Source organism: Lelliottia sp. EB106-05-01-XG201 (assembly GCF_058791735.1).
Genome location: NZ_JBYTDV010000001.1, coordinates 2,985,251 through 3,042,921 on the forward strand (window position 1 = coordinate 2,985,251; position 57,671 = coordinate 3,042,921).

At 55.7% G+C, this 57,671-nt stretch carries 51 protein-coding genes (2 of these 51 running past the window's edge); 23 read left to right on the forward strand and 28 right to left on the reverse strand.

Going from position 1 to position 57,671, the window contains the following annotated elements; all coding sequences use genetic code 11:
* On the reverse strand, window positions 1-528 hold the 5' end (the start) of the coding sequence (locus AC3WS9_RS14090) for an ABC transporter substrate-binding protein (protein ID WP_492488946.1). Its footprint begins 1,101 nt before the window's first position; 528 of the gene's 1,629 nt are visible here — the first part of the coding sequence; it begins with the start codon at window positions 526-528; its stop codon lies beyond the left edge, outside the window.
* A gap of 267 nt (window positions 529-795) precedes the next feature.
* Between AC3WS9_RS14090 and yccA the strand changes: the two genes are divergently transcribed.
* Both yccA and tusE read left to right on the forward strand, forming a co-directional pair.
* Window positions 796-1,455, forward strand: a complete 660-nt coding sequence (gene yccA / locus AC3WS9_RS14095; protein WP_282492421.1) for an FtsH protease modulator YccA — start codon at window positions 796-798, stop codon at window positions 1,453-1,455.
* An 88-nt stretch (window positions 1,456-1,543) separates the two neighbouring features.
* A complete protein-coding gene (gene tusE, locus AC3WS9_RS14100; protein WP_285155685.1) occupies window positions 1,544-1,873 on the forward strand; it encodes a sulfurtransferase TusE in 330 nt (109 codons plus the stop codon).
* On the opposite strand, the gene yccX is transcribed toward tusE, so the two are convergent.
* Window positions 1,870-2,151, reverse strand: coding sequence for an acylphosphatase (yccX, locus tag AC3WS9_RS14105; RefSeq protein WP_285145398.1), 282 nt, complete (start codon window positions 2,149-2,151; stop codon window positions 1,870-1,872). The two genes, tusE and yccX, sit on opposite strands and share 4 nt — an antisense overlap.
* 94 nt (window positions 2,152-2,245) lie before the next feature.
* On the opposite strand from yccX, the gene rlmI reads away from it, so the two are divergent.
* A complete protein-coding gene (gene rlmI / locus AC3WS9_RS14110; protein ID WP_492488947.1) occupies window positions 2,246-3,436 on the forward strand; it encodes a 23S rRNA (cytosine(1962)-C(5))-methyltransferase RlmI in 1,191 nt (396 codons plus the stop codon).
* Between the two features lie 60 nt (window positions 3,437-3,496).
* Window positions 3,497-3,814, forward strand: a complete 318-nt coding sequence (gene hspQ, locus AC3WS9_RS14115) for a heat shock protein HspQ (RefSeq protein ID WP_100780676.1) — start codon at window positions 3,497-3,499, stop codon at window positions 3,812-3,814.
* 36 nt (window positions 3,815-3,850) lie between these two features.
* Here hspQ and AC3WS9_RS14120 read toward each other — a convergent pair whose 3' ends face one another.
* Window positions 3,851-4,264, reverse strand: a complete 414-nt coding sequence (locus AC3WS9_RS14120; protein WP_282492417.1) for a CoA-binding protein — start codon at window positions 4,262-4,264, stop codon at window positions 3,851-3,853.
* A gap of 173 nt (window positions 4,265-4,437) precedes the next feature.
* Between AC3WS9_RS14120 and csgI the strand changes: the two genes are divergently transcribed.
* Both csgI and mgsA read left to right on the forward strand, forming a co-directional pair.
* Window positions 4,438-5,100, forward strand: coding sequence for a curli synthesis inhibitor (csgI, locus tag AC3WS9_RS14125; protein WP_282492416.1), 663 nt, complete (start codon window positions 4,438-4,440; stop codon window positions 5,098-5,100).
* 86 nt (window positions 5,101-5,186) lie between these two features.
* Window positions 5,187-5,645, forward strand: coding sequence for a methylglyoxal synthase (gene mgsA, locus AC3WS9_RS14130; RefSeq protein WP_282492414.1), 459 nt, complete (start codon window positions 5,187-5,189; stop codon window positions 5,643-5,645).
* Window positions 5,646-5,689: 44 nt separating this feature from the next.
* Here the strand turns inward: mgsA and helD are convergent, their stop codons facing one another.
* Window positions 5,690-7,744, reverse strand: a complete 2,055-nt coding sequence (gene helD, locus AC3WS9_RS14135; protein ID WP_492488950.1) for a DNA helicase IV — start codon at window positions 7,742-7,744, stop codon at window positions 5,690-5,692.
* Window positions 7,745-7,867: 123 nt separating this feature from the next.
* On the opposite strand from helD, the gene AC3WS9_RS14140 reads away from it, so the two are divergent.
* Window positions 7,868-8,314 carry a YccF domain-containing protein gene (locus AC3WS9_RS14140; RefSeq protein ID WP_492488952.1) on the forward strand — a complete coding sequence of 149 codons (447 nt, stop codon included), beginning with the start codon at window positions 7,868-7,870 and terminating at the stop codon, window positions 8,312-8,314.
* A gap of 19 nt (window positions 8,315-8,333) precedes the next feature.
* A complete protein-coding gene (gene yccS / locus AC3WS9_RS14145; RefSeq protein ID WP_282492411.1) occupies window positions 8,334-10,496 on the forward strand; it encodes a YccS family putative transporter in 2,163 nt (720 codons plus the stop codon).
* Here the strand turns inward: yccS and AC3WS9_RS14150 are convergent.
* Window positions 10,453-11,079 (reverse strand): TfoX/Sxy family DNA transformation protein, encoded by a 627-nt coding sequence (locus tag AC3WS9_RS14150; RefSeq protein ID WP_282492410.1) that lies wholly within the window; start codon window positions 11,077-11,079, stop codon window positions 10,453-10,455. The two genes, yccS and AC3WS9_RS14150, sit on opposite strands and share 44 nt — an antisense overlap.
* Window positions 11,080-11,297: 218 nt before the next feature.
* Between AC3WS9_RS14150 and sulA the strand changes: the two genes are divergently transcribed.
* Both sulA and ompA read left to right on the forward strand, forming a co-directional pair.
* Window positions 11,298-11,807, forward strand: coding sequence for an SOS-induced cell division inhibitor SulA (sulA, locus tag AC3WS9_RS14155; RefSeq protein ID WP_282492409.1), 510 nt, complete (start codon window positions 11,298-11,300; stop codon window positions 11,805-11,807).
* 356 nt (window positions 11,808-12,163) lie between these two features.
* Window positions 12,164-13,219, forward strand: a complete 1,056-nt coding sequence (gene ompA / locus AC3WS9_RS14160; RefSeq protein ID WP_282492408.1) for a porin OmpA — start codon at window positions 12,164-12,166, stop codon at window positions 13,217-13,219.
* Between the two features lie 64 nt (window positions 13,220-13,283).
* Here ompA and matP read toward each other — a convergent pair whose 3' ends face one another.
* Entirely contained in the window at window positions 13,284-13,736 is a 453-nt protein-coding gene (gene matP / locus AC3WS9_RS14165) for a macrodomain Ter protein MatP (protein WP_282492407.1), read from the reverse strand.
* A gap of 185 nt (window positions 13,737-13,921) precedes the next feature.
* On the opposite strand from matP, the gene AC3WS9_RS14170 reads away from it, so the two are divergent.
* Entirely contained in the window at window positions 13,922-15,682 is a 1,761-nt protein-coding gene (locus AC3WS9_RS14170; RefSeq protein ID WP_492488955.1) for an AAA family ATPase, read from the forward strand.
* Window positions 15,683-15,750: 68 nt separating this feature from the next.
* Window positions 15,751-16,269, forward strand: coding sequence for a bifunctional 3-hydroxydecanoyl-ACP dehydratase/trans-2-decenoyl-ACP isomerase (fabA, locus tag AC3WS9_RS14175; protein WP_064325594.1), 519 nt, complete (start codon window positions 15,751-15,753; stop codon window positions 16,267-16,269).
* A 76-nt stretch (window positions 16,270-16,345) separates the two neighbouring features.
* Here the strand turns inward: fabA and rmf are convergent, their stop codons facing one another.
* From rmf to rlmKL, 6 genes are all read right to left on the reverse strand, one after another.
* Window positions 16,346-16,513 (reverse strand): ribosome modulation factor, encoded by a 168-nt coding sequence (gene rmf / locus AC3WS9_RS14180; protein WP_100780687.1) that lies wholly within the window; start codon window positions 16,511-16,513, stop codon window positions 16,346-16,348.
* A gap of 254 nt (window positions 16,514-16,767) precedes the next feature.
* Entirely contained in the window at window positions 16,768-17,334 is a 567-nt protein-coding gene (pqiC, locus tag AC3WS9_RS14185; RefSeq protein ID WP_095281474.1) for a membrane integrity-associated transporter subunit PqiC, read from the reverse strand.
* Window positions 17,331-18,971, reverse strand: a complete 1,641-nt coding sequence (pqiB, locus tag AC3WS9_RS14190; protein ID WP_282492405.1) for an intermembrane transport protein PqiB — start codon at window positions 18,969-18,971, stop codon at window positions 17,331-17,333. Before pqiB ends, pqiC begins: the two co-directional genes overlap by 4 nt.
* 4 nt (window positions 18,972-18,975) lie before the next feature.
* Entirely contained in the window at window positions 18,976-20,229 is a 1,254-nt protein-coding gene (pqiA, locus tag AC3WS9_RS14195; RefSeq protein ID WP_492488958.1) for a membrane integrity-associated transporter subunit PqiA, read from the reverse strand.
* Between the two features lie 13 nt (window positions 20,230-20,242).
* Window positions 20,243-22,150 carry an ABC transporter ATP-binding protein gene (locus AC3WS9_RS14200; RefSeq protein ID WP_282492403.1) on the reverse strand — a complete coding sequence of 636 codons (1,908 nt, stop codon included), beginning with the start codon at window positions 22,148-22,150 and terminating at the stop codon, window positions 20,243-20,245.
* A gap of 12 nt (window positions 22,151-22,162) precedes the next feature.
* A complete protein-coding gene (rlmKL, locus tag AC3WS9_RS14205) occupies window positions 22,163-24,271 on the reverse strand; it encodes a bifunctional 23S rRNA (guanine(2069)-N(7))-methyltransferase RlmK/23S rRNA (guanine(2445)-N(2))-methyltransferase RlmL (RefSeq protein WP_492488960.1) in 2,109 nt (702 codons plus the stop codon).
* A 103-nt stretch (window positions 24,272-24,374) separates the two neighbouring features.
* Between rlmKL and AC3WS9_RS14210 the strand changes: the two genes are divergently transcribed.
* A complete protein-coding gene (locus tag AC3WS9_RS14210; protein WP_492488962.1) occupies window positions 24,375-25,487 on the forward strand; it encodes a YcbX family protein in 1,113 nt (370 codons plus the stop codon).
* On the opposite strand, the gene zapC is transcribed toward AC3WS9_RS14210, so the two are convergent.
* Together zapC and pyrD are read right to left on the reverse strand one after the other, a co-directional pair.
* Window positions 25,484-26,026, reverse strand: a complete 543-nt coding sequence (gene zapC, locus AC3WS9_RS14215; protein ID WP_095281468.1) for a cell division protein ZapC — start codon at window positions 26,024-26,026, stop codon at window positions 25,484-25,486. The two genes, AC3WS9_RS14210 and zapC, sit on opposite strands and share 4 nt — an antisense overlap.
* Before the next feature lie 166 nt (window positions 26,027-26,192).
* Window positions 26,193-27,203 (reverse strand): quinone-dependent dihydroorotate dehydrogenase, encoded by a 1,011-nt coding sequence (pyrD, locus tag AC3WS9_RS14220; RefSeq protein WP_285145409.1) that lies wholly within the window; start codon window positions 27,201-27,203, stop codon window positions 26,193-26,195.
* Between the two features lie 247 nt (window positions 27,204-27,450).
* Here pyrD and ssuE point away from each other — a divergent pair, with 247 nt between their 5' ends.
* From ssuE to ssuB, 5 genes are read left to right on the forward strand one after another with little or no spacing between them, the layout of a single operon-like run.
* The gene (gene ssuE, locus AC3WS9_RS14225) at window positions 27,451-28,026 is read left to right on the forward strand and encodes an NADPH-dependent FMN reductase (RefSeq protein ID WP_282492398.1); all 576 of its coding nucleotides are present in this window, start codon (window positions 27,451-27,453) and stop codon (window positions 28,024-28,026) included.
* Entirely contained in the window at window positions 28,019-28,969 is a 951-nt protein-coding gene (locus tag AC3WS9_RS14230) for a sulfonate ABC transporter substrate-binding protein (RefSeq protein WP_285149160.1), read from the forward strand. The genes ssuE and AC3WS9_RS14230 overlap by 8 nt, the downstream gene beginning before the upstream one ends.
* The gene (ssuD, locus tag AC3WS9_RS14235; RefSeq protein WP_282492396.1) at window positions 28,966-30,111 is read left to right on the forward strand and encodes an FMNH2-dependent alkanesulfonate monooxygenase; all 1,146 of its coding nucleotides are present in this window, start codon (window positions 28,966-28,968) and stop codon (window positions 30,109-30,111) included. The genes AC3WS9_RS14230 and ssuD overlap by 4 nt, the downstream gene beginning before the upstream one ends.
* A gap of 10 nt (window positions 30,112-30,121) precedes the next feature.
* Entirely contained in the window at window positions 30,122-30,913 is a 792-nt protein-coding gene (ssuC, locus tag AC3WS9_RS14240; protein WP_100780699.1) for an aliphatic sulfonate ABC transporter permease SsuC, read from the forward strand.
* Entirely contained in the window at window positions 30,910-31,677 is a 768-nt protein-coding gene (gene ssuB, locus AC3WS9_RS14245; RefSeq protein WP_285145413.1) for an aliphatic sulfonates ABC transporter ATP-binding protein, read from the forward strand. The genes ssuC and ssuB overlap by 4 nt, the downstream gene beginning before the upstream one ends.
* A 90-nt stretch (window positions 31,678-31,767) precedes the next feature.
* On the opposite strand, the gene pepN is transcribed toward ssuB, so the two are convergent.
* Window positions 31,768-34,380, reverse strand: a complete 2,613-nt coding sequence (pepN, locus tag AC3WS9_RS14250; RefSeq protein ID WP_492488966.1) for an aminopeptidase N — start codon at window positions 34,378-34,380, stop codon at window positions 31,768-31,770.
* Window positions 34,381-34,645: 265 nt separating this feature from the next.
* Here pepN and pncB point away from each other — a divergent pair, with 265 nt between their 5' ends.
* From pncB to aspC, 4 genes are all read left to right on the forward strand, one after another.
* Entirely contained in the window at window positions 34,646-35,848 is a 1,203-nt protein-coding gene (gene pncB, locus AC3WS9_RS14255; protein ID WP_285155648.1) for a nicotinate phosphoribosyltransferase, read from the forward strand.
* A 164-nt stretch (window positions 35,849-36,012) separates the two neighbouring features.
* Entirely contained in the window at window positions 36,013-37,413 is a 1,401-nt protein-coding gene (gene asnS / locus AC3WS9_RS14260; RefSeq protein WP_492488967.1) for an asparagine--tRNA ligase, read from the forward strand.
* Between the two features lie 606 nt (window positions 37,414-38,019).
* Window positions 38,020-39,129 (forward strand): porin, encoded by a 1,110-nt coding sequence (locus AC3WS9_RS14265; RefSeq protein WP_492488969.1) that lies wholly within the window; start codon window positions 38,020-38,022, stop codon window positions 39,127-39,129.
* A gap of 184 nt (window positions 39,130-39,313) precedes the next feature.
* On the forward strand, window positions 39,314-40,504 hold the full coding sequence (aspC, locus tag AC3WS9_RS14270; protein ID WP_492488970.1) for an aspartate transaminase: 1,191 nt from the start codon (window positions 39,314-39,316) through the stop codon (window positions 40,502-40,504).
* 76 nt (window positions 40,505-40,580) lie between these two features.
* Here the strand turns inward: aspC and AC3WS9_RS14275 are convergent, their stop codons facing one another.
* The 7 genes from AC3WS9_RS14275 to cmoM all read right to left on the reverse strand — a co-directional run bounded on the left by AC3WS9_RS14275 (window position 40,581) and on the right by cmoM (window position 51,215).
* Complete coding sequence (locus tag AC3WS9_RS14275; protein WP_285145418.1) at window positions 40,581-41,228, reverse strand: MBL fold metallo-hydrolase; 648 nt, start codon at window positions 41,226-41,228, stop codon at window positions 40,581-40,583.
* Between the two features lie 15 nt (window positions 41,229-41,243).
* Complete coding sequence (gene mepK / locus AC3WS9_RS14280) at window positions 41,244-41,795, reverse strand: peptidoglycan L,D-endopeptidase MepK (protein ID WP_282492386.1); 552 nt, start codon at window positions 41,793-41,795, stop codon at window positions 41,244-41,246.
* A gap of 175 nt (window positions 41,796-41,970) precedes the next feature.
* On the reverse strand, window positions 41,971-43,794 hold the full coding sequence (gene ldtD / locus AC3WS9_RS14285) for a L,D-transpeptidase (protein ID WP_492488973.1): 1,824 nt from the start codon (window positions 43,792-43,794) through the stop codon (window positions 41,971-41,973).
* Between the two features lie 182 nt (window positions 43,795-43,976).
* Window positions 43,977-48,425 carry a chromosome partition protein MukB gene (mukB, locus tag AC3WS9_RS14290; protein ID WP_492488975.1) on the reverse strand — a complete coding sequence of 1,483 codons (4,449 nt, stop codon included), beginning with the start codon at window positions 48,423-48,425 and terminating at the stop codon, window positions 43,977-43,979.
* Complete coding sequence (gene mukE, locus AC3WS9_RS14295; RefSeq protein ID WP_282492383.1) at window positions 48,425-49,129, reverse strand: chromosome partition protein MukE; 705 nt, start codon at window positions 49,127-49,129, stop codon at window positions 48,425-48,427. The genes mukB and mukE overlap by 1 nt, the downstream gene beginning before the upstream one ends.
* Window positions 49,110-50,432 (reverse strand): chromosome partition protein MukF, encoded by a 1,323-nt coding sequence (gene mukF, locus AC3WS9_RS14300; protein ID WP_282492382.1) that lies wholly within the window; start codon window positions 50,430-50,432, stop codon window positions 49,110-49,112. Before mukF ends, mukE begins: the two co-directional genes overlap by 20 nt.
* Before the next feature lie 3 nt (window positions 50,433-50,435).
* The gene (cmoM, locus tag AC3WS9_RS14305) at window positions 50,436-51,215 is read right to left on the reverse strand and encodes a tRNA uridine 5-oxyacetic acid(34) methyltransferase CmoM (RefSeq protein WP_492488977.1); all 780 of its coding nucleotides are present in this window, start codon (window positions 51,213-51,215) and stop codon (window positions 50,436-50,438) included.
* 124 nt (window positions 51,216-51,339) lie between these two features.
* Between cmoM and elyC the strand changes: the two genes are divergently transcribed.
* A complete protein-coding gene (elyC, locus tag AC3WS9_RS14310) occupies window positions 51,340-52,119 on the forward strand; it encodes an envelope biogenesis factor ElyC (protein ID WP_492488979.1) in 780 nt (259 codons plus the stop codon).
* On the opposite strand, the gene AC3WS9_RS14315 is transcribed toward elyC, so the two are convergent.
* From AC3WS9_RS14315 to msbA, 6 genes are all read right to left on the reverse strand, one after another.
* Entirely contained in the window at window positions 52,096-52,989 is an 894-nt protein-coding gene (locus AC3WS9_RS14315) for a YcbJ family phosphotransferase (protein ID WP_100776991.1), read from the reverse strand. The genes elyC and AC3WS9_RS14315 overlap by 24 nt on opposite strands.
* 143 nt (window positions 52,990-53,132) lie before the next feature.
* Window positions 53,133-53,879 (reverse strand): 3-deoxy-manno-octulosonate cytidylyltransferase, encoded by a 747-nt coding sequence (gene kdsB / locus AC3WS9_RS14320; RefSeq protein ID WP_492488982.1) that lies wholly within the window; start codon window positions 53,877-53,879, stop codon window positions 53,133-53,135.
* The gene (gene ycaR / locus AC3WS9_RS14325) at window positions 53,876-54,058 is read right to left on the reverse strand and encodes a protein YcaR (protein WP_282492378.1); all 183 of its coding nucleotides are present in this window, start codon (window positions 54,056-54,058) and stop codon (window positions 53,876-53,878) included. Before ycaR ends, kdsB begins: the two co-directional genes overlap by 4 nt.
* Window positions 54,059-54,103: 45 nt before the next feature.
* On the reverse strand, window positions 54,104-55,333 hold the full coding sequence (locus AC3WS9_RS14330) for a winged helix-turn-helix domain-containing protein (RefSeq protein WP_492488984.1): 1,230 nt from the start codon (window positions 55,331-55,333) through the stop codon (window positions 54,104-54,106).
* A 43-nt stretch (window positions 55,334-55,376) separates the two neighbouring features.
* Window positions 55,377-56,354 (reverse strand): tetraacyldisaccharide 4'-kinase, encoded by a 978-nt coding sequence (gene lpxK, locus AC3WS9_RS14335; RefSeq protein ID WP_492488985.1) that lies wholly within the window; start codon window positions 56,352-56,354, stop codon window positions 55,377-55,379.
* Window positions 56,351-57,671 carry the 3' portion of a lipid A ABC transporter ATP-binding protein/permease MsbA gene (gene msbA, locus AC3WS9_RS14340; RefSeq protein ID WP_282492375.1) on the reverse strand. It continues 428 nt past the right edge of the window, so only the last 1,321 of its 1,749 coding nucleotides appear in the window; its start codon lies off the right edge, out of view — the gene reads right to left on this strand; its stop codon occupies window positions 56,351-56,353. Before msbA ends, lpxK begins: the two co-directional genes overlap by 4 nt.

Here is a 57,671-nt window from a genome sequence, read left to right on the forward strand (position 1 = left end):
CGTCAGCGTCACTTCGAGGGTAGTATCGTTAATCGCCTTCACGCCAAGCGTGTCCGGCTTCTGTTTGCCTTGAGCGATATCGGCCGCATTGACAATGTGCATGTTGCCGGGATAGCTGGCGTACGGCGACGCGGTGTTAGGATCGACCAGACGCTGCCAGCTCCAGACAATATCCTGAGCGGTTATCGCAGATCCGTCACTCCAGGTGATGCCAGGGCGTAGATGGAAAGTCCAGACGGTGTTGTCTTTGTTCTCCCATTTCTCCGCGAGGCGCGGCTCTATCTCGCCCGCTGGCGATACGCGCACCAGCCCTTCGAACAAATCACTGATAATATTGAATTCGACATCGCTTTCGACTTTGTGCGGATCGAGCGATGCCGGTTCACTGCCGTTGTTCCTGACCAGTTCCTGCTTCTCTGCCAGTTGTGTTCCTGCCGGCACACTGGCGGCCAAGGCCGTTGTGCTGGCGCACAAGATCCCTGCCGTCAGTAAAGAGAGTGTAAAGTGAGTGCGTGATGCTGATTTCATTGTTTCGCCTTATTGTGGGTTTTTTGACGATGCGTATTCACTCTTAGCGCTCAAAGATTAATAAGGCAATATTTTTCAGTAACCTATAAGATGTTGATCTGATTAAATTCATCAAACCGATATTCATTCTGTTGAAATGGATTTCTTTGAAACAAAGCACCAGCGCGGGCCCTAACCGGCTGAGTAAAGATGGGTAAAACCACTTTGTAACTGGCAAGACCTTTCCTATTCTTGCCGTTAATTACATCTGTCATAAGAGAGTGACTCATGGATCGTATTATTAGTTCTTCACGCGACCGCACATCGCTACTCAGCACCCACAAAGTGCTGCGCAACACCTATTTCATGCTCAGCCTGACGCTGGCGTTCTCGGCGATCACCGCAACGGCCAGCACCGTGCTGATGCTGCCGTCTCCGGGTCTGATTCTGACGCTGGTCGGTATGTATGGTCTGATGTTCCTGACCTACAAAACCGCTGACAAGCCGATTGGTATTTTGTCCGCGTTCGCCTTTACCGGCTTCCTGGGCTACATCCTGGGGCCAATGCTGAACGCTTACCTGTCTGCTGGCATGGGCGATCTCATCGGCCTGGCGCTGGGTGGTACGGCATTAGTGTTCTTCTGCTGCTCCGCTTACGTCCTGACGACGCGCAAAGATATGTCTTTCCTCGGCGGTATGCTGATGGCGGGTATCGTGGTGGTGCTGATTGGGATGGTGGCAAACATCTTCCTGCAGCTGCCTGCCTTGCACCTGGCGATTAGCGCGGTGTTCATCCTGATCTCCACCGGCGCGATCCTGTATGAGACCAGCAACATCATTCACGGCGGTGAAACGAACTACATCCGCGCTACCGTGAGCCTGTATGTGTCGCTGTACAACATCTTCGTCAGCCTGTTGAGCATCCTGGGCTTCGCCAGCCGCGATTAACAGACAGTGCTTCGAATCAAGCCCCGCTTATGCGGGGCTTTGTTTTTTTGGTACACTGCACGGGTTTTGGATTGACGTGTGAATGACTATGTTGAGCTTTGAAGGTAAAGAGATAGAGACCGATAACGACGGCTATCTGAAAGAGAGCAGCCAGTGGAGCGAAGGGCTTGCCCAGGTGATTGCCGAAAAAGAGGCGATCACCCTGACGCCAGAGCACTGGGAAGTGGTGCGTTTTGTCCGCGACTTCTATCTGGAATTCAATACTTCCCCGGCCATCCGTATGCTGGTGAAAGCGATGGCCAACAAGTTTGGCGAAGAGAAAGGCAACAGCCGCTATCTGTATCGCCTGTTCCCGAAAGGCCCGGCCAAGCAGGCGACTAAAATCGCGGGTCTGCCTAAGCCCGTGAAGTGCATTTAATAGCGAATACCGAAGTTCACATATTCGCGGCCGGGTTGATGCGGTTCGGTTAAGACCTTTTCAACCCGCGCGCTGCGTGGCCCGCCCGCTTTCAGCCAGGCGACCAGTTTTTCGACCTGTTCAGCGTCGCCGCAGGCCACCACCTCGACGCTGCCGTCATCCCTGTTACGCGCGTAGCCCGTCAGCCCGAGCTGTAACGCTTCGCGCTGCGTACTGTAGCGAAACCCGACGCCCTGAACGGTGCCGTGAACCCAGGCGATTGTGCAGACTTTTGACATCATCGTTCCCCTTAATCCTGTCTGGCGCGTTGCATTTCCCCACTGAACTCGGGAAAATGGCCGCCAATTCATTGAATCAACAGAATAGCAAATTATGAGTGTACGTTTAGTGTTAGCCAAAGGGCGCGAAAAATCATTACTGCGCCGCCATCCCTGGGTCTTTTCCGGCGCGGTTGCCCGCATGGAAGGGAAAGCCAGCCTCGGTGAAACCATCGATATCGTTGACCATCAGGGGAAATGGTTAGCTCGCGGCGCATACTCGCCTGCCTCCCAGATCCGCGCGCGCGTCTGGAGCTTCGAGAAAGACGAAACCATCGACATCGCCTTCTTCACCCGCCGTTTACAGCAGGCGCAGGAGTGGCGTGACTGGCTGGCGAAACGCGACGGGCTGGACAGCTATCGTCTGATCGCCGGTGAGTCAGACGGTCTGCCGGGCGTGACCATCGACCGCTTCGGCAATTTCATGGTGCTTCAACTGCTGAGCGCGGGCGCAGAATATCAGCGCGCGGCGTTAATCAGCGCGCTGCAAACCCTGTATCCGGAATGCGCCATTTACGATCGCAGCGACGTCGCGGTACGTAAAAAAGAGGGCATGGAGCTGACGCAAGGTACGGTCACCGGCGAACTGCCGCCTGCCCTGCTGCCGATTGAAGAGCACGGCATGAAATTGTACGTCGATATTCAGGGCGGCCATAAAACCGGCTATTACCTCGATCAGCGCGACAGCCGCCTGGCGACGCGTCAGTACGTGAAGAACAAACGCGTGCTGAACTGCTTCTCCTACACCGGCGGTTTTGCCGTTTCCGCGCTGATGGGCGGTTGCAGCCAGGTCGTCAGCGTCGATACCTCTCAGGAAGCGCTGGACGTGGCGAAACAGAACGTCGAGCTAAACAAGCTGGATCTGAGCAAAGCCGAATTTGTCCGCGATGACGTGTTCAAACTGCTGCGTAAATATCGCGACCAGGGCGAAACATTCGACGTGATCGTGATGGACCCGCCGAAGTTTGTCGAAAATAAAAGCCAGTTGATGGGCGCCTGCCGTGGCTATAAAGATATCAACATGCTCGCCATCCAGCTGCTCAATCCAGGCGGGATTTTGCTGACGTTCTCCTGCTCTGGCCTGATGACCACCGATTTATTTCAGAAACTGATCGCAGATGCCGCTGTAGATGCGGGCCGTGATGTACAATTTATAGAGCAGTTCCGTCAGGCGGCCGATCACCCGGTGATCGCTACCTATCCGGAAGGGCTGTATCTGAAAGGGTTTGCCTGTCGCGTCATGTAGCTTGAAAAGTGGAATGTTGCCCATACATCTGATGCAAGTAACATTTCCCGGGAGGTGACTATGATTGCCAGCAAATACGGTATCGGCCAGCAGGTGCGCCACTCCCTGTTAGGGTATCTGGGGGTGGTGGTGGATATTGACCCGGAATACTCCCTTGATGAACCGTCAGCGGACGAGCTGGCGGTTAACGCCGAGCTTCGCGCTGCACCCTGGTACCATGTGGTCATGGAAGATGACGATGGTCAGCCGGTTCACACTTATCTTGCGGAGGCGCAGTTAAGCAGTGAACTGCAGAAGGAACATCCTGAGCAACCTTCCATGGACGAACTGGCCCAGACCATCCGCAAACAGCTCCAGGCTCCGCGCCTGCGGAACTAACTAAATAAAAAAGCCCGATTCAATCGGGCTTTTTTATTACTTCGCCAGACCCAGTCGCGGGATATCAATCGCCGGACAGCGATCCATCACCACGTTTAACCCGGCATCGCGCGCCAGAACGGCCGCCTGTTCGTTAATCACGCCAAGCTGCATCCACAGGGTTTTCGCCCCAATCGCTATCGCCTCTTGCGCCACGCCCCAGGCCGCCTCTGAGTTACGGAACACATCCACCATGTCGACTTTCTCAGGCACATCGGCAAGCGTTGCGTAGCCCTGTTGCCCCAGCAGCGTTTTACCCGCCACCTTCGGTGAAACCGGAATCACATGATAGCCCTGGTCGAGAAGATATTTCATTACGCGATAGCTGGGACGATCGGGTTTATCACTCGCGCCCACCAGCGCGATGGTACGGGTCGAGGTCAGAATGGCGATAATCTCGTTCTCTTTCATGGTGTTTCTCCTGGCTTTTTTTAAAGTGTACGCCAAAGCCCTTCAGGCAACCATTCATCCCATACATCTGTATGAGGGCAAAACCCTGGAATATGTCTATATGTTAGTAAACGTGTTTATCGAAAAATTTAGATACATTATTACGACGAAAGTATTTTCGACAGGAGCGCCTTATGAAGACCGGCATTGCCTCTGCTGTGATTGCATTATTGATGCCGGTCTGCGTTTATGCCACAACGCTGCGATTATCCACGGACATTGATTTGCTGGTCCTCGACGGCAAAAAAGTCTCCAGTTCGCTGCTGCGCGGCGCGGACAGCATCGAACTGGATAACGGGCCGCATCAGATTGTCTTTCGCATCGAAAAAAACATTCGTCTCTCCAATCACGAGCAGCGCCTCTACATCTCCCCGCCGCTGGTGGTGAGCTTTAACACGCAGAAAATCAGCCAGGTGAATTTTAATCTGCCGCGGCTGGAGACGGAAAAAGAGTCCGAATCCTTTGAAGCCGCGCCAAAACTGGAGCTGCTGGACGGCGATGCGATGCCCATCCCGGTGAAACTGGACATTCTGGCACTGACCAAAACCCCGAAAGGGCTGGATTACGAAGCGGACACGGAACGCTATAACAAAGCGGGCAAAACCGCGTCGTTGCCGAAGTTTGCCACCATGATGGCGGATGACAGCACGCTGCTCTCCGGCGTGTCTGAGCTGGACGTGATCCCCCCGCAGTCGCAGACGCTAACCGAGCAGCGCCTCAAATTCTGGTTCCAGCAGGCCGATCCCGACACCCGCACGCGTTTTTTACAGTGGGCGAAGCAACAACCTTCGTCCTGAGCCACATTTTTTCGCCCTTTCTCTTGCAGCGTCAGGCGGTTCCCGTCATCGTGTAGCCAGTTAACCTGAACCTGACGGAAAAGATTATGGAACTGACAACACGTACCCTGCCGGAGCGCAAACACATCGCGCTGGTCGCGCACGATCACTGTAAGCAAATGCTGCTGAACTGGGTTCAGCGCCACCAGGCTCTGCTGGAAAAACACAATCTGTCTGCAACCGGCACCACCGGAAATCTGATCCAGCGTGAAACCGGGCTGGAAGTGAACGCCATGCTGAGCGGCCCGTTGGGCGGCGATCAGCAGGTGGGCGCGCAGATTTCGGAAGGGAAAATTGATGTGCTAATTTTCTTCTGGGACCCGCTAAACGCGGTGCCGCACGATCCGGATGTGAAAGCGTTGCTGCGCCTCGCAACCGTGTGGAATATTCCGGTTGCCACTAACCTCTCTACCGCCGACTTTATTATCGAGTCGCCGCAGTTCAACGCGCCGATTGAGATCCTGATCCCGGATTATCCGCGCTATCTGGCTGAACGACTGAAGTAAGTGTTTATGCCGGGCGGCGACTTCGCCTGACCCGGCATTAATCTTTAAGGCTTCTTCGCCACCGGCACATCTATATTCTTCAGAATATCCACGAAGCGCGACGGTTCATCTTTGTTGAACAGCAGCCAGACGCGATGGCGTGCGCGGGTAATGGCCACGTACAGCAGACGACGCTCTTCCGCATCCGGGAAATCTTCCACCATCGGCAGCAATGCCTGCTCCATGACCGATTCGCGCGCCGGGGCCGGGAAGCCATCACTGCCCTCCTGCAGCCCAAGCACAATCACGTAATCTGCCTGCTGGCCTTTGCTGGCATGAATGGTTGTGAAGTCGAGCGTAAGCTTTGGCCAGCGGGTGGCCGCTTTCTCGAGGATTGCAGGTTTCAGATGGTGATAGCGCGCCAGCACCAAAATTCGTTCTTCCGCTTTCACATAGCCGCTCATTTTGTCCAGCAGCGCCTCCAGCTGATCCTGCGGCAACAGCGTCACCGCTTTTTTATCCCCGGCCGACAGGCTGTTCAGCGGTTTCACCAGCTGATGCGGGTTCTGCTGGATAAAGCGGTTGGCGATTTCGCCGATGCGGGAATTGAAGCGGTACGTGGTGTCGAGATCGCTACGATCTCCCTCGCCAAAATAGTGATGGAAAGCGGTGGTCAGCGACAGTTGCGCGCCGCTAAAACGGTAAATCGCCTGCCAGTCATCCCCCACGGCAAAGAGCGAAGTGTGTTTGTTCTGCGCGCGAAGTGCCGCCAGCAGCGCGGCGCGCTGCGGGGAGATATCCTGAAATTCGTCCACCAGAATATGTTTCCACGGACTGACGAAGCGCCCTTTTTCGAGAATGATAATGGCCTGATGAATCAGCCCGGAGAAATCGACCGCATTCTCCTCTTTCAGCGCCGATTTCCAGGCTTTCAGCAGCGGAGCCATCAGCTTCACGCGTTTTGAAAACAGCGCCCGCACCTCTTCTGGCGCATTCTCAATCATCTCGGCCTGCGAGCCACCGTGCATGCGCATCAGGCTCACCCAGCGATCGAGACGTGAACCGAGGCGACGCGCCAGTTTCTCGTCCTGCCAGAAACTGCCTTCCGGCACCGTCCAGTTCAGCTCCTCTTCCAGCCACTGACGCCACCCTTTTGCCTGCGCCTTTTTCTCGCTGCACTGCTGCTGCCAGGTGGTGATAAACAGTGAAAGTCTGGCCTGAGTGTCGTTTTCCAGCTTGCTGATGACCGGCACTTTTTTGCTGCCCTGCTGGATAATGTGCAGCGCCAGGGCATGGAACGTCCGCGCGCTGATGTCCCGCGTGTGTAAACGTTCCTGTATACGCTCGTCCATCTCCTGCGCGGCCTTACGACCAAAGGCCAGAAGCAGAATCTGGTCGGCTGTGGCTTCGCCGCGGGCCAGCAGCCATCCGGCTCGCGCCACCAGCACTGAGGTTTTACCGCTGCCCGCGCCCGCGAGCACCAGCAGCGAATGTTCCCCGTTGACCACCGCGCGCGCCTGCGCCGGGTTTAACGGAGAGGATTCGATATTCTGGAAAAACTCGGCGTGCTGCGCCAGCATGGCATCGGTCCAGGCCTGGTTATGCGCCAGTCGGCTTTGGTCGATATCCGTCAGCCAGGCTTTGCACTGGCGCCACGGCTCGCGGCAGTTTTCAAACTCATCAAGACGAGACGAGGGCAGCGGCAGCGCCGTCAGCGCCTGGCGGATCCGCTGCTGCATTCCGGCGGTCTGGGCGCGGGTGAGCCATTTCTTTTGCTCCTGACTCTGGGCGATATCCGCCAGAACCTGCTGCAATACCTGTTCAGCCACCTGACTCATCTCCGCGCTCCACTGCTGCCAGAGCGTGCTCAGATGATGGTGGAAGCGCTGGGTTTCGGCCCATTCGGTCCCGTGCAGACGCACAACTTTATCGGCAGGCAGGACAAACTCCAGCTCGCCCCATACCAGGCCGCGTTTGCAGTGGATAGCCAACAGCTGATTGAATGGAATGAGATATTCGTGGCGTTCACCGGAGACTTTCACCCCGGCGTTAAGAAGGACAACCTTGTCGTACGGATGTTGCGCCAGGCGCTTGCCTAATGATGTCGCTTTTAGTTCCATGTCCAGCCTGATCCACGAAGAGAGTGTTTGCCCATTAGTTTAACCGCCAGTTTTCAGGTGCTCCAGCCTAAAAAAACGTTACAATCATCAGGCTTTAATCATATCGAAAGGAAGTGAGGCTTTATGCGTACCGTTCTGAATATTTTGAATTTTGTCCTTGGCGGTTTTGCCACCACCCTTTCCTGGCTATTTGCCACGCTGGTCAGCATTGTTCTGATCTTCACGCTCCCCCTGACGCGCTCGTGCTGGGAGATCACTAAACTCTCCCTGGTGCCCTACGGCAACGAAGCCGTTCATGTGGATGAGCTTAACCCTGAGAGCAAAAGCGTCCTGATGAATACGGGCGGAACGCTGCTCAATATGTTGTGGCTGATCTTCTTCGGCTGGTGGCTGTGCCTGATGCACATCGCAGTCGGGAACACGCAGTGCATTACGATTATTGGGATCCCGGTCGGGATCGCCAACTTTAAGATCGCCGCGATTGCCCTGTGGCCCGTCGGTCGCCGCGTGGTGCCGGTAGAAGTCGCGCAGGCTGCGCGCGAAGCCAATGCCCGCCGTCGTTTTCAGTAACTAAGGATACGCCGCCCCTATGCTAAGCCCGTTGCTTCGCAGATACACATGGAACAGTGCCTGGCTCTATAACGTCAGGATTTTTATTGCGCTTTGCGGCGCGGCTGCCGTGCCCTGGTGGCTCGGCGAGGTTAAGCTGACTATTCCGCTGACCCTTGGCGTGGTGGCGGGAGCGCTGGCCGACCTTGACGATCGCCTGGCCGGACGGCTGCGCAATCTGGTAATTACGCTGATCTGCTTTTTCATCGCCTCAGCGTCCGTCGAGTTGCTCTTCCCCTGGCCTTGGCTTTTTGCCCTGGGTCTGATGATCTCCACCACCGGCTTTATTCTGCTGGGCGGCTTGGGACAGCGCTACGCGACTATCGCCTTTGGCGCACTGCTGATTGCGATCTACACCATGCTGGGCGTGTCCCTTTACGACCAGTGGTATCAACAGCCGCTTCTGCTGCTGGTCGGGGCGATCTGGTATAACCTGCTGACCCTGACCGGGCACCTGATCTTCCCGATTCGTCCGCTACAGGACAATCTCGCGCGCAGCTATGAACAGCTGGCGCACTATCTGGAACTCAAATCCCGGCTGTTCGACCCGGACATCGAAGAAGAGAGTCAGGCCCCGCTTTACGATCTGGCGCTGGCCAACGGACAGCTGGTCACCACGCTGAATCAGACTAAAGCCTCGCTACTCACGCGTCTGCGCGGCGATCGCGGTCAGCGCGGCACCCGACAAACGCTGCATTATTACTTTGTGGCTCAGGATATTCACGAGCGAGCCAGCTCGTCGCATGTACAGTACGCTGCCCTGCGCGAGAAGTTCCGCTATAGCGACGTGATGTTCCGCTTCCAGCGATTGCTGTCGATGCAGTCCCAGGCGTGCCAGCAGCTGGCACGGTCGATTTTGCTGCGTACACCTTACCAGCACGATCCTCGCTTCGAGCGGGCGTTCAGCCATCTTGATGCGGCGCTCGATCGCGTGCAGGCCAGCGGCACCTCGCCAGAACAGATGAAAGCCCTGGGATTTTTGCTTAACAATCTGCGCGCCATCGATGCGCAGCTGGCGACGATCCAGTCTGAGCAAGCGCTCTCCATACCGGGTAACGAAGCGGAAAACCAGCTCGCGGACGACAGCCCGCACGGCTTCGCGGATATGTGGCTGCGTTTAAGCCGCAACTTCACGCCGGAATCGGCCCTCTTTCGCCATGCGGTGAGGATGTCCGCCGTCCTGTGCGTTGGTTATGCCTTTATACAGATCACCGGCCTGCACCACGGCTACTGGATTTTGCTCACCAGCCTGTTTGTCTGCCAGCCGAACTATAACGCCACCCGCCATCGTCTGGCGCTGCGCGTGATCGGCACGCTCGTCGGTGTCGCTATCGGTCTGCCGGTGCTCTATTTTGTCCCTTCCGTAGAAGGTCAGCTCATCCTGATCGTCATTACCGGCGTGCTGTTCTTCGCCTTTCGTAATGTCCAGTATGCTCACGCGACCATGTTTATTACCCTGCTGGTGTTGCTGTGCTTCAACCTGCTGGGCGAAGGATTTGAGGTCGCCCTGCCGCGCATCATCGACACGCTGATCGGTTGCGCCATCGCATGGGCTGCGGTGAGCTTTATCTGGCCGGACTGGCGTTTTCGCAATCTGCCGCGCGCGCTGGATCTGGCGATTAATGCCAACTGCCGCTATCTGGATGCGATCCTGGAGCAGTACCATCAGGGCCGCGACAACCGTCTGGCCTATCGCATTGCCCGTCGTGATGCCCATAATCGCGATGCGGAACTGGCGTCGGTGGTGTCAAACATGTCAACGGAGCCGCGCGCGACCGCAGAAATTCGTGAAGTCGCTTTCCGGCTGCTGTGTCTGAACCACACCTTCACCAGTTACATTTCAACATTGGGTGCGCATCGCGAGCAGCTCACCGATCCGAACATCCTCGCACTGCTGGATGATGCTGTGTGCTACGTCGATGATGCGCTCCATCACCGTCCGGTCGACGAGCCGCGCGTGCGAAGTGCAATAGATGAACTTAGCCAGCGTATTGCGCATTTCGATCCCGGTGCGGACACCAAGGCTCCGCTCGTGCTCCAGCAAATCGGTCTGCTCATCGCCCTTCTGCCTGAGATTTGCCGCCTGCAGCAGCAAATCGCTACTTACCGGAATGATTTTCCGGCAGTACAGGAAGCGCGTTAAACCACTCCATCAGCTCCCGACGCCTGATCGTCGGGAGCGCCGCCTCATGCAGCCCATCAATCGCCCCGGCCAGTGCAAACAACACTTTGACGCCAAGGTGCCGGTTCAGGGCTCTGATTTTCAGCCAGCATGCTTCTGCCCCCAGCGTCCGCAACATCGCTTCACTGGTGACGCCCGCCTCACACAGGAGAATTTCAATCTGGAACGTCAGGTTGGGCAAATCTTTGAGTCGCCGCCGCTGATGCCGCTGGTAACGCTCCTGCCGGGCTGCCTCGAGCGCAAAGCTTGAAAGCTGCAACAGCCTTTCGCGGTCCTGCCATAATCCTTCATCCACGCGGTAGTAATTCAACAGAACCGGTCTGCCCCGTTTGAGTAAGGTTAAAAAGGAGGAGGACTGTCTTACACAGTACTGCGCGCTTTGCTCACACGCCCGCAGATAGAGTTCGCCATCAGAGACCATCGCGAAGACCGCTTCGTCGACGGCTAATGTGTAGCCGCCAAAGAGAGCCCGATGGTGGATTTCACCCAAAGGTGCGAGGTATTCCTGGGATGTATAGATCCGTTCATAAGATATCTTTTTCATGATATTCACCATATAAATCATAGAGTAACAACACCATTTGCTTACTACCGGATCCGTTAGCAGGAACATAGAAAACTTATTGTCACTCGGCAAGATTATTTTGCAGGACACGCCAATATCGAACTAAATTTGCGAGACGCTTTCCGAAAATGAGGTTGATCTTTGGGCGTACAGGGGTTACTGTATATTCATACAGTAACTACAGGGCTGGAATGATTATGCACACTTCAGGCTATGCAAATCGCTTAACATCTTTTACCTCTTCCGCTGGCAATGGCGCGCAAAAAACGGCCGGACGTGTCTCTACCGGTTTGATCAGTGAAGTGGTATATCGCGAAGACCAGCCCATGATGACACAATTGCTTTTATTGCCGCTTTTACAACAGCTTGGCCAGCAGTCGCGCTGGCAGCTCTGGCTGACGCCGCAGCAGAAGTTGAGCCGGGAATGGGTACAGGCATCTGGGCTGCCCCTCACCAAAATGATGCAGAGCAGTCAGGTCGCGCCATGCCATACGGTGGATTCGATGGTTCGCGCATTGCGCACCGGGAACTACAGCGTTGTGATTGGCTGGCTGGCAGAAGAATTAACAGAAGAAGAACATATTCGCCTGGCGAATGCGGCAGAAGAAGGTGACGCGATAGGGTTCATTATGCGTCCGGTTCGTCTCGATACTCTCGGCAGAGGACACCTGTCTGGGCTAAAAATTCACTCAAATTTGTATCATTAAGTAAATTTAAGAGTATTCCTGGAACTTTTTTTGACATCCGTTGACGCAAAAAGTTCCACAACTCAAAACTTCGAGAAAGCTTGTCTGGCGCGGTTTCCGTTAATTTTACAGCATAAAATTCTCGCTAAAAATGTTAAATATTGCGTATACGGAACTTTTTTTTTCATATGCCTGACAGAGTTCACACTTGTAAGTTTTCGAGTACGTTGTAGACTTTACATCGCCAGGGGTGCTCGGTCTAAGCCGAAGATATCGGTAGAGTTACTAGTTTGAGCTCGCCCCCCGGTGAAGGATTTAACCGTGATTTCTCGACGAGATCTTCATGGCGATTTTTGGATGATAACGAGGCGCAAAAAATGAAAAAGACAGCTATCGCGATTGCAGTGGCACTGGCTGGCTTCGCTACCGTAGCGCAGGCCGCTCCGAAAGATAATACCTGGTATGCAGGTGGCAAACTGGGCTGGTCTCAGTTCCACGACACTGGCTGGTACAACAGCTCCCTGAACAACGATGGCCCAACTCACGAAAGCCAGCTCGGTGCAGGTGCGTTTGGTGGCTATCAGGTTAACCCGTATGTTGGTTTTGAAATGGGTTACGACTGGTTAGGTCGTATGCCATACAAAGGCGACAACGTTAACGGCGCATTCAAAGCTCAAGGCGTTCAGCTGACCGCTAAACTGGGTTACCCAGTAACTGACGATCTGGACGTGTACACTCGTCTGGGCGGCATGGTATGGCGCGCTGACTCCAGCAACAGCATTGCTGGCGACGACCACGACACGGGTGTTTCCCCAGTATTCGCTGGTGGCGTAGAGTGGGCAATGACCCGTGATATCGCTACTCGTCTGGAATACCAGTGGGTTAACAACATCGGCGACGGTGCTACCGTTGGCGTTCGTCCTGACAACGGCATGCTGAGCGTAGGTGTTTCCTACCGCTTCGGCCAGCAGGAAGATGCTGCTCCGATCGTTGCTCCAGCTCCGGCTCCAGCTCCAGAAGTACAGACCAAGCACTTCACTCTGAAGTCTGACGTTCTGTTCAACTTCAACAAAGCAACTCTGAAACCAGAAGGTCAGCAGGCACTGGATCAGCTGTACACCCAGCTGAGCAACCTTGACCCGAAAGACGGTTCAGTAGTGGTTCTGGGCTTCACCGACCGTATCGGTTCTGACGCATACAACCAGAATCTGTCCGAGAAACGTGCTCAGTCTGTAGTTGATTACCTGGTATCTAAAGGTATCCCAGCTAACAAGATCTCCCCACGTGGTATGGGCGAATCTAACCCAGTGACTGGCAACACCTGTGACAACGTGAAAGCTCGCGCTGCACTGATCGACTGCCTGGCACCAGATCGTCGCGTTGAGATCGAAGTTAAAGGTATCAAAGACGTTGTAACTCAGCCTGCGGCATAAGTTATCGTCTTATAAAAAAACCCCGCCATGCGGGGTTTTTTATTGCCTGAAGAAAAGTGAAAAACTATTTTTTGCCAAGCATGGCCTGCAGGTCATTCTTCAGCGTCGACATCTGGTTAGCATATTTCTCTTTATGCTCCGCATCTTCAATCAGCTGCACCACCGTCTCCGACAAGGTTTTTCCTCTGCGCTGGGCCAAACCGGCTAACCGCTGCCAGACCATAAACTCCAGGTCGATAGACTTCTTACGCGTGTGCTGATGTTCAGCGTTAAAATGGCGTTTGCGACGCGCACGAATGGTCTGCTTCATACGGTTTAACAGCGCCGGATTGATGTGCTTTTCGATCCACCCGTTGACCTGTACCGGCTCATTTTCGAGGGTCAGCAAAACATCCACCGCTTCTTTTGCAGCACTGGCTTCGATGTAGCAGGTGATCAGCTCGCCTTCTCGATGCTTTTTGACCAGATACTTCCATTTCCAGCCGCTTTCGAGATTTTCCAGTTGTTGATATTTCATCGCGATCTCAGTGTTACCTCGTAACTATGTTCAGAATATCAGTTTTTTGGCAATCTGCTGAAAAGAAATCATATCCTGAGAGCCTTGCGTCGCATTCACCCTCTGAAATCCCGAATACCACGTGGGAATGGGTCAACGCTTGCGGTATAATCCACCGCTTTACATCTAACTAAAAAACATCAACTTTGACCATTACGAAACTAGCATGGCGTGACCTGGTTCCGGATACTGAAAGCTATCAGGAACTGTTTGCACAGCCAGACCTCGCAAAAGAACACGACTTCATCCTTAGCGACACGCAACCGCGTTTACATTACGCGCTGGAGCAGACGTTAAGCCCATGGACAACCTCCCCCTTCATGTTACTGAAGGCGCCAGAAGAAGCCGAATATTTGGCCCTGATGGCCGATGCCGTGCGTCAATTGCAGCCAGAAGCGGACAACGTTTTTGGTGGGCAATATCGTATCGTGGGAAGTGATGTCACTTTCGAACCCGCAAAAACTGCTGATGAAAATTTTGCTGCCACCGGCGACGTCATTACCGCCGAGTGGGCCGAAGCGGAACAGTTATTTGGCTGCCTGCGTCACTTCAACGGTTCGCTGAGCATTCAGCCAGGGCTGGTACACAAAGCCAACGGCGGTGTGTTGATTATCTCGCTGCGCACCCTGCTGGCACAGCCGCTGCTGTGGATGCGTCTGAAGAACATCGTGACGCATCAGCGCTTTGACTGGGTCGCTTACGACGAATCTCGTCCACTGCCTGTCGCCGTTCCGTCGATGCCCCTGTCACTGAAAGTGATCCTGACCGGCGATCGCGAATCGCTGGCTGATTTCCAGGAGATGGAACCGGAGCTCGCCGATCAGGCGGTCTACAGCGAATTTGAAGACAACATCCAGATCGCCGACGCGGACGACGTGACGCAGTGGTGCCAGTGGGTGCTGGCCGTCGCTGATCGTTTCGCTTTGCCAACGCCTGCGGCAGATGCCTGGACTGGCCTGATTCGCGAAGCGACGCGTGACACGGGCGATCAAGAAACCCTGCCGCTTTGCCCACTGTGGATCAGCAAACAGCTGCGTGAAGTCGGTGTCATTAGCGGTTCCGGCGAATTCACCGGCGAACAATTTGCTCAGATGCTGGCGCAGCGCGAATGGCGCGAAGGCTATCTGGCCGACCGCATGCAGGATGAGATCCTGCTTGAACAAATTCTGGTGGAAACCGAAGGCGAGCGCGTAGGACAAATCAACGCCCTGTCCGTCATTGAGTTCCCAGGTCATCCGCGCGCCTTTGGCGAGCCTTCACGGATCAGCTGCGTCATTCATATTGGCGACGGCGAATTTACTGACGTGGAGCGCAAAGCTGAACTGGGCGGGAACATTCATGCGAAAGGCATGATGATCATGCAGGCCTTCCTGATGTCTCAGCTGCAGCTGGAACAACAGCTCCCCTTCTCTGCCTCGCTGACGTTTGAACAGTCATACAGTGAAGTGGACGGCGACAGTGCTTCTATGGCTGAGCTGTGCGCGGTGATCAGTGCCCTTGCGGATGTGCCGATTAACCAGAGCATTGCGATCACCGGTTCTGTCGATCAGTTTGGTCGCGCCCAGCCCGTTGGCGGCCTGAATGAGAAGATCGAAGGTTTCTTCTCCATCTGCCAGCAGCGCGGGTTTAGCGGGAAACAGGGCGTCATTATCCCTGCGCCAAATGCGCGCCATCTGAGCCTGAGTCAGGCGGTACTTGATGCCGTGGAAGCAGAACAATTCAGCATCTGGGCCATCGAAGATATTACGGATGCGCTACCCTTACTGACGAACCAGGTCTGGGACGGCGAAGTCCAAACGACGCTGATGCAGGCGATCCAGGACCGCATTGCTCAGGCCATGCAGCAGGACGCGCGTCATCGTTATCCGTGGCCGTTACGCTGGCTGAGCTGGTTTAGTCCGAACTGATCGGACTTGTTCAGCGTACACGTGTTAGCTATCCTGCGTGCTTCACTAAAATAAGGCTTACTGAGAACATGGTAGATAAACGCGAATCCTATACAAAAGAAGATCTTCTTGCCTCTGGTCGTGGAGAGCTGTTTGGCGCTAAAGGCCCGCAGTTACCTGCTCCGAGCATGCTGATGATGGACCGTGTCGTGAAAATGACCGAAACCGGCGGCAACTTTGACAAGGGTTACGTGGAAGCGGAACTCGATATCAATCCTGACCTGTGGTTCTTCGGTTGCCACTTTATCGGTGACCCGGTAATGCCTGGCTGTTTAGGTCTGGATGCGATGTGGCAGCTGGTTGGCTTCTATCTGGGCTGGCTGGGCGGCGAAGGTAAGGGCCGTGCGCTGGGCGTGGGTGAAGTGAAATTCACCGGTCAGGTTCTGCCTTCCGCGAAGAAAGTCACCTACCGTATTCACTTCAAACGCATTGTGAACCGTCGTCTGGTGATGGGTCTAGCGGATGGCGAAGTGCTGGTTGATGGCCGTGTTATCTACACCGCCAGCGACCTGAAAGTCGGTCTGTTCCAGGACACGTCTGCGTTCTGATGATTGCTTAAAATCGTTTAAGCATGAAAGGCGAAACCTCCGCATGGCGGAGGTTTCTGTTTTTAAAGAGACGTTATCAAGCAAGAAGTACCCTGTCTCCGATGGCTTCTCGCCAGCCTCCCAGCCATTGTGACCTTTGATTTATCGTCTGATAAGGACACATTTCTTTAGAGCGTCCAGCGATGCCAGCCTGATAACCACGTTGATGAGCCCTTTCCAGGCGATCTCGTTTCTGTCTCTTCATGCCTCGTTTCCCTCATTCTTTGGTCTGGTGGAAAGAAAACAGTGTATGCAAAACGTGCAAACACAGATAACGAATAACCCGAATCTCCCTCAGCGTCAATGCGCAAAATTCACGCCAGTGTCATATTTGTGAGCTACACAGAAGATCATTTGTACAAAAATTGTGAGCTGGCACAAGTAACAGCCTGAACAAAAACCGAAAAAAAAGCCGCCATCAGCGAAACGCGGATGGCGGCTTTCAGTGATGAATTTTACTTATGGCAGACGAGAAATCTCCTGCGCGATGCTGGCCGATTCCTGGGCCCAGCCCTGCGCCAGCACTTTCACCATCTCGTCATAACCGTCCTGCTGCTGTTTCAGCTCCAGGTGGAACGGACGCTTAATCAGCTGTCCCTGATGGTTCAGCAGCCACTCACCGCTGATCACCACCTTCCCATCGTAACGACCATGGAAACCCGTCACGTTGACGTTGAGGGTGTCCTGATCGCTGCCCAGAGGCTGAGAGGCCACTACCCAGCCCGGAAGCTGGCTGCTCAGGTTCGCCACCAGCGTATTACGTAATTGCTGGTCCAGCGGGCTGGCCCACAGATTGTTATTCGCAATCACGTACTGCACTTCGCTGGTCTGATACACCACGCCGTTTCCGGCGAGGGAATCAGGGATGGTCACCTGCTCAACCCACAGCAGACGATGCCCCTGGCTGGCGGTGCTTTGCCCGCCCGTCTGCGCTCCCAGCGGCAGCTGGTAGTAGCTCTTGGTGTCACTTCCTGAACTGCAGGCTGTTAAAACCAGTGCTCCGACGATTAATAGCCACTTTTTCATTCTTTTGCCCTCTTCGGCTCAGGATCTTTTTTGTCCTTGGCTTCAAATACCAGCGCGTTGCTCTTCTCATTCAGCGTTTTCAGAACTGGCTGCAGTTCACGCAGGACCTGATCCAGGCGCTGCATATCCGCCACCATCTTGTTGTACGCCGCCGAGCCAGGCTGGAAGCCCTGCATGCTGCGGTTCAGCTCGCGCAACGTTTTCTGCATATCCTGCGGAAGCTGCTGCATCGACTGGTTAGCCGTAATTTTATTGATATTATCCAGCGTGGTTTGCAGACGACGCATCGTGGCCTGGCTTTCGGTCAGGCTGTTGGTCGCTTGCTCAAGCATTGGATTCAACGGTAGATTGTTAATCTTATCCAGGGTTTCCATCAGACGCTGTTGGATCTGCGCCAGGCCGCTGCTGACGGTCGGGATAATCGTGTATCCGCCAAACTCGCGCGCACCGGTCATCGCCGGGGCTTTCGGATAGAAGTCCATATCCACATACAGCGCGCCCGTCACCAGGTTGCCGGTTTTCAGCGAGCCGCGTAATCCGCGATTCATCAGCTGATTTATATGTTCCCCGATATCCTGATCCTTACCGATCTGGGCCAGCAAGCGCTCAGGCTCAATGCGGATCAGCACCGGAATGCGATAGTCATCATCCAGCACCTGATGCAGGCCCGGTACGAAGTACGGTACCTGACCGACGGTACCCAGACGAATACCGCGGAACTCGACCGGCGCACCAGGCTGCAGGCCACGAACCGAATCTTTAAAGAACATCAGGTAGTCGACGTGATCCGTATAGAGCGCATCCTGAATGCTTTTCTGATCGTCGAACAGTCTGAACGCGGTTTTTGGCGCGACCGGCTGACCCAGATCCATCCCTTCCGGCACATCAAAGCTCACCCCGCCACCGAACAGCGTGGTCAGCGATCCCATCTCAACGCGCATGCCCGCCGACGTCAGATCCACCGCAATGCCGCTGTCTTTCCAGAAGCGCACGTTGTTGGTGACCAGGCGATCGTTTGGCGCATTGATAAACAGCTGATAGCTGATGGCGCGTTTTTGCGCATCAAAGGTGCTGGTTTCAACGGAGCCTACGCGATAACCACGGAACAGCACCGGATCGCCCGGGCTGAGCTGCCCTGCTTTCTTACTGTCGAGGGTGACACGAATACCTTTCGCATCGGGTGGCGCCAGAGGCGGAGCATCAAGCAGCTGATAGTTTCCGGGCTGGCTGCCTTTCGATCCCGGCTGCAGCTCAATGTAAGCGCCGGAAAGCAACGTCCCCAGACCACTGATCCCTTCCCGTCCGACCTGCGGTTTGACCACCCAGAAGACGGAATCACCATGTAACAGCTTTTCCATCCCTGAGTGCAGACGTGCTTTGATCTCAACGTGCGTCAAATCGTCCGTCAGAGTTGCGCTCTCGACCACACCCACATCCACGCTACGGCTCTTAATGGTGGTTTTCCCCCCTTCAATGCCCTCCGCGTTGGTGGTGATCAGCGTCACTTCCGGCCCCTGATGGCTGTAATGATAAAACAGGATCCAGGCTCCGATCAGCGCGGTGACGATGGGGAAGATCCACACCGGCGACCAGTTCTTGACCTTCTGCACTTTCGCCTCTCCACTCTTATTTTCCATGCTCTCACTCTTCCTCATGGCTTGACTCTGGCTCTCGATCCCAGGATAAACGCGGATCAAAAGTCAGGGCCGCAAACATCGTCATCACAACGACCAGCGCAAACATCAGCGCGCCCATAGCGGGATAAATACTCATCAGTCCTCCCATGCGCACCAGCGCGGAGAGGACGGCAATCACAAACACGTCGATCATTGACCAGCGGCCAACAAATTCGACGACTTCATAAATCAGATGCATGCGTTCACTGTCGCGTTTCCCGTGCCCTTTGGCATCCCAGCACAGCCATGCAATCGCGATCATTTTTAAGGTCGGAACCATGATACTGGCGATAAAGATCACCATAGCGACCGGATACGAACCTTCGCCCCACAGCAAAACCACACCGGCGAGGATCGTAGAGGGCATTTTGTCCCCCAGCAGATCCGTAATCATGATCGGTAAAATGTTGGCGGGTAGATACAGCATGATCGACGTGACCAATAACGCCATCGTCCATTGCAGACTGTTTTTACGCCGCACATGTCCTTTTGTCCCGCAGCGCGGACACACCTCGTGGTCAGCAGGCAAAATCGCGGTACAGCAGGAACAGGAGCGTAATCCCTGGCGAATCCCCGGTACGCCCACTTTTACCGTCTGACTAAGCGTGGGCGCAGACGCGATATCATCCCAGGCCCAGCGGCGGTCCACGCACTGGAAGGCGCGCAGTTGCAGGATGCAGTACAGGCACCAGGGGATAAAACTGCTGCCGATCCCGACGTCGCCGTAGGCCATCAGCTTCACGAAGCTGACCAGAATGCCCGCCAGGAAAATCTCCGCCATTCCCCAGCTTTTCAGCTGGAAAAGCACCCTGGCCAGCATGATTTTCACGCTGTCGGGCATTCGGACGCGGTTGACCAGCAGCAGGATCACCACCAGACAAAACGCCGGAACGATTTGCACGAAAAGGAGGAAGAAGGTGCCAAGACTGGCGTAATCTTCCGAGAACATGACGCCGGGAATTTCCAGCAAATTCACTTCGCTGGTCATCCCGCCGACTTTCATATAGATGAACGGAAAAAGATTAGAGAGCAGCAGCATAAAGAGTGCCGCGAGCGCATATGCAGTAGGACGCGCACGAGGCGCGTCCCACTCTGTTGTCAGCGTTGCCCCGCAGCGGGGGCAAGTTGCTTTATGTCCGTGATCCAGCTCAGGAAGCGCCACGAGCATATCGCATTGCGAGCATAGAATATGCCGGTCGGCATGGTGCTGATCACACATCGGGTATCCCTGTTTATGCGCCGTTTTTGAGAGCCTCAAGGTACTCCCAGCGCTCAAATGCTTCTTCCAGCGCTTTTTCAGCCTGGGAAAGCTCCGCCAATATTTTCTGAGTATAGTCGTGTGGCTGGCTAAAGAAGGAGGCATCAGCAACCTGAGCCTGCAATGTGCCCAGATTCGCTTCCAGCTCTTCCAGACGTTGCGGCAACCCTTCCAGTTCGCGCTGCAGGTTATAGCTCATTTTGACCGTCGATTTTTTGACAGTTTCTGCTTTTGCGACAGGAGTTTGCGATCCAGTTTTGGATTTTGACTGTTTAGTCGCCAAAGATTGCGCCTGCTGCCCGCGCGCATCCTGATAGCCGCCGACATATTGACCAATCCGGCCTTCACCTTCGAAAATCCAGCACTCGGTCACGGTGTTATCCACAAACTGACGGTCGTGGCTGACCAGCATCACGGTGCCCTGATAGCCGTCGATCAGCTCTTCCAGCAGTTCCAGAGTTTCGACATCCAGATCGTTGGTCGGTTCATCGAGAATCAATAAGTTACTTGGCTTCAGGAACAGACGCGCCAGCAGCAGGCGGTTACGTTCCCCGCCGGACAACGCGCGAACCGGCGTCATGGCGCGTTTCGGATGGAACAGGAAGTCCTGCAGGTAGCCCAGCACGTGGCGCGGTTTACCGTTGACCATCACCTCTTGCTTACCTTCCGCCAGGTTGTCCATCACGGTTCTGTCCGGATCCAGCTCAGTACGGTGCTGGTCGAAATAGGCCACTTCCAGTTTAGTCCCGCAGTGAACGCGACCGCTGTCAGCCTGCAGCTGGCCGAGCATCAGTTTCAGCAGCGTGGATTTACCACAGCCGTTCGGGCCAATCAGGGCGATTTTGTCGCCACGCTGAACCTGAGCGGAGAAATCGGTCACCAGCACTTTGCCGTCGATCTGGTAATTGACGTTTTCCATTTCGAAGACAATCTTGCCGGAGCGAGACGCTTCTTCAACCTGCATCTTCGCGCTGCCCATCACTTCGCGGCGCTCGCTGCGTTCGTTACGCATCGCTTTCAGGGCGCGCACGCGGCCTTCGTTACGGGTACGACGCGCTTTGATGCCCTGACGAATCCAGACCTCTTCCTGCGCCAGCTTACGGTCGAACTCGGCGTTTTGCAGCTCTTCGACGCGTAGGTTTTCTTCTTTCTCCAGCAGATAGGTGTCGTAATCGCCCGGATAAGTGACCAGCTTGCCGCGGTCGAGATCGACAATGCGGGTCGCCATGTTGCGGATAAACGAACGGTCGTGGGAGATAAAGATAATGGTGCCGTTGAAGGTTTTCAGGAACCCTTCCAGCCAGTCGATGGTTTCGATGTCCAGGTGGTTCGTCGGCTCATCGAGCAGCAGTACTTTTGGCCCGCAGACCAGCGCGCGACCGAGCGCCGCTTTACGCAGCCAGCCGCCCGACAGGGACGCCAGCGCCATATCGGCTTCAAGACCAAGCTGCTCCAGCACTTCATTGATGCGATCTTCCAGCTGCCACAGACCGTGGTGATCCAGCAGGTCCTGCAGACGCGCCATCTCGTTGAGATTTTTTTCGCTCGGATCGGTCATCACCAGGTGCGAGATATCGTGATAGCCCTTCAGATACTCGGCCTGCTCGGAGATCCCTTCGGCGACAAAATCGTAGACGCTGCCCGCCACGTTGCGCGGTGGATCCTGTTGCAGACGCGACACGATCAGATCCTGCTCGTAAACGATACGACCATCGTCCAGACCCTGCTCACGGTTGAGGATCTTCATCAGCGTGGATTTACCCGCGCCGTTACGGCCGACCAGACAGACGCGTTCGTTGTCTTCGATGTGCAGTTCTGTATCGTCGAGAAGTGGCGCATCGCTGAAGGACAGCCATGCGCCGTGCATGCTAATTAATGACATTTATATTTCCTTTCAGACTGCGGTAATCAACCAGCAGTTGTGAATTTGACGGTTACGGGCGAAGTCCTGAGACAGCGTTTTTTGGCTGATTTCTTGTGCTTGCAGCCCCAGTTTTTCCAGCCCGTCATTGTCCATGCGGAAGCCGCGTTTGTTGTTCGAGAACATAATGGTGCCGCCTTTACGCAGCAGACGTTTCAGGTCGGTCATTAGACGCAGGTGATCGCGCTGAACGTCGAAGGAGTCTTCCATACGTTTCGAGTTAGAGAAAGTCGGCGGATCGATGAAGATCAAATCGAACTGCTCGTCCGTATCCCGCAGCCAGCCCAGCACGTCCGCTTGCATCAGGCGATGCTGACGCCCGGTCAGGCCGTTGAGACGCAGGTTGCGCTCTGCCCACTCCAGATAGGTACGCGACATATCGACGGTAGTGGTGCTGCGCGCACCGCCCAAACCCGCATGAACGCTGGCGCTACCGGTATAGGCGAACAGGTTGAGGAAGTCTTTCCCTTTGCTCATCTGGCCCAGCATACGACGCGCGATACGGTGGTCGAGGAACAGACCGGTGTCGAGGTAATCCGTCAGGTTGACCCACAGGCGCGCGTTGTACTCGCCCACTTCGATAAAGTCGCCCTTATCGCCCATCTTCTGATACTGATTGGTCCCTTTCTGGCGCTCGCGGGTTTTCAGGATCAGTTTGTTCGGGGCGATGCCCAGCACGCCAATGGTCGCAGCAATGATATCCAGCAAACGCTGACGCGCTTTTTGCGCATCGATAGTTTTCGGCGCGGCGTATTCCTGCACCACCACCCAGTCCGCGTAACGGTCAACCGCCACGTTATATTCCGGCAGATCGGCATCGTAAATGCGATAGCATTCGATACCTTCCTGTTTCGCCCACTTTTCGAATTTCTTCAGATTCTTACGCAGACGGTTGGCGTAATCTTCCGCCACCGTAGACGGTTTGCTGTCGCCGTCTTTCTCGGTCAGATGGTAGTTTTTCTGCACACAGTCCAGCGGGCCGTTTTTGGCTTTGAACTGGCGCTCGGCGCGCAGCTGCAGGCAGCTCAGCAGTTCCGGAGAACCGCTAAACAGCGACAGACTCCAGCCGCCGAACGCGTCTTTCATGGTGCGACCAAACAGGCTATGCAGCGCGATCAGTGCCGGTTCGCTGTCCAGACGCTCGCCGTACGGTGGGTTACTGATCACCGTACCGTACGGGCCTTTCGGCAGTGGATTGGTTAACTGGGCGACGTCTTTCACCTCGAAATCGATCAGTTCGCCGATACCGGCGCGACGGGCGTTGCTGCGCGCGCGTTCAATCACGCGAGCGTCGCTGTCCGAGCCGTAGAAACGGGAGGTGTAGTCTGCCAGGCCTTTACGCGCACGAACCTGCGCTTCGGCTTTAACCTCTTTCCAGAGGGCATCGTCGTGCTGCGCCCAGCCGCTGAAGCCCCACTGTCCGCGGTGCAGACCCGGCGCACGATCCGTCGCCATCATCGCCGCTTCGATCAGCAAAGTACCGGAACCACACATCGGATCGAGCAGCGGCGTGCCCGGCTGCCAGCCGGAACGCATCACGATAGCCGCAGCCAGGTTCTCTTTGATCGGCGCAATACCAGCGCGATCGCGATACCCACGCTGATGCAGACCTTCGCCGCACAGATCCAGGGAGATATGTGCCGTCTCTTTATTGAGCCATACGTTAATGCGCAGATCGGGATTTTCACGATCGACGTTCGGGCGCTCGAGGTTTTTACGCGTAAAGCTGTCCACGATGGCGTCTTTCACTTTCAGCGCGCCGTACTGGCTATTACGGATTTCGTCGTTCAGACCGCTGAAATGCACGGCAAAGGTTGCGCCTGGGGCGAAGATCTCTGTCCAGTCGGTCGCCTGTACGCCGAGGTACAGGTCAAGGTCGCTGTAGACCTTACAGGCACCCAGCGGCAACATAATGCGCGACGCCAGGCGGCTCCACATCAGGCTCTGGTAAATAAGCCGTGTGTCGCCCTCGAAATGGACACCACCCTGAACCACCTGACACTCCAGCGCGCCAAGGCTTTCCAGTTCAGTTTTTAACAGCTCTTCCAGCCCACGGGCCGTACTGGCAAACAGAGAATTCATATCGTCACTTATTACTCGTAGAAAATTGCTGCGCATTATAGCTAATATGTGCGCTATGTCCTAAAGTTGAGGGCTTATTTTAAATCGTTCGAGGGCGTGAACAGTGGCGACGTTATCCAGGCTTTTTATTCATCCGGTCAAATCCATGCGCGGCATTGGCCTGACCCATGCGCTTGCTGACGTCAGCGGCTTCGCCTTTGATCGCATTTTTATGATCACCGAACCGGACGGTACCTTCATCACCGCCCGCCAGTTCCCGCAGATGGTGCGCTTTACTCCTGCTCCGCTTCACGATGGCTTACATCTGACCGCGCCGGATGGGTCCAGCGTGATCGCGCGCTTTAGCGACTTCGCCGCCGTCGATGCGCCCACCGAAGTCTGGGGCAACCATTTTACTGCCCGCGTCGCCCCCGAAGAGATCAACACCTGGCTCAGCGGATTTTTCTCTCGCGCCGTACAGCTGCGCTGGGTCGGACCGGAACTGACGCGTCGCGTGAAGCGTTTCGAAGCCGTTCCCCTCTCCTTTGCCGACGGTTTTCCTTACCTGCTCACCAACGATGCCTCCCTGCGCGATCTGCAAAACCGCTGTTCCGCCAGCGTGCAAATGGAGCAGTTCCGCCCCAACCTGGTGGTGACCGGCGCACAGGCCTGGGAAGAGGACACCTGGAAGGTTATCCGCATTGGCAGCGTGATTTTTGATGTGGCGAAACCCTGCAGCCGCTGCATCTTCACGACTATCAGCCCGGAGAAAGGTCAAAAGCACCCTTCCGGCGAGCCGCTGAAAACGTTGCAATCTTTCCGCACCGCGCAGGATAACGGCGACGTCGATTTTGGCCAGAACCTGATCCCCCGCAGCAGCGGCGTGATCCGCGTGGGTGATGAGATCGAAATTCTGTCAACGGGACCGGCAAGAGTTTACGGTCACGGGCCGGAGGAAGAAGAAGAGGCTGAAGCCATCACTCAGCCGGTGTCGGCGGTGACCATTCAGTGGCAAGGCAAAACGCTGCCGGGAAATAATCAGCAGGTACTGCTGGAACAGCTGGAACAAGCGGGGATCCGCGTGCCTTATTCGTGTCGTGCGGGGATCTGTGGAAGTTGTCGCATCACCCTGGTCGATGGCGAAGTGACGGCGCTGAAGAAATCAGCGGTAAGCGAGGATGGAACCATTCTGTGCTGTAGCTGCATTCCGAAAACGTCTGTGCAGCTAGAGCTTTAAACGGCCTGTTCGAGGCTGAACGAATCCATACGCAGTTGCGGTTTCAGTCGGTCGTTCATCACTTTAATCGCATCACCCAGCTGCATTGTGCGCCCGGCAATCACCACGCCGGGTTGCGCCAGCAGGCACAGGGCGGCATTTTCGCCCGGCTCGACCACCAGCAAACTCACCTCTTCCGAGGTATCACTCAAATTGACGCAGGCCGCATCACCGGTGATCGGCGACCAGGACTGGCCGTGAGCGAGGAAGTGCCAGCTTTTTGGCATCTGCGGTTTCAGGAAGCGGATCGCCACCAGCGCATTGAGCACCAGTTCGGCACGCTGCTCTTTAGAGAGGATCAGATCGCGACATTTCTCTTCAAATGAGAAAAACAGCGCAGCATCGTCAACGCAAAAGCCTGACGGCGCAAACGCATCCGGGGTCAGCATTCGGCGAGCGAAACGAGAGCGAAATAACATGCCATTGGCTAAATCGAGCATCATTCGATCGTGCTCATCGCAAAAATACCAGCGCCAGTTATCGTCAGGTTTTATTCGCATTTTCCTCTCCTTCCCCACAACGTCCTGTTCTTAAAATGTCCGAATTGTCGCTTCGTTTTATAACATCAATAATAAAAGACCATAATGTCTAAATAAGCAACAAAGACGGAATATAAAACAACCAGGGCTGGAAATAAAGCCCTGGTTGTCTGATATGGAGAAAAGATTAGATATGATTAACGATTTCTTTAATCAATTGCGGGCCTTTAAAAATAAAGCCGGAATAGATTTGCACCAGCGACGCACCCGCCGCCATCTTCTCGCGGGCCGCGATGACGGAGTCGATGCCACCCACGCCGATGATCGGTAAGCGACCCTTTAATTCCGCCGACAGCGCGCGAATAATTTCGGTGCTTTTTAATTGTACCGGACGACCGCTTAGGCCACCCATTTGGTCACAGTTTTTCATTCCCTGAACCAGGGAACGATCGAGTGTCGTATTGGTCGCAATAACACCATCAATATTATGGCGAACCAAACTGTCGGCCACCTGGATCAATTCTTCGACAGAAAGATCCGGGGCGATCTTCACCGCGATCGGAACATATTTATGGTGGGTATTCTGCAGCTCATTCTGCTTATTTTTGATCGCACTTAAGAGATCGTCCAGCGCTTCACCATATTGAAGTGTACGCAGGCCTGGGGTATTTGGCGAAGAGATATTAATCGCAATATAACCGGCATAGGCATAGACTTTTTCCATACAAATCAGATAGTCATCTTTCCCCTGTTCCACCGGCGTATCTTTATTTTTGCCGATATTAATCCCGAGCACGCCGTCAAAATGGGCTTTTTTTACGTTCTCTACCAGGTGATCAACACCGTGGTTATTAAAGCCCATCCGGTTGATCAACCCTTCGGCTTCAACCAGGCGGAACAGGCGCGGCTTGTCATTCCCGTCCTGAGGACGTGGCGTCACGGTGCCGACTTCGATGGAGCCGAACCCCATCGCGCCCAGGGCGTCAATGCATTCGCCGTTCTTGTCGAGGCCTGCTGCCAGCCCCAGAGGATTTTTAAACGTCAGGCCCATGCACGAGACAGGTTTTTCCTGCACTTTCTGGCGCACCAGCGCTTCAAGAGGCGTTCCTGTAATGCGGCGTAACTGCTGGAATGTCAATTCATGAGCGCGCTCTGGATCGAGCTGAAAAAGGGCTTTACGAACGAAGGGGTAGTACATGAACTCTCCTGGATTCCGGTGTGCAAACCGGACACGGATTATCAGCGATCGCGCCGGGAAAGGGAATTGACCTGCGGCAAAAAATCCTCGTAAAGCGCAATCGTTTACCTTTCTGCTTCTTTCTTATGCAATTTTCGGCATTTTAATTTCAGATAAATCATTTAGTGGAATAACCCCGCAATGTCACACTCCTGAAAATTGTTATGAATGTTAGATAAAAGCAAACAAATAGTTATAAGGAGCAAACATGCGCGTCATCACGTTGGCCGGAAGTCCGCGTTTCCCTTCACGCTCCAGCGCCCTGCTGGAGTATGCCCGCGAGCAACTCAATTCGCTGAACGTGGAGGTGTGTCACTGGAATCTGCATAACTTTGAGCCTGAAGATCTGCTTTATGCCCGCTTCGACAGCCCGGCGCTGCAGGCGCTGATTGAGCAGCTCAAAGGGGCTGACGGTCTGATTGTCGCGACGCCCATTTATAAAGCGTCGTTTTCGGGCGCACTGAAAACCCTGCTCGATTTGCTGCCTGAGCGTGCCCTGGAGGGAAAAGTGGTGCTTCCGCTGGCCACTGGAGGTACCGTCGCCCACATGCTGGCGGTGGATTACGCCCTCAAGCCGGTTCTGAATGCGCTGAAAGCGCAGGAGATCCTGCACGGCGTGTTTGCGGATGACTCGCAAATTGTCGATTACCAGCACAAGCCGCAGTTCACCCCCAACTTACACCTGCGCCTCGATACCGCGCTGGAAACTTTCTGGCAGGCACTGCATCGCCGCGACGTGCAGGCCCCCGCTTTTGGCCGTCTGAAAGGAGTCGCCCATGTTTAAAACACTTTTGACCGCCCTGGTTGCGGTCTCTGCGCTGGCTCAGGCAGCGGAACCCGCGCCGGAAAGCCTGCGCATCGGCTACCAGAAAGGCAGCGTCAGCATGGTGCTGGCGAAAAGCCATCAGCTGCTGGAGAAGCGCTACCCGAACACCCAATTCTCCTGGGTCGAGTTCCCGGCCGGGCCGCAGATGCTTGAGGCGCTCAACGTTGGCAGCATTGATTTGGGCAGTACCGGCGACATTCCGCCGATTTTTGCGCAAGCTGCAGGCGCTGATCTGGTCTACGTCGGCGTTGAGCCACCGAAGCCGAAAGCGGAAGTGATTCTGGTGCCCGAGAACAGCCCGATCAAAACCGTCGCGGATCTGAAAGGCCATAAAGTCGCGTTCCAGAAAGGTTCCAGTTCGCACAATTTACTTCTACGCGCCCTTCAGCAGGCGGGCCTGTCGTTCAAGGATATTCAGCCCATCTATTTAACGCCGGCGGATGCCCGCGCGGCGTTCCAGCAAAACAATGTCGACGCCTGGGCAATCTGGGACCCGTACTACTCCGCGGCGTTGCTGCAGGGTGGCGTGCGGGTGCTGAAAGATGGTGAAACGCTGAAACAGACCGGTTCGTTCTACCTGGCCGCTCGCCCGTATGCGGAAAAGAACGGTGAATTTGTCCAGGGCGTGTTGAATACCTTTAGCGAGGCGGACGCGCTGACCCAGAGCCAGCGTCAGGAAAGCATCGCCCTGCTCGCCAAAACCATGGGCCTGCCGGAGCCGGTGATCGCCAGCTATCTGGATCATCGCCCAACCACGGTGATCAAACCCGTTGACGCCAAAACCGCCGTCCTGCAGCAGCAGACCGCGGACCTGTTTTACGAGAATCGTCTCGTGCCGAAGAAAATCGATATTCGCGACCGCATCTGGCAACCCTCTGACAAAGAAGGATCGAAATCATGAGTCTGAATCTGTTCTGGTTTTTACCGACCCACGGTGATGGGCATTATCTAGGCACCGAAGAGGGCGCGCGCCCGGTGGACTACGGCTATCTGCAGCAAATCGCGCAGGCCGCCGACAGAATCGGTTTTACCGGCGTGCTGATCCCGACCGGGCGCTCCTGCGAAGATGCATGGCTGGTTGCCGCCTCGATGATTCCGGTCACACAGCGCCTGAAATTCCTGGTGGCCCTGCGCCCAAGCGTGATCTCCCCGACCGTCGCTGCCCGCCAGGCCGCAACGCTCGACCGGCTTTCAAATGGCCGCGCGCTGTTTAACCTGGTGACCGGCAGCGACCCGCAGGAGCTCGCGGGCGACGGCGTGTTCCTCGATCACACGGAACGCTACGAAGCCTCAGCGGAATTCACCCGCGTCTGGAGACGTTTGCTGGAGGGTGAAACCGTCACTTACGAGGGGAAACATATACGCGTTCGCGACGCGAAGCTGCTGTTTGCCCCGGTCCAGCAGCCGCGTCCTCCGCTCTACTTCGGCGGCTCCTCGGATGTGGCGCAGGATCTGGCTGCCGAGCAGGTCGATCTCTATCTGACCTGGGGCGAACCACCGGAACTGGTGAAAGAGAAAATTGAGCAGGTTCGCGCCAAAGCCGCCGCACACGGGCGCAAAGTGCGTTTCGGGATTCGTCTGCACGTCATCGTGCGCGAAACCAACGCCGAGGCCTGGCAGGCTGCCGATCGTCTGATTTCGCACCTTGACGATGAGACTATCGCCAAAGCGCAGGCTGCGCTGGCGAAAACCGATTCCGTGGGCCAGCACCGCATGGCTTCTCTGCATAAAGGAAAGCGGGAGAATCTCGAAATCAGCCCGAACCTGTGGGCGGGCGTAGGCCTGGTTCGCGGCGGAGCGGGTACGGCGCTGGTGGGCGATGGTCCAACGGTGGCGGCGCGGATTAACGAGTATGCGGATCTCGGTATCGACAGCTTTATTTTGTCCGGCTATCCGCATCTGGAAGAGGCGTACAAGGTCGGTGAGTTACTGTTCCCGCACCTGGACGTCGCGATCCCGGAAATCCCGCAGCCGCGCACGCTCCAGCTTCAGGGCGAAGCCGTGGCGAATGAGTTTATCCCGCGAAAAGTCGCGCAGAGCTAACGAGGTCCCTATGGCAAATCCATCCCAAAAATGGCTGCTGCGGCTGGCCCCCTGGTTTCTGCCCGTCGGCATTGTGATTGTCTGGCAAATCGCCTCGTCCGTGGGATGGTTGTCGAGCCGCATTTTGCCCTCCCCAGAGGGCGTCGTGGAGGCGTTCTGGTCGCTCAGTTCCAGCGGCGAGCTGTGGCAGCATCTGGCGATCAGCTCCTGGCGCGCGCTGATTGGCTTTTCCATCGGCGGCTCAATTGGCCTGACGCTGGGCCTCATCAGCGGCCTGTCCCGCTGGGGCGAGCGTTTGCTGGATACCTCAATCCAGATGCTGCGCAACGTGCCGCATCTGGCGCTGATCCCGCTGGTGATTCTGTGGTTTGGCATCGACGAGAGCGCCAAGATTTTCCTCGTTGCCCTCGGTACCCTGTTCCCGATCTACATCAATACCTGGCACGGTATTCGTAATATCGATCGCGGACTGGTGGAGATGGCGCGCAGCTACGGCTTGTCCGGCTTTGCCTTGTTTGTTCACGTGATCCTGCCGGGTGCGCTGCCGTCGATTATGGTCGGCGTGCGGTTTGCGCTCGGTCTGATGTGGCTGACGCTGATCGTCGCGGAAACCATCTCGGCCAACTCCGGTATCGGCTACCTGGCGATGAATGCCCGCGAATTCCTGCAAACCGACGTGGTGGTGGTTGCCATCATTCTTTACGCCCTGCTCGGCAAACTCGCCGACGTCAGCGCTCAGTGGCTGGAGCGTAGCTGGCTGCGCTGGAACCCGGCCTATTCCACGAAGGAGGCCAACGCATGAATACGGCTCGTTTAACTCAGGGCACGCCGCTCCTGCTTAATGGCGTCACCAAACGCTATGGCGATAACACCATTCTGAATGCTTTAGATTTGCACATTCCTGCCGGACAATTCGTTGCCGTGGTCGGGCGCAGCGGCGGAGGGAAAAGCACCCTGCTGCGGCTGCTGGCCGGGCTGGAAGCGCCAAACGGCGGGGAGCTGCTGGCGGGCAATACGCCGCTGGCGGATATTCAGGATGACACCCGGATGATGTTCCAGGATGCGCGCCTGCTGCCGTGGAAAACGGTGATCGACAACGTCGGCCTGGGGCTCAAAGGCAACTGGCGGGACAACGCGCGTCAGGCGTTGAGCGCCGTCGGGCTGGAAAACCGCGCGGGCGAATGGCCAGCCGCTCTCTCCGGCGGTCAAAAACAGCGCGTGGCGCTGGCGCGGGCGTTGATCCATCGCCCCGGTCTATTGCTGCTGGATGAGCCGCTCGGGGCGCTGGATGCGCTGACGCGCATTGAAATGCAGGATCTGATCGAGTCGCTTTGGCAGGAGCATGGCTTTACTGTGCTGCTGGTGACGCACGATGTGAGCGAAGCGGTGGCAATGGCCGATAGGGTTTTGTTAATTGAGGAAGGCAAAATTGGGCTGGATGTGGCGGTGGATATTCCGCGCCCACGGCGCAAAGGATCGGCACGGCTGGCGGAGCTGGAAGCGGAAGTGCTGGAAAGAGTGATGAAGCGTGGCGCGACTGAAGTGCAGGTCCGGCGTCACGGGTAGAAAAAAGCCGGGCGGCGGCTTCGCCTTGCCCGGCCTACGAGTATTGTGCCGTTGTAGGCCCGGTAAGCGCTAGCGCCACCGGGCATTCACTCAGGCCAGCGCCTTCGTAATCTTCTCGAACAGATCGCCCGACAGATTTTCCAGCCCTTTCAACTGCTCCAGCGCGGCACGCATTTTCGCCTGGCGCGACGCATCGTAACGTTTCAGACGGATCAGCGGCTCAATCAGACGCGACGCCACCTGCGGGTTACGGCTGTTCAGCTCGGTCAGCATTTCCACCATGAACTGATACCCGCTGCCATCTTCCGCATGGAAAGCGGCCGGGTTGCTGCTGGCAAACGCGCCAATCAGGGAACGTACGCGGTTCGGGTTGCTCATGGTGAAGGAGCGGTGTTTCAGCAGATTGCGCACGTTGCTCAGCACATCCGCCGCCGGGCTGGTGGATTGCAGGATAAACCACTTATCCATCACCAGACCGTCCTGATGCCACTTGTCATCGTACTCCTGCATCAGCCCATCGCGGCACGGCAGCTCTGCCGCCACGCTCGCCGCCAGAGCCGCTAACGCGTCGGTCATGTTATCCGCTTCGTGATACTGCTTGCTGACCAGCGTGTTCGCCAGCTCGGTTTCACCAAACGCCAGATAGCGCAGACAGGTATTACGCAGGGAACGCTTGCCGATATCGGCGTGTTCCACGCGGTATTCGTCGAGCTTATTAGCGTTGTAGATCGCCAGGAACTCGTCGGCCAGTTCGGTCGCCAGCGTACGGGTCAGGGCTTCACGCACGGCGGTAATCGCGATCGGATCGATGATCTCGAACAGCTCGGCGATTTCGTTCGCGGAAGGCAGGGTCAGGATCTCAGCGGCCAGCGCCGGGTCGATTTTCTCATCCAGCAGAATCGCGCGGAACGCGTCGGCCACGTGTACAGGCAGCGACAGCGGCTGACCCTGCTGATGACGGTTCACGTTCAGTTTGATATAGGTTGCCAGCAGGCTCTGCGCGGCATCCCAGCGGGAGAAATCGTTGCGCGCATGACGCATCAGGAAGGTGAGCTGCTGATCGCTCCACTTATATTCCAGTTTCACCGGTGCGGAGAATTCGCACAGCAGCGCCGGAACAGGCTGGAAGTAGACATTATCAAAGATAAAAGTCTGCTCCGCCTGGGTCACATTCAGCACCTGATGCACCGGATGACCGCCCTTCTGCAGCGGGATCACTTTGCCTTCGTTATCGTACAGCTCGATGCTGAACGGAATGTGCAGCGGGTGCTTCTCTTCCTGTTCAGCCGTCGGCGGCGTGCGCTGGCTGATGGTCAGGGTGTACTGCTCAGTTTCCGGGTTGTAGTCATCTTTCACGGTGACAATCGGCGTCCCGGCCTGGCTGTACCAGCGGCGGAAATGGGAGAGATCGACGTTGGACGCGTCTTCCATCGCCTGCACGAAATCGTCGCAGGTGGCGGCGCTGCCGTCGTGACGCTCGAAATAGAGCTGCATCCCTTTCTGGAAGTTCTCTTCGCCGAGCAGAGTGTGGATCATGCGGATGATTTCAGAACCTTTCTCGTACACCGTCAGGGTGTAGAAGTTGTTCATCTCAATCACTTTGTCCGGACGAATCGGGTGCGCCATTGGGCTGGCGTCTTCGGCGAACTGCAGACCGCGCATGGTGCGCACGTTGCTGATGCGGTTCACGGCGCGGGAACCGAGATCGGAGCTGAACTCCTGATCGCGGAACACGGTCAGACCTTCTTTCAGGCTCAACTGGAACCAGTCGCGGCAGGTCACGCGGTTGCCGGTCCAGTTGTGGAAATATTCGTGGCCGATGACGCGTTCGATATCGAGGTAATCTTTATCGGTGGCGGTGTCGGTACGCGCCAGCACGTATTTGGAGTTAAAGACGTTCAGGCCTTTGTTCTCCATCGCGCCCATATTAAAGAAGTCGACGGCGACAATCATATAGATGTCGAGATCGTACTCGAGGCCGAAACGCTCTTCATCCCATTTCATGGAGTTGATGAGCGACGTCATGGCCCACGGCGCGCGATCGAGGTTGCCGCGATCGACAAACAGCTCCAGCGCCACATCGCGGCCGGAGCGGGTTTTGAAGGTATCGCGCAGCACGTCGAAATCACCCGCTACCAGCGCAAACAGGTAGCAGGGTTTCGGGAACGGATCCTGCCACTGTGTCCAGTGACGGCCATTTTCCAGCTCGCCCTGCCCCACACGGTTACCGTTGGAGAGCAGGTACGGATAGAGTTTTTTATCGGCAATGATTTTGGTGGTGAAACGCGCCAGAACGTCCGGGCGGTCCAGATACCAGGTGATATGGCGGAAACCTTCGGCTTCGCACTGAGTGCAAAGCGCAACGCCTGACTGATACAGGCCTTCCAGCGCGGTGTTGGACGCCGGGCTGATTTCGGTCACGATGCGCAGGGAGAAACGCTCTGGCAGATTGTTAATGACCAGTTGGCTCTCTTCTTCTTTATAGTCTGTCCACGCTTCGTCGTTGACGTGGATCGAGACCAGCGTCAGGTCTTCACCGTCGAGACGCAGCGGTACAGCCGTCGCACTTTGGCGTGTGACCTGGCTTACGGCCGTGACAACGGTTTTGGTGGCATCCAGGTCAAAAGTCAGATCGATATCGCTAATCAGGTATTCCGGCGCACGGTAGTCGTGGCGGTATTTGGCTTGTGGCTGTTGTGTCATAGAAAACCTTATGCATCGTTTGTCGAATAACGAATCCAGTCTATTCCTGTTGTGTAAAACGCGCTACGCAGAATGTTCATCTTTTCAGGGCGAAAACCCAATTTTGCTACATTCGTATAACACGGGGCACGAAATGCTCTCGACCATAACGGCAGCTTATGTTGTGATCGGGGTTCAATAAATCGCTAAACAAGGTATACTCCAGCGGTTTCAATAGTTGTTTATTGTACTAAACGCTCCCGTGAGAGGATGCTACTGCGCACCTATGACTCAATTCGCTTCCCCTGTTCTGCATACACTGCTGGATACCGACGCGTATAAACTGCATATGCAGCAAGCCGTTTTTCACCATTACTATGATGTAGAAGTAGCGGCTGAATTCCGCTGCCGCGGTGATGACTTGCTCGGTATTTACGCTGATACGATCCGTGAACAGGTCGATGCCATGCAGCATCTGACTCTGCAGGACGACGAATACCAGTGGCTCTCTGGCCTCCCCTTCTTTAAAGCCGACTACTTAGACTGGCTGCGCGATTTCCGCTACAACCCCGAACAGGTCACCGTCACCAATAATAATGGTCGGCTGCACATTCGTCTGGCCGGGCCGTGGCGGGAAGTGATCATGTGGGAAGTCCCGCTGCTGGCGGTGATCAGCGAGATTGTGCACCGCTACCGTTCGCCGGAAGTGGGCGTTGAGCAGGCGCTGGAAACACTCGAAAGCAAACTGGTTGATTTCAATCGAATGACGGAATCGGTGGATATGTCCCGTTTCCGTCTGATGGATTTCGGTACACGCCGTCGTTTCTCTCGCGAAGTGCAGCAGGCGATTGTCGAACGTTTGCAGCAGGAGCCGTGGTTTGTCGGCACCAGCAACTACGATTTAGCGCGTCGCCGCAACCTGACGCCTATGGGCACCCAGGCCCACGAATGGTTCCAGGCACATCAGCAGATCAGCCCCGATCTCGCCACCAGCCAGCGCGCCGCGCTCGCCGCCTGGCTTGAAGAATATCCGGATCAGCTGGGAATTGCCCTCACGGACTGTATAACGATGGACGCGTTCCTGCGCGACTTCGGGCCAGAATTTGCCAACCGCTATCAGGGCCTGCGCCATGACTCCGGGGATCCGGTGGAATGGGGTGAAAAAGCGATCGCCCATTATCAGAAGCTGGGTATCGATCCGCTCACCAAAGTGCTGGTCTTCTCGGATAACCTCGATCTGCCGAAAGCGGTCGATCTCTACCGCCAGTTCTCCTCCCGCGTTAACCTGAGCTTTGGGATCGGTACGCGACTGACCTGCGATATCCCTCAAGTGAAACCGCTGAATATCGTGATCAAACTGGTGGAATGTAACGGCAAGCCGGTCGCCAAGCTCTCTGACAGCCCGGGTAAAACCATCTGTCATGACAAAGCCTTCGTGCGCGCCCTGCGAAAAGCCTTCGATCTGCCCCAGATTAAGAAAGCCAGCTAATCCTCTTGTGGGGGCTTACCGGCCCCCTGCCTAAATTTTTACTAATTTCTCTCTTTTCGCTGCGAAATCTGCTTGTCTGACGGCGGATGCCAGGTAACATAGATATCCCCCCTATAAGGGCGGACAAATATCTATTTTTTCCGACTATTAACAGAGAGAATATTATGAGCGTTGTGCCTGTAGCCGACGTACTCCAGGGCCGCGTCGCCGTTGACCAAGAAGTCACCGTGCGCGGATGGGTGCGTACTCGCCGAGATTCTAAAGCTGGCATCTCCTTCCTCGCCGTCTATGACGGTTCCTGCTTTGATCCTGTACAGGCCGTAATTAATAATTCTCTGCCCAATTACAATGACGAAGTGCTGCGCCTGACTACCGGCTGTTCCGTGATCGTGACCGGGACCGTCGTCGCCTCTCCGGGCCAGGGCCAGAGCTTCGAACTGCAGGCAACGTCTGTCGAAGTGACCGGCTGGGTTGAAGATCCAGACACCTACCCGATGGCGGCAAAACGCCACAGCATCGAATACCTGCGCGAAGTGGCTCACCTTCGCCCGCGTACCAACATGATTGGTGCCGTAGCGCGTGTTCGTCACACACTGGCGCAAGCGCTGCATCGTTTCTTCGACGAGCAGGGTTACTTCTGGGTGTCTACCCCGCTGATTACCGCATCCGATACCGAAGGCGCGGGCGAGATGTTCCGCGTTTCGACGCTGGATCTGGAAAACCTGCCGCGTACGCCAGAAGGCAAAGTCGATTTCGACCAGGACTTCTTCGGTAAAGAGGCGTTCCTGACCGTATCCGGCCAGCTGAACGGCGAAACTTACGCCTGTGCGTTGTCCAAAATCTACACCTTCGGCCCAACCTTCCGTGCTGAAAACTCCAACACCAGCCGCCACCTGGCGGAATTCTGGATGCTGGAGCCGGAAGTGGCGTTTGCCGATCTGAATGACGTGGCCGGTCTGGCGGAAGCGATGCTGAAGTATGTCTTCAAAGCGGTTCTGGAAGAGCGCGCTGACGACATGAAATTCTTCGCAGAGCGTGTCGACAGCGATGCGGTTGCCCGTCTGGTGCGTTTCGTCTCTGCAGATTTCGCCCAGGTGGATTACACCGACGCGGTGGCGATTCTGGAGAAATGCGGCGAGAAATTCGAGAACCCGGTTTACTGGGGCGTGGATTTGTCTTCCGAACACGAACGTTACCTGGCTGAGAAACACTTCAAAGCCCCGGTGGTTGTGAAAAACTATCCGAAAGACATTAAGGCCTTCTACATGCGCCTTAACGAAGACGGTAAAACCGTTGCCGCGATGGACGTACTGGCCCCAGGCATCGGTGAGATCATCGGTGGCTCCCAGCGTGAAGAGCGTCTCGATGTGCTCGATGCGCGTATGGAAGAGATGGGTCTGAATCCAGCCGATTACAGCTGGTATCGTGACCTGCGCCGTTACGGCACCGTGCCACACTCTGGTTTTGGTCTGGGCTTCGAGCGTTTGATTGCCTATGTCACCGGTGTGCAGAACGTGCGAGATGTGATCCCGTTCCCACGTACCCCACGCAACGCCAGTTTCTAAGCGCAACTATTAATAACGGCCAGCAACTGCTGGCCGTTATTTTATTCTGTACTGTCAATTTATGTCAGCCGAAAGTCAGTAACTTCCAATTGCAACCCCGCCAAATATTCCACCTGTTACGTTTTATTTCCACGAAACATCTACGAACAAAAAATAAACCGCATTCTTATTGCGCCTAATGCCATTGAAATGCTTTAGCACAAAAAACGCTCACTTACACAGCCGCCTGGATGGCTAATGTAAACAATAAGAAAAAGTGAGTTGTTTAACTTCTGTTGATACGAAACGCCTTTATCAAAATTAAATATAAGCAATTCATATATATAGGAATGGGTTAGTGTTTTTATTCAGCAATCAGTTCTGAAATTTGAGGTGCTTCACAAAGTTCCCAATAATTCACATTTAGTTACATATTATTTCTTTTTGTTACTCAATCTTTATCTTTGTAGCACTTTCAGGCTAGCGAAACGGCTATATGAATGGAAAGATGCCTGTCAGATACATAAAGACACCTAACTCTCATCAATAGTTCCGGAAATATTTATTGACAGAATTTATTGACGGCAGTGGCGAGTGTCATAAAAAAACCAATGAGGGTAATAAATAATGATGAAGCGCAATATCCTGGCAGTGGTTATCCCTGCCCTGCTGGTAGCCGGTGCAGCAAACGCTGCAGAAATCTATAACAAAAGCGGCAACAAGCTGGACTTCTACGGTAAAGTTAACGCCGAACACGATTTCGTGACTTCCGGTGATGACACCAACAACAACGACGCAACCTATGCGCAGATCGGTTTCAAAGGCGAAACTCAGATCAACGACCAACTGACCGGTTACGGCCAGTGGGAATACCGCTTCGCAGCCAACCAGGCTGAAGGTGGTGCTCAGACTAACAAAAACCGTCTGGCATTCGCTGGTCTGAAAGCAGGCGACGCTGGTAGCATCGACTACGGTCGTAACTACGGTATCGTTTACGACGTAGAATCCTACACCGATATGGCTCCATCCTTCTCCGGTATGACCTGGGGTGGCAACTATGTTGACAACTTCATGACCAGCCGTAGCACCGGCCTGCTGACCTACCGTAACAGCGATTTCTTCGGTCTGGTTGATGGTCTGAGCATGGGCGTTCAGTACCAGGGTAAAAACGACCGTACTGACGTTAAAACCTCTAACGGTGACGGCGTAGGTTACTCTCTGGGTTATGACTTCGGTGAAGGCTTCGGTGCAATCGCATCTTACAGCAACGCAAACCGTACTCTGAATCAGAAAGCTGACGGTAAAGGCGACAAAGCTGAAGCATGGGGTCTGGGTCTGAAATATGATGCTAACAACATCTACCTGGCAACCACCTATGCTGAAACCCGTAACACCACCCGTACTGACGGTCCTAACGGTGACGGCGGTTTCGCAAACAAAACTCAGAACTTTGAAGTTGTTGCTCAGTACCAGTTCGACTTCGGCCTGCGTCCTGCAATCTCCTACGTTCAGACCAAAGGTAAGAACCTGTCCCCAACTGGTACTTTCTCTGGCGGCGATGCAGACCTGGCGAAATTCATCCAGGTTGGCGGAACTTACTACTTCAACAAAAACTTCAACGTGTGGGCTGACTACTACATCAACCTGCTGGACAAAGACACTGCATACGCTGAATCCGTTGGCGGTATCAACGGCAACGACGACATGGCAGCTGTTGGTGTGACTTACCAGTTCTAATAAGCAGCCCTCTCTGCTAAATGCCTAGAAAACAGGACTTCGGTCCTGTTTTTTTATGGCTGAAAGAAAAAAATGGCGTCTTTTGAAAAGGCGCACGCTTTTTGTCGCAAACGGTTGGCATTTTGTAAATCTACCGTTAACCTGATAGCGGATTTCACTTCTGTAATCACAATGGAACCTCGTCATGTTTGAGAACATTACCGCCGCCCCTGCCGACCCTATTCTGGGCCTGGCCGATCTGTTTCGTGCCGATGACCGCCCTGGAAAAATCAACCTGGGTATTGGTGTCTATAAAGATGAAACCGGCAAGACTCCGGTCCTGACCAGCGTTAAAAAAGCTGAGCAGTATCTGCTGGAAAATGAAAACACCAAAAACTACCTCGGTATCGACGGTATCCCGGAATTTGGTCGTTGCACTCAGGAACTGCTGTTTGGTAAAGGCAGCACGATTATCAGCGATAAGCGTGCCCGCACAGCCCAGACGCCTGGCGGTACCGGCGCATTACGCGTCGCGGCGGATTTCCTCGCGAAGAACACCTCTGTGAAGCGTGTTTGGGTGAGCAACCCGAGCTGGCCGAACCATAAGAGCGTGTTTAACTCCGCGGGTCTGGAAGTGCGTGAATATGCTTATTATGACGCGGCGAACCACACGCTGGACTTCGACGGATTGCTGTCCAGCCTGAACGAAGCCCAGGCCGGTGACGTAGTGCTGTTCCACGGCTGCTGCCACAACCCAACCGGTATTGATCCAACGCTCGAGCAGTGGGAACAGCTGGCAAAACTGTCCGTAGAAAAAGGCTGGCTGCCGCTATTCGACTTCGCCTATCAGGGCTTTGCTCGCGGTCTGGAAGAAGATGCTGAAGGCCTGCGCGCCTTTGCGGCTGTTCATCAGGAACTGATCGTCGCGAGTTCTTATTCCAAGAACTTTGGCCTGTACAATGAGCGTGTGGGTGCCTGTACGCTGGTGGCCGCCGATGAGCAAATCGTTGATCGCGCGTTCAGCCAGATGAAGTCAGTCATTCGTGCCAACTACTCCAACCCACCGGCACACGGTGCCTCTGTGGTCGCGACAATCCTCAGCAATGACGCCCTGCGCGCCATCTGGGAGCAAGAGCTGAACGACATGCGTCAGCGTATCCAGCGCATGCGCCTGCTGTTCGTGAACACGCTGGCGGAGAAAGGCGCAGATCGCGACTTTAGCTTCATCATCAAGCAGAACGGAATGTTCTCGTTCAGCGGCCTGACTAAAGAGCAGGTTCTGCGTCTGCGCGAAGAGTTTGGTGTGTATGCTGTGGCTTCAGGGCGTGTGAACGTGGCGGGTATGACGCCGGACAACATGGCGCCGCTGTGCGAAGCGATTGTGGCTGTGCTGTAAAAAAGTCTGTCGGGTGGCGCTTACGCTTACCCGACCTACAAAAAAGCCTGCATCATGCAGGCTTTTTTAATGGGATTTACCAGACAGGCATTTCATCCTGCAGGAACGGGTTATGTACCCGCTCATATCCTAACGTCGACATCGGGCCGTGCCCTGGAATAAACGTCACGTCATCGCCTAACGGCAGTAACTTCTGTTTAATCGACTGGATCAACTGACCGTGATCGCCGCGAGGGAAGTCGCTGCGTCCTACGCCGCCTTTGAAAATCACATCGCCCGAAACGAGCAACCGTGACTGGTTGTCAAAGAAGACGATATGTCCCGGCGTGTGGCCCGGGCAGTGCAATACCTGAAGCGTCACGTTTCCGACGCTAACGCTCTCGCCTTCATTCAGCCAACGATCGGGCGTCAAAGGCTGACACTCATCGAGGCCAAACATCCGGCTTTGGGCAGGTAAACCCTGCAGCCAGAACTCATCTTCTTTTTCCGGTCCAATCACGGGCACACCGTAATGTTGCGCCAGCTCCGCCGCAGCCCCCACATGGTCAAGATGGCCATGGGTCAGCAAAATCTGCATCAGCGTCACGCCGGACGCTTCGACTTCCTGCTTGATCTTCTCAGCATCTCCGCCGGGATCGACAAGCGCGGCCAGTTTGGTTTGTTCACACCAGATTAATGAACAGTTCTGGGAGAACGCAGTCACCGGAATAATACGATAGTTCATACTGCTCCTTCATTATTACCAGTGCCGTGCTGGCCCGGTATCAATATGCACAAAGTTGCTACGTGGGTAATATCCTACACCACCTGCGCGCATAGATAACGCAGCTTTGCGAATATTGGCTAATGAAACGCCTTCGATGTGAAAATCCATCGCCTGTCCTTTGGTGTGATAGCTTTTTTTGGCTACCCCACGGCTATGGGCGCGCAGTTCGTTATTGGTATCAATAGAGCGATAACCGGAAACGAGTTGCACCGGCTTGCGGGTTCCGAGCAGGCCCTGGAGGCGGAAAAGCTGATCAAACAATCCTGGGTCGATGGCTTTGATTTTATTCGCGCGGTAATCACGGAAAAAATGGTTGAGTCTTGCTAATTCATCCTGAATATAGCCTCTGCCATCGAAAAACTCCGCTTTCAACGTCTCACCGGTGTGAAGATTGTTGAGCGTTAAAATACGCGGACGTGGTGTCGAGAGGGTGGCAAATGCTGGCGTCGGTAAGATGGCCGCTGCGCCCAGCGCAACACCACCTAGCGCCAGCAGCTTGCGGCGATTAGCGTCAAATTTGTCCATGATAATCAGGTCTACAGGTCAATGTTATCGTAAATATGCTTAGCGCACGAAGGGCACCATAACTGCCAGAACAGTTGGCGTCAAGGTGCCCAACCCCAGTAAAGACGGGGCTTACAGCGATATTGCCCCTTCTCTACCATAACTTACGACAATCAATTTTCCCGAACTACTTCATTTACCTGATTAATTGTTCAGCTTTTGGCAAAATTTGTGCGCCGGATCGCGCGGTGAGATCATAATTGTAAATATCTGTACGATATTGGGTCCGCCCATCGGCGCCGACAAACGCCGTCAGGTAGTAAAGATTGACCGGAATATTTTGCCGAATATTCACGTAGCGCGTGTTCCCTTCTTTCAGCGCATCGGAAATCCGCGTGTCGTTCCAGCCCGCATCCCCCAACAACATATTAGCCAGTTCAGACGCTTTATTAACACGAACGCAGCCGGAACTCAGGGCGCGCGTATCTTTCTGGAACAGGTTATGGTTCGGCGTATCGTGCAGATAGATCGCATCCGAACTTGGCATATTGAACTTGTACCGACCCAGCGAGTTACGCTCGCCCGGCGCCTGCTGGAAGCGGAACGGCAGGTTCGACGCCGTGATCGTTGACCAGTCGACCTGATACGGATCAATCGGCTGGTTGCTGTTCCAGCCACGCATCATCGTGTAGCCGTGACGTTCGAGATAACCCGGGTCATTCCACACTTTCGGCAGGATGTCTTTTCGCGCGAGAGTTGGCGGCACGTTCCACGGCGGGTTGACCACCACGTTGTTCAGCGCGCTGCTCATCATCGGCGTTTTGCGATCCGGACGGCCCACAATCACGCGGGAGGCCAGCACTTCGCTGCCGTTCTGGTAATAGACCAGCGAGTAGGCCGGGATGTTGACCATAATGCCGGTGGATAAGGTGCCCGGAAGTAAACGTAAGCGCTGAATATTCAACGCCAGCACGCCTGCGCGCTGAGCCGGAGAGACATTCAGCCAGTCGCGCGTAGACTGCCCAATCACTCCGTCGGCACCCAGTCCCTGCGCAGCCTGAAACGCCTTCACGGCGGCAACCAGTTCACGGTCGTAGGCCGCAGGTTTATCGGCTGGCACAGCGGATTTTTTCTTCACGACAGGCGCTGATGGGCTGACCACCACGCTCTGGGGATCATCGCCCGGCAGAGCGATTTTCGCTCCTGCATCAGACTCACCGGTACGACGCAGGATTTCGCGTAGCGCCGGAACATCGCTACTCCACTGGCCAGGGCGCAGTGAGGCAGTGCTTTTGAGCTGAGGCCACGGACGAGTATCGGCCACCAGCTGCAATAACGACTGGTGCATCGTGGCATATTGCGGATGCGCCGGAGCCAGGCTCGCGATAAAGCGCGGCAGCGTCCCTTTGTCCAGCGCCACCTGCCACTGGTTAATCACCGAAAGCGCAGGTGTCGCCAGCTTGTAAGGCTTTTCGCTGTACAGCCAGCGGTTGCCGTTGACCGGAATTCCCGCCACGAACTGCAGATAGCCCATCATGGCGTCGGACAGGACAACATCACGCGCTATGCCCGTTACGGTCGGGTCGGTCAGAAGCTCCACCCAGGCGGTGAACTGCGGCTGAAAACCGGCGATGGCCACTTCCGCCAGCTGTTGCTGGAAGGCACGGACGGCGTCGCGGTCTTCCCACATCGGCTTCATGTCGCGCGCGGCATAGATTAAGGTGAGCTGATTAAGATAAGCGGGCGTATATCCCGCAGGCAGTCCGGTTTGCAGCTGCTGGCGCAGCGCTTGTGTGTCCACATCGGCCGGCAGCTGTTTGATGCCCGCCATAATGGCGGTCGCACTGGATTGCTCCAGCGGCTGTAGCAGCGAAGTCGGCTGTGCGCCCATCGTTGCAGAACTGTCGACGGGAACCACTTCAGGCTCATCAGCCCGGGCATTAAACAGTGGAGCGAATATTAACGTCAGGCACACACTGAGTGCGGACAGCTGACGACCATGAATTTTCTTTAGCAACATCCCTTGCCCCCTGTTTGCTTTACGACCTGCCCACAACACCGGGGCTTTTCTTCATTATAGAAAGGCACAGACGCTACTGCCTTACCTTATGTAAAGAAGTTTAAAGATAACGCAGCGTGAAGCGCAAGTTAAGCAAATAAAAAGGGCAGCACCCTTGTGCCGCCCTTTTCATCAAAAACGCGTTACGACGCGTCTGCCGTACCCGGTAACGACTCCGGCGGCTGCGGTGCAAAACCGCGCAGGCCCACGACGTGTACGTGCTCGGTATTATTGAACACCTTACGCACCAGTTTGTAGGTCGTGCCTTTTTCCGGACTGATGTTTTCAGGTGCTGCGATAATCAGCTGCATATCCAGACGGTCACACAGCTCAAACAGCGTGGCGATGGAACGGGCATCGAGTCGGGCAGCCTCATCGAGGAACAGCAGACGGCACGGCGAGATATCCTTGCCGCGCAGGCGTCGCGCTTCATCTTCCCAGCTCTGCACGACCATTACCAGAATCGACATCCCGGTACCGATCGCTTCCCCGGTAGAGAGCGCGCCAGACTCTGCGCGCAGCCAGCCGTCGGAACCACGGTTAACCTCAACTTCCATTTCCAGATAGTTACGGTAATCCAGCAACTCTTCACCGATAGTTTGCGGCGTGCGCTGGCCCATATCGATCTGCGGATTAAGACGCTGATAGAGCTTCGCCAGCGCTTCCGAGAAGGTCAGGCGGTTGCTATTAAACAGATCCTGATGCTGCTCGTGCTGCTCCGAGAGCACATCCAGCAGAGTGGCGTGCGCTTCACGAACGTTAACGTTCAGACGTACGCTGTTCACCTGGCCGAACGACACGCTCTGCAGGCCCTGGTTGAGCATACGAATACGGTTCTGCTCGCGCTGGATGGTTTTGCGAATAATGTTCGCCACGCTGCGGGAGCTGATCGCCAGCTTCTGCTCGCGAGAGGTCAGCTCTTCCGTCAGGCGGCCCAGCTCGATTTCCATCTGTTCGATGGCTTCGACCGGATCGTCCGTACGGATGATGTCCTGACGAATACGTTCACGCAGGTGCTGATAAACCGCCACGAAGAACTGAATTTTACGCTCAGGACGTTTCGGATCTTCAGACATACGCAGCACATCGCGCAGATGTTCGTTGTCTGCCACTGCCGGGCGCAGTGCACCCAGCGCCTTATCCGACATCGAACGCAGCTCATCACCCGAGAGATAAGCCAGCTCGCGACGGTGCAGACGACGTTCAACGCCGCTGTCTTTCACCAGACGCATGACCGCACACCAGCCCGCTTTGGCGGTCACGACCTGCTCGCGCATTTCGTGATAATCGCGTTCCAGCTTGCGCAGGCGACGGGTCAGGTTATCCATCTCCGCTTCGCACAGGGTCAGGGCTTTTTCCAGCTGATGACGACGGGTACGGTTATTGCTCAGCTGGCTGTGCAGTTCGTCGCGACGAATGCGCGCGCGCTCTTCCGCCCCGCTGTCCGCGCGAACGCCGATATCCTGCAGCTCTTTATGCAGGTCGGTGAGCAGCTCTTTCTTGGTATCGAAGGAGCTTTTCAGCGACGCCAGAACCTGATTGTACTGGCCGAGCTGCGCGGCGTGGCTGCGCAGGGCATCGCGGCTGCGGCTACGCTCCGCTTCCGCCTGCTCCAGACGCTGGCGCAGTTTTTCGTTCAAATCGCTGTTGCCGCTCAGCATTTCTGCCGAGTCGCTGTAACCGAAGTGCGCACGACGCTGCACCACTTCGGTCAGGGCAAACGCCTGCTGGCGCGCATCACGCTGCATCTGCTGGGAGTAGGCGTAATCTTCTTTCAGCTGTTCGTACTGTTCCGGATCGCTTTGCAGAACCGACAGCACCGGCTCCAGCTTCGCGAGCTGGTTGCCGTGCTGCTGCACAAAGCGCGCGGCTTCCTGGGCTTCATCCAGACGTTCCTGAATTTCATCCACTCGATCGGCCAGGGTTTCGTCACCCAGCAGATTCAGACGCGGCAGAATACGGTTCAGGGCAGCGACGCCCTCCTTCGCCTGTTCAAACTGCACGCGGCTCTGCTGATTATCATTTTCATGATTGCTCAGGGCACGTTCCAGTTCGCCGCGGCGGGTGTTGAGTTTACGGATTTCAGCTTCAGGATCGGCCTCAAAGGCCACGGCTACGTGGCTACCGATAAAGCGGCTGAACGCCTGGTGTAAACGCTGGGTTTTCTGCACGTCAAATGACAGCGTCGCGAAGCGTTCAGACAGGGTTTCACGTTCCGCGTGCAGGCTTTCGATACGGTTTTCACGCGCCGCGCGGCCAAAGATCGGCAGCGTCGGGAAGCGAGAATAACGCCACTGGCGGTCGGCGACTTTCACCACCACCGCTTTTTCCAGCTCATCGACGTTGAACACGCTGTCATCAAAGGACTGCGGATCCCCTTCGATCAGATAGAGATCTTCCGGGCACTCTTCCAGCCCTTCCAGTTGATCGGCAATCAGCGACAAATCCGGAACGACGATCGCATGACGGGACGGGCCATACAGTGCGGAGTAATACGGCGCATCTTCAAGGCTGACGTCGTCGTAGATTTCGGACAGCAGCACGCCGCCAAAACGTTCCGCCAGCGCATTCAGACGGGCATCTTCCGCACCGCCTGGCTGACTTAAACGTTCAATTTCTTCATCGACAGCGTTTTTACGCGCGCCGACTTCGTCACGCTCAACAATGGCTTCACGCTCGCGCTCCAGCAACTGTTGCAGATATTCGGTCACTTCAGAGCTGGATTCGAACTCTTCGCCGCACTGCTCGCTCAGCTGGTTCAGGCTGCTCTGCGCGGCCAGCCAGACAGGAGCACGTTGCAGCAGAGTCTGAGTACGCGACTGAAGCTGTTCCAGCTCCTGGCGCAGTACCATGCGCTGCTCGCTGGCGCTGGAGACGCTGTCGGACAGAGACGCGATGCGCGCTTCCAGCTCCTGATGCAGAGTTTCCAGGTCGTCGATATCGACATGCTTACCCTGACGCTTGCAGAATTCAGCCAGCAGGCGTTCGGCCTCCTGCTGTTCACGCAGACGCTGTTCCAGCTCGTTCAGACGCATGCGCAGCGGCTGTACCTGCTCCGCCAGATGGCGCTGGTTGACGCCGTCGCGCAGCAATTCACGCGCCACTCCCCAGGCATCACTGCGCGCCAGCGGGCCGTTGATCGCCGCGACCAGCTGGTACGCCTGCTCAAACTGACTGTGCGCCGCTTGCGCCACGCTCATTTTCTGATCGAGGGAGAGTAATTTCTCCGTCGCTTCCTGTTCTTTTGCCTGGAAGGTTTCCAGCCACTCGTCGGCACTGTCCGGCGTTAAATCCGGAAGATGGCACAGCTCTTTCGCGCGTTGCAGCGCCTGTAACGCCTGAGTGTACTGAATGGCGCGGGTCTGCTGAACATCGAGCGCCTGCTGGTAGTCGGCCAGCTGATTTTTCAGCTCATCCACTTCAAGCTCAGCGGCTTCAGCGCGCGCCTCTTTCTCTTCCTGCATGTCGGCGGCTTCGGCCACCACTTCATTTTGTTCTTCGAGGCGGATCTGCAGCTCATCGAGATCGGCTTCGTAGCGCTCGATTTTCTCCTGCTGACGCAGGGCCGTTTGCACCAGATTCAGATGGTCGCTGGCGGCCTGATAATCGGCTTCCAGATCCCCTTCTGCGCCGTTGTGTTCGCCCAGCTCGCGGGCCATCTCAACGTGTTTATACTGCTCGGCCACCAGCTGTTTACGCGAGGTGAACAGCTCGCGGCGATACTCCAGCGCTTTATCCAGATGAATGCGACGCTCGTTGGCGTGGCGCATATAGTCCGCCGCCACGTAGTTAGTCGCTTCGCTGATCAGATGTTTGAACAGGTCGCGGTCAGACTGAGTGACGCGGATCGCTTCGAGCGTCATGCGGTTTTCGCGCAGCGCTGCTTCCATGTCCTGGAAGGCTTTACGCACGCCGCTGTTTTCTGGCAACAGGTAGTCGCGCAGGGAGCGGGTAATGGCGCTGGAGATCCCGCCGTAGAGGGAGGCTTCAATCAGGCGATAGTATTTGCTACGGTCCGATGCGGTGCGCAGACGACGCGCGACAACGCCCAGATCGAACATCAGCGAGTGGTAATCGGTAATCGAGTTGAACTGCTTGAACTGGACGCCTTCGATTGCTTCGAGTTTGTCCTTCAGTTCATTGAGCGGCAGCACGCGCGCCTGGCGATCGTTCAGGGTTTCCGTCAGCAAAGAGGTCGGTTGAACCGAGGTCGGCAGCCCCTGAATGGCGAAGGGTTTGATGTCGACTTTACGGTCGCGACCCGCAATTTGCTGAAGACGCACACCGACCACCACGCGCTGATGGCGGGAGTTAATGACATCCAGCACCGAATAACAGACGCCCGCTTTCAGCTTACCGTGCAGACCTTTATCGCGGGAACCGCTTGTTGCGCCCGCTTCGGTGGTGTTACGGAAGTGCAGCAGCGTTAAATCGGGGATCAGCGCCGTGACGAAAGCCGCCATGGTGGTGGATTTACCCGCCCCGTTACCGCCGGAGAGCGTCGTGACCAGCTCATCCAGATCGAAGGTTCGGGCGAAGAAACCGTTCCAGTTAACCAGCGTTAGCGAACGAAATTTACCGCGTTCAATCATTATTCTTCCTCCCCGCTATCCGGCTGACTCTCTTCAATCTCATCATTGAGCTGTAAATTGTTTTCTAATGGCATGGCTTCACCGTCGCGGATCATGCGCAGCTGCGCTTCACGCGGGTCGTCGCCAGTGCGCACGTCAGCGCCAAAGCGGAACACGGATTCGGTAATGCGGAATTTGCTGCTGTCGTGGCCCATAAACCAGACCATTCCCAGACGACGCAGACGGTTCAGGGAAGAGCGCACTTTTTCCTGTAACTTCTGACGGTCAAGGTCAGAGCCGGTGGAGCGGTTGTTGACCAGCTTGAGCAGTTTGCTCTCGTCCGCCAGGCTCAGCAGCTCTTCATACAGCTCCTGCTGGGTGAAGATCCCTTCGTTCGCCAGACGTTCCGGGCTCAGGTAGAGATAGCACAGGATCTTGCCGACCATCATGTCCAGCTCGGACAGCACCGAGCGCGGGATAAGCGTCGTGGAACGCGGGCGGAGGTAGAAGAAACCTTCCGGCGCGCGGATCAGCTCGACGTTATAGCGGGCGTAAAACTCTTCCAGATACTCCTGGAAGTCCATCAGAAATGCGTGATTATCCAGCTCGTCAAGACCAATGTGACGACCGGCACGCAGCTGGCTGTCCAGCGCCGGAAATAACGGATTTGCCAGCGCCTGGGCCAGTTTTACTGGCATCACTTGTTCAATATTTGTCAATGACATGCGCCTGTACCTTGGCTCCGTAATCGTTAATCGGCTGCCACTTCGGCGGCAGTCCGGTGAAATCTGCTTGCGCGACGCCCAGGCGCACGGCCTGGTCGACGACGATGCGGGCGATATCAAAATGGCGCGCACGCGGGTATTGCACCAGATAGTCGCGCACCACGAGACCAAGATCCAGCGGCACTTGTCTGGTTTTATAGACGGCGAGCTGTTCTTCGATCATTGCCGCAAGTTGCTCGCGAATTTCGTTGAATTCTTCAAACTCCAGATCCGGAGGCAGTTCACCGGTAACCTCTTCGTCGCGCAGCGCCATCTCTTCGTCACGCATATCCAGCAGACGATCGGCGTTGGCGTGGGTCAGCGCCCACGGCGCATCGAAATAACTCTGTACCGACTGGCGCAGACGCTGGGCGAACACGCGGTTCTTATCCATGTCGATAGCCGTTCGGATAAATTTATGCACGTGGCGGTCATAGCCGATCCAGAGATCGATCGACTGTTGACCCCAGCTGATAATACGGTCGAGCTTGCTTTGCAGATCAAACACCAGACGGTCGACAAAATGCAGATCGTCATGGGCCAGCGTCGCATCCTGAATGCGTAGCAAGTTCGCCTGGAGTTTATCCCCCGCCGCTTCCAGCGTGTCCTGCAGCTCGCGCAGGGTTCCGGAGGTTTCTGACAATAGAAGTTCACAGCTGGAGATCGCCGCCCGCCAGTCTTTATTCAGCAGTTGCGCGATATCGTCTTTCACCTGCTGCTGCTGTTCGTCCATCAGACGCTGGGTCAGATCGATGCTGTCGAAAATCTCGGCCACCGAGTATTTCAGCGGGGCGTAGACGTTGCGATGCCAGTGGAATTCATCCCCATTTTCGTCCGCCGCATCGGCCGCGCGTTTCAGTTCGCCCGCCACAATCGACAGCTGCATTGAGAGACGCAGCGTGGAGAATTCGCGCTGGCGAATGTAGTAATCCGTGATGCCGATGCCCAGAGGCGTCAGACGATAGATGGCGTTTCCTTCCGCCTGCTCGCTGGTAAAGCGGTTCAGCAGACGTTGACGCACCATCTCGTTGATCGCGTTGTTGGCACGCACGTTAATGGTTTCGCTGGTTTGCTCAAACGCATCACTGACATGGCGGAACGCGTCCACCAGTTCACCCTCGCTCATTTCTCCATCCAGACGTTCGCCGTTCAGCGTGGCAACCGCCAGCAGGAATGAGAGTCTGTCGACCGGCAGTGAGATGGAGAAATCGTTTTTCCTGGCCCAGGCAACCAGTTCGGGGACTGTCTGGGAAAATTCACTCATAAATTATCCTTGCTTCTGCGGCTTGCGCGCGATGACGTGAATGTATCGCCCAAGACTGATAAAGGGTTCCTGACGGCAATACCGCGTTTCTATTTCTGTTAACGCGTCAAGACAGTCATGCTGTTTTTGTTTATCGCGCAGATAATCATGAAACACCCTGACGCCCGTTTTCCCGGTGATCTCCCAGCCCATCTCTTCCAGCCAGCCGTAAACCTGCTGCGGATCGCGGGGGAAATCCGGCGAAAGCGTGCGCCGTTTCTTTTTATACATGCCCTGCTGTACATAGCCGAAATTGCCCACCAGGACGTTACGCATCAGCAGGCCGTTAGCATTGTAGAACATCAGCGACAATGCGCCGCCGGGCGTCAGCACAGACCACAGGATTTTTAGCATCTCCTGCGGCTCGGCGATCCACTCCAGCACAGCATGAAACAATATCAGATCAACCTGAGTTTCCAAATGCTGCGCAATGTCCTGAGCGGCGCAATGTATAAAATGCATGTTGTCGCTCACACCTTTCTCTTCTGCCGCGCGTTTCGCGCGTTCGACCATTTCAGAAGAGAGATCGCAAAGCGTGACGTGATGGCCGCGCTGCGCCATTAAAATGGCGGTCTGACCTTCACCGCCGCCCGCGTCCAGAACCCGCAACTTTCGGTCACCAAAGGTGGCCAGCACGGTGTCGAGATCCTGCCACAGGATCGTCTGACGCAACTGCCCCTTGGTGGTGCCGTAAATGTTCCGCGAAAACTTTTCCGCGATGTCATCAAAATTGCGATCCCGCATTGGGAGAGTTCCATCCGCTAGCAGCAAAACCGCTATTTTGTCACACCCGCGCGGAGAATGAACCTCTCTGGTGTAATATCGCGTGTAATCACCTGCTGTATGGTTAAAAAAGGAACCAAAAAGGATGCTTTTTACCCTAAAGAAATACATTGGAGGGATGATGCTTCCCCTCCCTCTCCTGCTGATGTTCATTGCGCTCGGGCTGCTGTTAGTCTGGTTCACCCGTTTTCAGCGAAGCGGTAAAATCGTCATTACGACGGGTTGGCTGGCGTTGCTGCTGTTAAGTCTGCAACCGGTGGCGGATGGGCTATTGCGCCCTATCGAAGATAAGTACCCGACGTGGCAGGGAAATCAGAAAGTGGAGTACATCGTGGTGCTGGGTGGCGGTTACACCTGGGACGAGAAATGGGCGCCCAGTTCGAACCTAATCAATAACAGCTTGCCGCGGCTCAACGAAGGGATTCGCCTGTGGCTGGCCAATCCGGGATCGAAAATGATCTTCACGGGTGCCGCCGCTCAAACCAACCCGGTCAGCACCGCAGAGGCCGGGGCGCGCGTGGCGGAATCCCTTGGCGTGCCGCGCTCGGCGATTATCACCCTCGACAGCCCGAAAGATACGGAAGAAGAAGCCGCCGCCGTGAAACAGGCGATCGGCGATGCGCCTTTCCTGCTGGTGACCTCCGCCTCGCATCTGCCGCGGGCGATGATTTTCTTTGAACATGCCGGATTGCACCCGCTCCCGGCCCCGGCGAATCAGCTGGCGATCGACGCCCCGCTCAACCCGTGGGAGCGCATCATTCCGTCCCCGACCTGGCTGATGCACAGCGATCGCGTCGGGTATGAATCCCTCGGGCAACTCTGGCAGTGGCTGAAAGGCTCGTCAGGCGAGCCAGGGCAGGAGTGATTTCGTCGCCATATCAAAGTTCGCGCGGTTAAAACGCCCGGTATTCACCAGCTGCGCGACTTCATCCCACAACAGATACAGCCAGCGACGCCAGAGGAAGGATTCCGATACTGGCGCTCGCTGCAGATAGTGCCACATCAAACTCTCAGCCAGCGCGCTTTCGCCTAAGCGGAAGAGTTCATATTCGCGCGGTGCCCACAGCATAATGCCCGGCCCGACCATCGCCAGAAGCTGATCGCTACGGGCATCTTTTAGCATGCTGCGCAGGGTAAAGTTGCCGTGAACTAACACACAGTTGTCGTTAAAGCCCTCGAACATCGTCGGCAGACATTCGCGGGTGCGGAATAAAATACGCTTATCCTGCATGCTCAGGCCAGTATTGTTGAACTGATTGAGGGTTCCCCAGAGCACTTCCACCCGCTGGCGATACCAGAGCGGCCAGAGATTTTCCTGGGTGCTGTCCACCGGCCCGACCAGTCCACGGCTGTCCTGGCGATGCCATGACAACAACCCTTCGACGATCTGATCTTTGAGCTGTTCCCAGCGATCCGGCGTTCTGGCGGGTGCTTCGACCGGGACACCGCGCAGACGCTCAATCAGCAGCACATCCGGGCCGGGATGCTCTTCGTGGGTCATGACGCCGTACACCGTCGGCATCCGCACCGTCCCGCTGCGCGCCAGCATCGACATTTTCCACGCCAGCTGCCTGGCGACGCCCGGGGAGGTAAAGCTTCTCGCCATTAACGGCATGGGATTGCCGTTACTGTCATACAGCGACCACAGGGAAGTGTCCGCCTTCTCGCTCACGCACTCCACCCGACTGAGTTTTTCGCCCAGCAGGTGGCTCAGCTCAGCACGCAATTGTTCCATATGAGATTACCCCCATCAAAACTACTGCTTTCATAATGAGCGCGTAGCCGACGGATGTCACCCTTATGAGATCAATTTGAAGCCAGAAAAATGAGATAAAACGAGGCGGTAAAACATCCCCCCGAACGAGGGGATGCTGGAGATTATTTCAGTTCTGCGCGCACGCGCTCGAGATCTTCCTGGGTATCCACGCCGGTACCCGGTACTTCCTCGGCCACAGCCACATGGATCTTTTCTCCATACCACAGCACACGCAGCTGCTCGAGCATTTCGATCTGCTCCAGCGGGCTTGGTGCCCAGGTCACGTAGCGGCGGATAAAGCCAGCGCGGTAGCCGTAAATGCCCAGATGGCGCAGGAACGTATCGCCGATGGCCTCTTTAGACTGGGCAAAACGGTCGCGATCCCAGGGGATGGTCGCACGGGAGAAATAGAGCGCATAACCTTCCGCGTCCATCACCACTTTCACGGCGTTCGGATTAAATGCCTCTTCCGCGTGATGAATCGGCACCGCAAGCGTTGCCATTCCCACTTTGCGCTGCGCGAGGTTTTCCGCCACCTGACGGATAATGACCGCCGGGATCATCGGCTCATCGCCCTGCACGTTAACGATCACCGTATCATCGCTGAAACCGCATTTCTCAACCACTTCCGCCAGGCGTTCAGTACCGGACTGGTGATCCGCGCGGGTCATGCACACTTCGCCGCCCGCGGCTTCCACCGCACGCGCCACGTCTTCATGATCGGTGGCGACGATGACGCGCTCGGCACCGGATTCGCGCGCCCGGTCGAGCACGTGAACAATCATCGGTTTACCGTTGATATCGACCAGCGGTTTGCCCGGTAAACGGGTTGAGGCGAAACGTGCCGGGATGATGACAACAAAACTCATGGTCTGCTCTCTTCTGCCGCCAGCGTACGGGCTTCGGTTTCCAGCAGGACGGGAATGCCGTCACGAAACGGGAATGCCAGGTTGTCGATTTTGCAAATCAGCTCTTGCTTATCCTGGCTGTAATACAGTTTGCCGTTGCACACCGGGCAGGCAATGATTTCAAGTAAACGGTGATCCATAGTTCCTCCGTATAGGTTATCGCTAAAGCTTACCACATTCCTTTTTCAGGCTATGTCTATTTCCCAGCCACTCCGACAGCCCGCAAACAACCCGTCCGGCAGTCGTGCCAGGGTGATCTGACGAGCCTGCTGCCAGAGAGCAAAGTCGTTGAGCGCGGAAGTGAGACCTTTCTCCAGCGTTGCGCTGACCTTCACGCCCTCTTCCAGATAAAGCGAAATGATTTCGAGAACGCCGGTTTTGCGATGCATTTTCGCGTCCATTCGCCCGACCAGACGGCCTTTGTGCAGCAGCGGCAGGACAAAATAGCCAAACTGGCGCTTTGGCGCAGGGGTGTAGCATTCCAGGCGATAGGTGAAATCAAACAGCTGCTCGGCGCGTTTGCGGTCCCAGACGACGGGGTCGAAGGGAGATAAGACCGCGCTGTGTGACGCGGTCAGCTTATCGTCATCAGCCTGAGGTAACAGCGGGAAGAGATCCGCATGGAGCCACATTTCGCCAAGACGCTCGACTTCCACGCGCAACACGCGCTGATTGTTCTGCCAGCTTTCGAGTAGCGGTTTTAGCGCAGGCTGCCGCAGACGATAGTAATCCGCCAGCCACTGGCCGCGGAAAATTCCCAGGCTGCGGGCGCTGTTTTCCAGCATGATATTTTCAGCCGTGGCCTGATCGAGCAGATCGCGCTCATCGTCCCAGTGCGGCATCACCCGGTGAGTCAGATCGTAGACGCGCTGGAAATTGCGCCGCTCCACGACCATCACTTTCCCGGAGGTAAACAGCCCTTCCAGATGGCGCTTATGCGGTTTCCACTCCCACCAGCCGCTGGTGCCTTTGCGCGGATGTTCAAAATCGGCGGAGCGCACCGGGCCGTTGTCCTGAATATGGGCGATCAGCTGGTCGATCTCATCGGCATTTTCCTGCATCCACTCTTGCCGGTACTTCCAGCCCATTTTCTCAGGCGCAAGCATGCGATGGCGCACCAGACCGAAATCGCTGCGCGGCAGGAAACAGGCTTCGTGCGCCCAGTATTCCATGAGTTCGCCCTGACTCAGGGCGTCATCCAGCCACTGCGCGGGATAATTCCCGAGACGACTGAACAGCACCAGATAGGGGCTGCGGGCGACGATATTAATGGTGTCGATTTGCAGCAGCGACATGCGCTGGATGGCAGAGAGAATATCGGCGGGCTGTGGGCGACGGCGGGGCTTTTTCAACAGCCCCTGTGCGGCGAGGTGTAAATGGCGTGCGGCACTTAGCGAAAGTTGCGGTAGAGACATGCGTTTTCCTGTCAGTCTTCGCGCTACCAGAACCGCATTCGACTTAGCGCACCAGCGCCATCAGTTCCTGGAGCAAGTGTTCGGGTTTGTCGCCGCTCAGCTCTGCGTCAACGGGCAGATACCACCAGTTGGCTTTGGCAAAGGCCCGGCATTTGACCGCGTCTTTTTCGGTCATGATCAAATTCTGGTGAGGAGCGGCCAGAGGCTCAACGCTTTCCAGACTCAGCGCCTGGTGGTCGGCGAGCGGGATTCGGTTTTCAAGCGTTGCGCCATTGCTTTCTAAAGTGGCAAAAAAACGTGGAGGATGACCAATACCGGCCATGGCAACCAGGGAAGGCAATTGCGTGATTTCTCGATGTTCGCCCGTGAGCAAATTCACCGCCAGACCTGGCTTTAAGGTCATCGGGATTTCGCCGGACCGCGCTTCGCCGCCATTCACGATCACCGCATCGACGGAACGCAGACGGGAGGCACGTTCGCGCATCGGCCCGGCAGGTAACCACCAGCCGTTGCCGAAACGGCGCACGCCATCAATCACCACGATCTCTTTGTCACGCGCCAGGGCGTAATGCTGTAAGCCGTCGTCGGTGATAATGATTTGTAGAGGATGTTCTGCCAGCAGCGCCTGAACAGCTTCGCTGCGGTTGGGAGAAACGGCGACCGGTGCGCCGGTGCGCTGGAAGATGAGTACGGGTTCATCCCCGGCTTGTGCCGTAGTGGTGGCATTTGTCAGCAGCAGCGGGTAGCGCTCGGCTTTTCCGCCGTAACCGCGCGACACCACGCCGACACGAATGCCCCGTTTTGTCAGCTGTTCGACCAGCCAGATCACCACGGGGGTTTTCCCGTTACCTCCGGCGGTGAGATTCCCGACGACCACAACGGGTACCGGCGCTCGCCAGGATTTTTTAAGTCCCAGGCGATAGCTCAAACGAATGATGCCGCTCACCAGGCCATACAGCCAGGAGAGCGGCAACAGCAGCAGCCAGAGAGGAGATTCCCCGGACCAGATGCGTGCAATCATGCGCCAAACTGCATTTTATGAAGCTGAGCGTAAACGCCGCGGTGCTCGATAAGATCCGCATGGCTTCCACGCTCAACAATGATACCGTCTTCCACAACCACGATTTCGTCCGCCTGCTCGATAGTCGACAGACGGTGCGCAATCACCAGTGAGGTACGGTTTTTCTGCAGTTCGTCCAGCGCCGACTGAATCGCGCGTTCTGACTCAGTATCCAGCGCTGAAGTGGCTTCATCCAGGATCAGAATCGGGCTGTCGCGCAGCAGCGCACGGGCAATAGCGATACGCTGGCGCTGACCGCCGGAAAGCAGCACGCCGTTCTCGCCAATGACCGTATCCAGACCGTTGTCCATCTTATTGATAAAGTCCATCGCATAGGCCATACGCGCCGCATTCTCGATCGCTTCACGGCTGTACTCTTCCGTACGGGCGTAAGCGATGTTGTTGGCAACCGTATCGTTGAACAGGTGAACGTTTTGAGACACCAGCGCCACCTGATTACGCAGCGACTGCAGGGTGTATTCCCGCAGATCGTGGCCGTCGAGCAGGATTTCGCCTTCGTCGATGTCGTAAAAACGGGTCATCAGGCTGGCGATAGTCGATTTACCGGAACCCGAACGACCCACCAGCGCCACGGTTTTACCGGCCGGAATGTTCAGGCTGATATTGCGCAGAGCGGGTGTTTCACGGCCAGGATAGGTGAAGGTGACGTTACGGAATTCAACGTCGCCGTTGGCGCGTTCAATCACGCGTTTGCCTTCGTCTTTTTCCTGCTCCGTATCGAGAATGCTGAACAGCGTCTGACAGGCCGCCATACCGCGCTGGAACTGGGCGTTGACGTTGGTCAGGGATTTCAGCGGACGCATCAGCGCAATCATCGAGGAGAAGACCACGGTAATGGTACCGGCGGTCAAGGTTTCCATGACGCTCGGGAAGCTCGCAGCATAGAGAACAAATGCCAGCGCCAGAGAGGCAATCAGCTGAATGATTGGGTCAGAGATGGACGAGGCCGAAACCATTTTCATCCCCTGCAGACGCATTTTATTGCTGACTTTATCGAAGCGTTTTGTTTCGACGTCCTGGCCGCCAAAGATCAACACTTCTTTATGGCCTTTCAGCATCTGCTCGGCACTGGTGGTCACCTGCCCCATCGTGTTCTGCATGTTTTTGCTGATGTTACGAAAACGCTTGGAGACCACGCGGATAGCGATCGACACAATCGGTGCCAGCACAATCAGAATGATCGACAGTTGCCAGCTGTAATAGAACATCATGATGAACAGGCCGATGATCGACGCACCTTCACGCACCACGGTAATC

What these genes read in the sequence shown, in the direction of transcription:
- mgsA (WP_282492414.1), top strand. Translation starts at nt 5,187, where the DNA reads ATGGAACTGACAACACGTACCCTGCCGGAGCGCAAACACATCGCGCTG.
- AC3WS9_RS14230 (WP_285149160.1), top strand. Translation starts at nt 28,019, where the DNA reads ATGTTTAAAACACTTTTGACCGCCCTGGTTGCGGTCTCTGCGCTGGCT.
- AC3WS9_RS14140 (WP_492488952.1), top strand. Translation starts at nt 7,868, where the DNA reads ATGCGTACCGTTCTGAATATTTTGAATTTTGTCCTTGGCGGTTTTGCC.
- AC3WS9_RS14315 (WP_100776991.1), bottom strand. Translation starts at nt 52,989, where the DNA reads ATGGAACAATTGCGTGCTGAGCTGAGCCACCTGCTGGGCGAAAAACTC.
- mukF (WP_282492382.1), bottom strand. Translation starts at nt 50,432, where the DNA reads ATGAGTGAATTTTCCCAGACAGTCCCCGAACTGGTTGCCTGGGCCAGG.
- mukE (WP_282492383.1), bottom strand. Translation starts at nt 49,129, where the DNA reads ATGTCATTGACAAATATTGAACAAGTGATGCCAGTAAAACTGGCCCAG.
- yccX (WP_285145398.1), bottom strand. Translation starts at nt 2,151, where the DNA reads ATGTCAAAAGTCTGCACAATCGCCTGGGTTCACGGCACCGTTCAGGGC.
- AC3WS9_RS14275 (WP_285145418.1), bottom strand. Translation starts at nt 41,228, where the DNA reads ATGAACTATCGTATTATTCCGGTGACTGCGTTCTCCCAGAACTGTTCA.
- tusE (WP_285155685.1), top strand. Translation starts at nt 1,544, where the DNA reads ATGTTGAGCTTTGAAGGTAAAGAGATAGAGACCGATAACGACGGCTAT.
- ssuE (WP_282492398.1), top strand. Translation starts at nt 27,451, where the DNA reads ATGCGCGTCATCACGTTGGCCGGAAGTCCGCGTTTCCCTTCACGCTCC.
- kdsB (WP_492488982.1), bottom strand. Translation starts at nt 53,879, where the DNA reads ATGAGTTTTGTTGTCATCATCCCGGCACGTTTCGCCTCAACCCGTTTA.
- ssuB (WP_285145413.1), top strand. Translation starts at nt 30,910, where the DNA reads ATGAATACGGCTCGTTTAACTCAGGGCACGCCGCTCCTGCTTAATGGC.
- pqiA (WP_492488958.1), bottom strand. Translation starts at nt 20,229, where the DNA reads ATGTGTGATCAGCACCATGCCGACCGGCATATTCTATGCTCGCAATGC.
- helD (WP_492488950.1), bottom strand. Translation starts at nt 7,744, where the DNA reads ATGGAACTAAAAGCGACATCATTAGGCAAGCGCCTGGCGCAACATCCG.
- hspQ (WP_100780676.1), top strand. Translation starts at nt 3,497, where the DNA reads ATGATTGCCAGCAAATACGGTATCGGCCAGCAGGTGCGCCACTCCCTG.
- rmf (WP_100780687.1), bottom strand. Translation starts at nt 16,513, where the DNA reads ATGAAGAGACAGAAACGAGATCGCCTGGAAAGGGCTCATCAACGTGGT.
- pyrD (WP_285145409.1), bottom strand. Translation starts at nt 27,203, where the DNA reads ATGTACTACCCCTTCGTTCGTAAAGCCCTTTTTCAGCTCGATCCAGAG.
- ssuC (WP_100780699.1), top strand. Translation starts at nt 30,122, where the DNA reads ATGGCAAATCCATCCCAAAAATGGCTGCTGCGGCTGGCCCCCTGGTTT.
- cmoM (WP_492488977.1), bottom strand. Translation starts at nt 51,215, where the DNA reads ATGCGGGATCGCAATTTTGATGACATCGCGGAAAAGTTTTCGCGGAAC.
- zapC (WP_095281468.1), bottom strand. Translation starts at nt 26,026, where the DNA reads ATGCGAATAAAACCTGACGATAACTGGCGCTGGTATTTTTGCGATGAG.
- AC3WS9_RS14330 (WP_492488984.1), bottom strand. Translation starts at nt 55,333, where the DNA reads ATGTCTCTACCGCAACTTTCGCTAAGTGCCGCACGCCATTTACACCTC.
- mukB (WP_492488975.1), bottom strand. Translation starts at nt 48,425, where the DNA reads ATGATTGAACGCGGTAAATTTCGTTCGCTAACGCTGGTTAACTGGAAC.
- aspC (WP_492488970.1), top strand. Translation starts at nt 39,314, where the DNA reads ATGTTTGAGAACATTACCGCCGCCCCTGCCGACCCTATTCTGGGCCTG.
- lpxK (WP_492488985.1), bottom strand. Translation starts at nt 56,354, where the DNA reads ATGATTGCACGCATCTGGTCCGGGGAATCTCCTCTCTGGCTGCTGCTG.
- rlmKL (WP_492488960.1), bottom strand. Translation starts at nt 24,271, where the DNA reads ATGAATTCTCTGTTTGCCAGTACGGCCCGTGGGCTGGAAGAGCTGTTA.
- rlmI (WP_492488947.1), top strand. Translation starts at nt 2,246, where the DNA reads ATGAGTGTACGTTTAGTGTTAGCCAAAGGGCGCGAAAAATCATTACTG.
- pqiB (WP_282492405.1), bottom strand. Translation starts at nt 18,971, where the DNA reads ATGGAAAATAAGAGTGGAGAGGCGAAAGTGCAGAAGGTCAAGAACTGG.
- AC3WS9_RS14120 (WP_282492417.1), bottom strand. Translation starts at nt 4,264, where the DNA reads ATGAAAGAGAACGAGATTATCGCCATTCTGACCTCGACCCGTACCATC.
- AC3WS9_RS14150 (WP_282492410.1), bottom strand. Translation starts at nt 11,079, where the DNA reads ATGAAAAAGATATCTTATGAACGGATCTATACATCCCAGGAATACCTC.
- matP (WP_282492407.1), bottom strand. Translation starts at nt 13,736, where the DNA reads ATGAAATATCAACAACTGGAAAATCTCGAAAGCGGCTGGAAATGGAAG.
- ycaR (WP_282492378.1), bottom strand. Translation starts at nt 54,058, where the DNA reads ATGGATCACCGTTTACTTGAAATCATTGCCTGCCCGGTGTGCAACGGC.
- fabA (WP_064325594.1), top strand. Translation starts at nt 15,751, where the DNA reads ATGGTAGATAAACGCGAATCCTATACAAAAGAAGATCTTCTTGCCTCT.
- sulA (WP_282492409.1), top strand. Translation starts at nt 11,298, where the DNA reads ATGCACACTTCAGGCTATGCAAATCGCTTAACATCTTTTACCTCTTCC.
- AC3WS9_RS14200 (WP_282492403.1), bottom strand. Translation starts at nt 22,150, where the DNA reads ATGTCATTAATTAGCATGCACGGCGCATGGCTGTCCTTCAGCGATGCG.
- ompA (WP_282492408.1), top strand. Translation starts at nt 12,164, where the DNA reads ATGAAAAAGACAGCTATCGCGATTGCAGTGGCACTGGCTGGCTTCGCT.
- ldtD (WP_492488973.1), bottom strand. Translation starts at nt 43,794, where the DNA reads ATGTTGCTAAAGAAAATTCATGGTCGTCAGCTGTCCGCACTCAGTGTG.
- pepN (WP_492488966.1), bottom strand. Translation starts at nt 34,380, where the DNA reads ATGACACAACAGCCACAAGCCAAATACCGCCACGACTACCGTGCGCCG.
- mepK (WP_282492386.1), bottom strand. Translation starts at nt 41,795, where the DNA reads ATGGACAAATTTGACGCTAATCGCCGCAAGCTGCTGGCGCTAGGTGGT.
- yccA (WP_282492421.1), top strand. Translation starts at nt 796, where the DNA reads ATGGATCGTATTATTAGTTCTTCACGCGACCGCACATCGCTACTCAGC.
- pncB (WP_285155648.1), top strand. Translation starts at nt 34,646, where the DNA reads ATGACTCAATTCGCTTCCCCTGTTCTGCATACACTGCTGGATACCGAC.
- elyC (WP_492488979.1), top strand. Translation starts at nt 51,340, where the DNA reads ATGCTTTTTACCCTAAAGAAATACATTGGAGGGATGATGCTTCCCCTC.
- yccS (WP_282492411.1), top strand. Translation starts at nt 8,334, where the DNA reads ATGCTAAGCCCGTTGCTTCGCAGATACACATGGAACAGTGCCTGGCTC.
- ssuD (WP_282492396.1), top strand. Translation starts at nt 28,966, where the DNA reads ATGAGTCTGAATCTGTTCTGGTTTTTACCGACCCACGGTGATGGGCAT.
- pqiC (WP_095281474.1), bottom strand. Translation starts at nt 17,334, where the DNA reads ATGAAAAAGTGGCTATTAATCGTCGGAGCACTGGTTTTAACAGCCTGC.
- AC3WS9_RS14265 (WP_492488969.1), top strand. Translation starts at nt 38,020, where the DNA reads ATGATGAAGCGCAATATCCTGGCAGTGGTTATCCCTGCCCTGCTGGTA.
- csgI (WP_282492416.1), top strand. Translation starts at nt 4,438, where the DNA reads ATGAAGACCGGCATTGCCTCTGCTGTGATTGCATTATTGATGCCGGTC.
- asnS (WP_492488967.1), top strand. Translation starts at nt 36,013, where the DNA reads ATGAGCGTTGTGCCTGTAGCCGACGTACTCCAGGGCCGCGTCGCCGTT.